A 57,671-nucleotide genomic window follows, 5' to 3' on the forward strand; every position below is an offset into this window, starting at 1 on the left:
GAAGCGGTTAAACGTGCACAAGATCTAGTAAATCGTTAAAAGTTACAAGCAAAACAAACTTGTTAGTGGATATGGTGACCTCACGGAAGCCATATCCTTATTATTTTTAACGGAAACGGGGAGTGAAAATGGACTCTACTTATCAAAAAGGGAAAAAAGGAAAGAAAAAGAATTTATCTGAAAGCAAGAAAGACCGAGTGTCCGCGTACTTATATATCGCACCCTTCTTTATCATCTTCGGTGTTATTGGTCTTTATCCAGCCCTTTTTAGTTTCTATTTGGCTTTCCAAAAGTGGAATGGCCTAGGAGAAATGAGCTTTGTTGGACTAAACAACTTCAAAATTGTATTGGAAGATCCTCTTTTTTGGAAATCACTTTATAACACAATTGTTATTGGGTTAATCGGTACTGCTCCACAGATTATAGTGGGTATTATTTTGGCAATTTTGTTAAACGTAGCATTTCTTCGTTTCAGAAGTTTTTTCAGAGTTACAATCTTTATGCCTTACATTACGTCAATGGTTGCGGTTGCCTTGATCTTTAGCGTTATTTTCAGTGACCACCAATCTTCATTGGCAAATTACGTGCTTGGATTGTTCGGCGCTGATCCAGTAAGCTGGGGAACTTCAGAGTGGGGAACAAAGATAGCCATATCCATCATGGTATTTTGGAGGTGGGTTGGATACAATACGATTATTTATCTAGCTGGTATTCAAAGTATTCCAAATGATGTCTACGAAGCTGCAACAATTGATGGTGCCAGTAAGTTCCAACAGGTGATTCACATTACCCTGCCTTTACTAAAGCCGTTCATTCTTTTAACGGTATTCTTTTCAACCGTCGGTGCACTTCAACTATTTTCAGAACCAACGGTGTTTTTAGGAGCATCAGCCTTTACGAGAGACGAAGCGATGACGGTTGTTATGTACCTGTACCGTGACGCATTCAAACTTCAATCGTTTGGAACAGCTTCTGCAACAGCGATTATTTTACTAGTAGTCATCATTATTTTCGCTGCAATCAATACGTACTTAACATCTGGAATTGGCAAAAAGAGAAGGAGGGGCTAGACAAATGAATACAGTAGCTAAAAAAAGAAAACTATCTATGGGTAAAGTGTTTGTTTATTTGTTTCTAACTCTTGCTTCTGCTCTTTCCCTTTTCCCGTTTTATTGGATGTTTGTTATGGCAACTCAAACAAGCTCGGCGTATAACTCAATTCCACCGACCATTACACCTGGTAACTTGATGGTAGAAAACTTTCAAAAAGTTCTTCTTCAAATTGATTTTTTCGGGGCGTTATGGACATCGTTCTTGCTATGTACGATTGTCACACTTGTCGTGTTGTTTATCAGTTCGCTAGCTGGATTTGCTTTTGCGAAATTTCATTTTCCGGCTAAAAATTTTCTCTTTATTACGATTTTGTTGACGATGATTATTCCACCTCAACTTGGATTGATTCCACAATATTTCTTGATTGCGAAAGCGGGATTATTGGATACCTTGTCAGGTGTTATGATTTTATTCTTTTTGAATCCACTCGGGATTTTTCTAATGAGACAATATGTAAGTGACTCTGTACCAGATGAGTTGATCGAAGCGGCAAAATTAGATGGCTGTTCAAATTTTAAAATCTATAGAAGCATCGTGTTGCCAATTATTTTGCCGGCCTTCGCAACACTTGGAATTATTGTGTTTACAGCTGTATGGGGCGAATTCTTATGGCAGTTTACCATCTTAAGAGATCCAGAAAACTACACAATCCAAGTAGCATTAGCTTCTTTGAGCAATACGTTTAATGTAGACTTCGGAATGATTTTATCTGGTGTATTTTGGGCCACTGTTCCATTGATCATTATCTTCTTATTGTTTAATCGGTTGTTTATTTCAAGTATTGCAGAAGGATCTGTTAAATAATCTTTTCGTTTCTAAAACTACTTTAATACTCACTGATTCATTATGATTAAGGATAAGAGCCTTTACTATAGGAGCAAAAGAGGGAGTACAAATGAGTTTAAAAATAAAAGATATCGCAAAAATGGCCGGTGTATCACCGGCTACCGTATCCAAAACAATAAATAACTATCATGGTGTGAACGAAGCCACAAAGAAAAAGGTATTGGATATTATAAAGCAAACAGGATATCAGCCAAATTTCTCAGCTAAATCACTTGCAACCAAAAAATCCAATTTGATTGGCTTGATTTACGCTGGAAAAGTAAATGTTGAATTTACGCATCCTTTTTTTACGGAAGTTGTGACAGCGTTTAAAAAGAACATTGGCCAATTAGGCTTTGACATACTCATGTTTTCAAATGAAAATTTTTCGCAAGACAATGGTAGTTACTTAGCCCGCTGCAAACATTTCCATGTAGATGGCTGCATTATTATTACAGGAGAAGAAATTGAAGACTCGATTTATGAGTTAGTTAATAGTGAAATTCCTTGTATGGGCATTGACTTAGTATTAGACGGTCCAAACTCAAGTTATGTGATGACCGATAATATCTCGTTAGGGAGTAAAGTTGTTCAACATTTATACCTTAGTTCAATTAGAAATATTGGCTTTATAGGTGGCCAACAAGATTCGGTCGTCACCAAGTTAAGAGGGCAAGGTTACTTAGAAGCGATGAATCAATTTGGACTTGAAGTAAGAGACGAATGGATTAAATACGGAGATTATTATGAAGAAAGTGGATACATCGCAATGAATGAAATTCTAAGAGCACCAAAGCGTCCTGAGGCAGTTTTCGCGGCCTCCGATATGATGGCGTTCGGCGCATTAAGAGCAATCAAAGAAGCTGGGCTAAAGGTGCCTGAAGACATTCGTCTTGTTGGATGTGATGATATCGATGCTTGTCGCTATAGCGCTCCTCTTTTATCAACTGTAAAACAAGACAAAGAGCGGTTAGGAAAGTTAGCAGCGTATATGTTAAACGACTTGATCAACGGAAAATCCGAATTGAAACCAGTTTTTATTGATTCAGAACTAATTGTAAGAGAGTCCTAAAAGAGTTCGAGTTACGAAACCATTAAAGTGAAAAACGAGCACGATTTGTAAATAAGGGGACTGGGGGTAATAAAAATGGCAATTATGGAATTTCCGAAAGACATGAGATGGGGAGCCGCAACAGCTGCTTATCAAATAGAAGGTGCTGCTTTTAAAGATGGAAAAGGACTGTCGATTTGGGACACTTTTTCCCATACACCAGGAAAAGTATTAAATGGTGACAACGGGGATGTAGCAATTGATAGTTATCACCGTTACGAAGAAGATATTCAATTGATGAAAGAATTGGGTATTGATACGTATCGCTTTTCTGTTTCATGGCCACGCATTTTCCCTACGGGTACTGGTGAAGTAAACCAAAAAGGGTTAGAGTATTATCATAATTTTGTAGACGCATTGTTGGCAAATGATATTGAGCCTATGTGTACGCTTTATCACTGGGATTTGCCACAAACTTTACAAGATACTGGCGGCTGGGGCAACCGAGAAACAGTAGATGCCTTTGCTGATTATGCTGAATTGATGTTCAAAGAGTTTAATGGAAAGATTAAAAACTGGATCACGATTAACGAACCTTGGTGTGTGTCTTTCTTATCTAACTTTATTGGTATACATGCACCTGGTAAGCAAGATCTTCAACTGGCTACTAATATTTCTCATCATTTGCTATTAGCGCACGGTAAAGCAGTTACTCGATTTAGAGAGTCGGGAATTGAAGGCGGCATTGGTTACGCACCTAACGTTGAATGGCTAGAGCCTTTTAGTAACAAGCAAGAAGATATTGATGCTTGTAACAGAGGTATGGGATACTTAATGGAATGGTTTTTCGATCCAGTATTTAAAGGAAGTTACCCGCAGTTTATGATTGATTGGTTTGAGAAAAAAGGTGCCACACTTCAAATTGAAGAAGGGGACATGGAAATTATCAATCAACCTATTGATTTCTTAGGGATCAATTATTATACGGGCAGTGTTGGTAGATATAAAAAAGATGAAGATTTTTTTGATTTAGAAAGAGTTGATATTGGGTTTGAGAAAACTGACTTTGATTGGTTTATTTATCCTGAAGGATTTTATCGTGTGTTAACCAAAATAAAAGATCAATATGGTGCTGTTCCGATTTACATCACAGAAAACGGTGCTTGTTATAATGATGGTGTGGAAAATGGAAGAGTTCACGATCAAAGAAGAATTGAGTATTTAAAGCAGCATTTAACTGCTTTAAAGAGAAGTATGGATTATGGCGTCAACATTAAAGGGTATTTAACGTGGTCACTGCTAGATAACTTTGAATGGGCAGAAGGATATGACAAACGTTTTGGCATCATTCACGTGGATTTCAACACATTAGTAAGAACGAAAAAAGATAGTTATTACTGGTATAAACAAACGATAAAAAATGGTTGGTTTGATATGTTCTACTAAATTTTTTTGTACTAGAATAATACGGGTAAAGGTAAAGGCATTTATACAACTTTGGGCTAATAAACCAAAAGTGTATAGATGTCTTATTTTTTGCGGAATTATCGGAATCTTCTATTGAAATTTGGTGAATATACCTGTATTATGGATATAATTTAGTTCATTAGGTGTACTCTGTAATATGTCCTATATAAGCATAATGTATTGAAAAAACTTATAATTTTTACATTTTTGATTCTAAAGTAGGATAAATGACTAGTGGGAGAATCGTTCTTCTGTTTTTGGCATGCGTAATTAGTTAGGAAAGAGGTTTAACTATGGATTATTTTTTACTTAATGATTACATGCTGTCAATTGTAGTAGCCAGTATAGCTGCTTTTATAGGCGTTAGTATTATCATGAAAATCGATTTTGTTGATAAAAACAAAAACAAAGTGCGCATCACATCGTTTATGGCAGGATTCGTTATTTACTTTGCTTATCTTAATACATATTTCACCGGTGCTATGACTCCGATTAATTTATTATTGATTGTATCCATTATTCTTTTTTGTTCTTTTGCTGTTTATTCAGCGATTAGTACAATTTGTTATAAAGAAGTTACATTTCAGCGGTTGCTAATCGGTTCGATGATTTTTGCGTTTTGTATTAGTTTAGTCAATTACATTGATCTTAGAAAAATAATGATCGAAAATAATTTAGATATGAACCTTCTATTGTTTATCAGTGCAAACATTTTGTTGTTAGGAAATGCGATAGCCACATTCCGATTTATTCGACAGTTACGGAAAATAGAGAAAATCCATGTGAAGTGGATTATTTATGGAAGTGTAGCGATTGGACTTGCCTTTGCAAGTATTCGGTACACTTTGTTTTCGAGTATTACGCTATTTTCCAACTTTGATTTATTTAACAATCATGACATTGAAATCTATGACTGGCTTTACTTTAATAACACCTTATTGCCATTAACGATTAATATATTTGGTTTGGTGTTTTTAGAGTTGTTTCCAAGTTTTATTTCCGAGTTGTATAGCGAAAAGCAAAAAGAGCTTATTTATAAGAATAAGCATCAATACGAAGCACTTTTTGAAAACCAAGCAATTGCTATATTTTCAGTAGATGATAAAGGCGAAATCAATAAAGTGAACGAAGCGACAAAAAAAATAACAGGCTTTCGTCCAGAGGAACTAGATGAATATTCTTCCTTTAGTGAACTAATTGATGAACATCAACGAGCTGAATTTTTAAGTTTCCTAAAAATCGCATTTAATGGCGATTCCCAAATGTTTGAAACAAAATTACTGACTAAGTTCAAAAATCATATTGATGTACAAATTACGTTAGTCCCCAACTTTTTAGATGAAGAGTTGACGCACATAAATGTGTTTGTAAAAGATATAACGGAAATCGCAGAAGCAAGAGAAAAGATGCACCATATGGCATATCATGATTCTTTAACGCTCTTACCAAATAGACGATATTTTGTAGAAGAGCTAGACCGAAGAATTACTTATTCCACAGCTTTTTCGCAAATGGCTGTCTGTTTTTTGGATTTAGATCGCTTTAAATTAGTGAATGATATTTTAGGACATCAAATCGGTGATCAATTGCTTCAAGTGTTAGCCGATCGTTTCCGGTCTTTAGTAGATAAAGACGTAGTCATTTCAAGATTAGGCGGAGATGAATTTACTTTCCTTTTTCCAGATGTCTCAGACTATGAAGTTTTCCAAAAGCAATTAGAGGATATTTTGCTTCAAATTCAAACACCTTTCCTATTAGGAAGTCAAAATCAGGAGCTTTACATAACAGGAAGCATTGGGATTGCTCTATATCCTGAAGATAGCCGAGTTGGAGAAGACTTAATGAAGTTCGCAGATGCAGCTATGTATAGTGCTAAAGAAAAAGGGAAAAATATGTATGAGTTTTACCATAATTATTTAAAAGAAAAAAACCCTAAACAGCTATCGTTAGAAGCGGACGTAAGAAAAGCAGTTAAAGAAAAACAATTCGAGATTTATTATCAGCCCCAAATAGATTATGCCACAGGAAAAATGTTTGGTGTAGAAGCGTTACTAAGATGGAACCATCCAAAAGAAGGCCTAATAAAGCCAGAAGACTTTATTGCACTAGTCGAAGACAGTGAGTTAATCATTGAGCTAGGCGAATGGGTGTTAAGTGAGTCTAGTAAACAAGTAAAAAGTTGGCAAGAACAAGGATGCGAAGATTTGTATTTGAGTGTCAATGTCTCGATCAAACAATTTTTCCATCATAACTTTATTGGGAAGATTGAAGAGATTTTCGAAGAGACAGGCTACAATCTGGAACGGCTAGACTTAGAGATAACGGAAAGCATGGCGATTAAAGATGTAGAGTATGCAAAAGACATTTTTGATAGGTTAAGACATCTTGGCATTTCAATTAGTATGGATGATTTCGGTACAGGTTATAGCTCGTTAAACCATTTGAAGAATTTTTCCATCGATCGCTTGAAGATTGACGGCTCGCTTGTACGAGATATTGAAACGGATGAAAAAGCTAGAACGATTATTGATACCATTATTGTCATGGCGAGAAACTTAAAGTTGCTGTCACTTGCTGAACAAGTCGAAACAGTAGAACAAGAAGCGTATTTAAAATCAATTGGCTGCAACGAAGTGCAAGGATACTTATACTCAGAACCTTTAACCGGAGATAACATGGGTGAGTTTTTAACGAATAATTACAATGCTAGTTTATTAAACAGAGTAGACATTAGTTAAGCATTACGATAAAAAAAGTTCCTAATAAAAGTGCTAGACTTAAAAGTAGAAAGTTTACTTTTTAAGTTTATCACTTTATTTTTTGAGGTTCTATTTTGCTTTTTAGAAATAATAGCTTTAAATTGACAGTCTTATTGCTGTTCAGCTACGCTCTACTTTAGTATAATTCTAATGTAAGAATCATTTTTACACGAGTAACACATAGCGGTAATCGATTTTGATGAAAACAGACTATTTTTTCATACTACTAGGAGGTTATCTAAGATGGAAAACAATGAAGAAAAGCGCCACACAGCGGCAGGCGAAGGCCAATGCCCAGTAACAGGTGGTCATAAAGATAGTGCAATTACAACTTCAAACAAGCCAGGAAAAACGCAAAACAAAGACTGGTGGCCAAATATGCTGAATGTGAATATTCTTCACCAGCACGATACAAAAACAAACCCTTTAGGGGAAGAGTTTGATTACAAAACAGAATTTGAGAAATTGGATTTTGATGCATTAAAACAAGACTTGCATAAGTTAATGACTGATAGCCAAGACTGGTGGCCAGCAGATTATGGTCATTACGGCGGTTTGTTTATCCGTATGTCATGGCATGCTGCAGGTACATATCGTACTGCAGACGGTCGCGGAGGCGGCTCTACAGGAAATCAACGTTTCGCGCCGCTTAACAGCTGGCCGGATAACGTAAACTTAGATAAAGCACGTCGACTGCTTTGGCCGATCAAACAAAAATACGGCAACAAAATTTCATGGGCTGACTTATTGGTGTTAACTGGTAACGTTGCACTTGAGTCAATGGGCTTTAAAACATTTGGATTTGGAGCAGGACGCGAAGACATTTGGGCACCAGAAGAAGATGTGTATTGGGGCAATGAAAAAGAGTGGTTAGAAGACAATCGCTATTCTGGCGATCGCGATTTAGAAAACCCTCTAGCAGCTGTTCAAATGGGTCTAATTTATGTAAATCCAGAAGGACCAAACGGTAAACCAGATCCTCTAGGCAGTGCTGTAGATATTCGTGAGACATTTGCACGAATGGGTATGAACGATGAAGAAACGGTTGCACTAATTGCAGGTGGACATACTTTTGGTAAAGCACACGGCGCTGGGGACCCTGATCAAGTAGGGGACGATCCAGAAGCAGCGGTAATGGAAAACCAAGGTCTTGGTTGGAAGAGCTCATACGGCTCAGGAAAAGGCCGCGATACCATTTCAAGTGGTGTTGAAGGAGCTTGGACTGCCAACCCAACACAATGGGACAATGGTTATTTTGAGCAATTGTTTGAATACGAATGGGAATTGACTAAATCTCCAGCTGGCGCTTACCAATGGACAGCAAAAGATTTGTCTGAAGAGCAAATGGCACCGGATGCAGAAGATGCTTCCATCAAAGTGAAAACAATGATGACAACTGCAGACATGGCGCTTCGCAAAGATCCGGTATACGAAAAAATCTCGCGTCGCTACTATGAAAACATGGATGAATTTGCCGATGCATTTGCACGTGCATGGTTCAAACTTCTTCATCGTGATATGGGACCAAAAGAGCGTTACTTAGGACCAGAAGTACCAGCAGAAGAATTGATTTGGCAAGATCCAGTTCCAGCAGCATCAAGTACATTAACAACTGACGAAATCGATGAGCTAAAAGCGAAGATTTTGGAAAGTGAGTTAACTTCACAACAAATGATTAAAACTGCATGGGCATCTGCTAGCACTTACCGTGATTCAGATAAACGTGGTGGGGCAAATGGAGCGCGTATTCGCTTTGCACCTCAGCGCAACTGGGAAGTTAACGAACCAGAAGAGCTGGAAAAAGTACTAGCGACTTATGAAAACATTAAAGCAAGCACTGGAAACAAAGTGTCGATGGCTGACTTAATCGTACTTGGAGGAAATGTTGCAGTTGAACAAGCTGTTAAAGCAGCTGGGTTTGATTTAGCAGTGCCATTTACTCAAGGTCGTGGGGATGCACTTGAAGAACAAACAGATGCAGAAAGCTTTGACGTATTAGAGCCGATTTCAGACGGCTTCAGAAATTACCAGAAAAAAGAATACTCAGTTAGCCCAGAAGAACTGCTTGTTGATAAAGCACAACTACTTGGTTTGACTGCACCACAAATGACAGCTTTACTTGGCGGGATGCGTGCATTAGATGCAAATTACCAAGGCGCAACAGAAGGAATTCTTACACATAATGCGGGTGCATTAACAAATGACTTCTTTGTTACGTTATTGGATATGAACGTTGAGTGGACACCAGCTGAGTTTAACAAATACGAAGGAAAAAACCGTACAACTGGAGATGCAGTTGGTACAGCTACACGTTTTGACTTAGTATTTAGCTCAAACTCAATCCTTCGCGCAATTGCCGAAGTATATGCACAAGATGACAACAAAGAAAAATTCGCTCGTGACTTTATCAAAGCTTGGAACAAAGTGATGAATGCCGATCGTTTTGACTTGAAAAACTAGTTTTTAAAAATCCTGATCAGACTTAATAAGGCTGATCAGGATTTTTTTTAGCTAAATTTTTAGTACGACCATTAGTTAAAAGGAGTGACTAAATGAAGAAATTACTCGTACTTCTATTGACAGTGCTGGTTAGTCTAATAGGCTGTTCATCTGAGGAAGGTGTTCAAGAAGTGGAACAAGAAGCGGTTGATAACTCAGAAGAAACTAGTACAAATAAGGATTCAGAAACAACGATTAAACTAAATGGTATACCAATTCGTATCGAAGCAGAGAAAGTAAACAATGACGTAGATGTAGAGTTTACTGTTGTATTGGATAATGGGCAAATTCAACGATTTAGAGTAAAAGCGGAAAGTGATCAATTATCAGAGCTTACGGGAGAACAGGCTGCAAAAACCGATCCTCAACCAAAAGATAATCTAGAGATGACACCTCTTCTGTTAGAAGCAAATGAATTTGTTTATATCGATCAAAATGGCGATGTGGTTTTTTGGAATGAAGAACAAGAAATTGAGCGGCTTGCGATTAATGCGTTACCGGATTCAAATTTATTAGTTGATGACAAAAATCAAATTCTTGTGCTGACACAACCGTCTACTCGATATGATCACGGTATTTTTGGAGATCAAATAGAAGCAAGTGGCTTTGCAATTATTGATGGGAATAAAAGAGAAGTGGTTCAAGAAGCCTCTGTTCCTCAAAACGATGTCATTGAAAGCTTGAAACCAATATGGGTAGATTGGGATCAAAATGGAACAAAAGAAATTGTCTTAACGTTAAGCAATGACCAAGAAGGAGCAAGATTGGTGTTGTATGATGAAGCCGGTAAACAATTAGCTGAAGGCAAGCCCCTCGGTCAAAGTCATCGGTGGAGACATGCATTAACAGTAGAGGCATTTCATTCTAAAGGCAAATTAGAACTAGCGGAGATTACAACTCCTCATATTGGTGGAACTTTACAATTTATAGAATGGGACCAAGAAAGTAATAGCTTGAAAATAGTGGCTTCGGGGATTGAATACTCAACTCATTCAATAGGGAGTAAAAACCTCGATATGCATGCATCAGTGGATTCTAATTTTGATGATCAAATCGAGTTGTGGGTGCCAAGTCAAAGGAAAGATGAACTAATTGGTATTCAACGAACTGCTAATGGTTTTGATCCAATCGCACAATTCTCATTACAAGGTAATTTAAGTACAAACCTAGTTTCTGTAGCTACCGACAATCAGGCTATATTAGCCGCAGGTACTGATTCAGCGACGTTAACAGTATGGACTTTTGTTGAATAAGAATGTACAGTGCTAGTCATTAATCGAAAAAAAGCAGCTCTCATCTATTGATGGGAGCTGCTTTTTGAATGGTGTTAAAAGAATTATTTTAATGTGATTACAATTTTACCGCGAGCATGGTGTGTTTCGCTCAACGTATGTGCATCTTGCATAAACTCTTCAGTAAACTTAAACGTTTCTCCGACAATTGCTTTTAGTTCGCCGGCATCATACATGTCTGCCAGCTTTTGCAATTGTTCACCTTTCGGATCAAGCCACAAGAAAGCTGCTTCAACGTCATATTGTTTAGCTTCTTCTTCGTTTGGCGGTTGTGCAATTGAAACAAGTTTGCCTTTTGGTTTTAATACTTTGTAGCTGTTAGATTGAACTTCTCCGCCCATTGAGTCTAGAACGAAATCATAATCCTCAAGCATTTCACTGAAATCTTCTGTTTGGTAATTAATTACTCGGTCTGCACCTAGTGATGTTACAAACTCGTCGTTTTTTTCACTGGCTGTTGTTGTTACATAGGCACCTAGAGATTTTGCAATTTGAATCGCAAAGTTCCCAACGCCACCCGCACCAGCATGTATCAGCACTTTGTCGTCTTTTTTCACGCCGCCAAAGTCAACTAAACATTGCCAAGCGGTTAATCCAGCAAGCGGAATCGCAGCAGCTTCTTCAAAGCTCATTGAAGCCGGCATTTTAGCAAGTAAATTCTCATCTACGGGAACGTATTCAGCATACGTTCCTTGGTTTGTCGTTGCGGGTCTAGTGAAAACGCGTTCCCCAATTTCGAAATTAGTTACATTGCTTCCTTTTTCAACAATAACCCCTGCAGCATCCCATCCAAGGATAATTGGAAATTCAAATGGTAACATATCTTTTAAATAACCCGCACGCACTTTCCAGTCGATTGGATTGATCGATGTTGCGTGTATTTCAACAAGTACTTGATTTTCTTGAATTGAGGGTTTTTCAACTTCTCTTTCGGTTAATACATTTTTTTCTCCATATTGGTCAATAACAATTGCTTTCATTTGATAGCCTCCTATTTTACATCCCGATAAATAATTGGTTTTTTTATGCTAATTTAGTTTTGAGTGATCTCAAATTCTTTTAACGTTGCTTTTGGAAGAAGAGTTTTTTGAAAATCAAATACCTCTAATTCCTGTCCTGATAATATTTTATTAGGCCAATCTTGATTGGCAAGAGCTCCTTTACCGATTGTGACAAGATCTGCTTTGCCTTTACTAAGCAATGATTCAACAAGTTGAGGATTTTCTAAAGCCCCGTTGGCAATTGCCACTGTATTTCCGTATTTCTTAGCAAGTTCGACTAATGTTGAAGGAGACTCAGGAAATGCAGCCTCAGTCGCATTTGGTTCAGATGTATGAATATAATCGACGCCAGCTTGTCCAATTCGACTAAAAATTAGTTTAGCATCGTCAATTCCATTTGCCCATTTATAGTCAGCGTCGTTCACTTTGGCTTGAGCAATACGAATACCTACTGGGAAATCGCTTCCTACAGTATCACGTACGGCTTCAATAACTTCTATAATTAAACGCAGGCGGTTTTCTGTGGAACCACCGTATTCGTCGGTTCTATGATTTGTATAGTCGGTTAAAAATTGATCTAAAATATATCCATTTGCTCCATGAATTTCAACTCCATCAAAGCCAGCTTCTTTTGCGTTTTTAGCAGAGCTAACAAAACTTGTGATAAGTTGAGAAATATCTTCTTTTGTCATTTCTTTAGGCATTGAAAACTCACCTGAACCGCCGTAAAATGCCAATTGTTCTCCTTTTGGTTTAACAGCAGAAGGTGCCATCGTATCTTCTTTAAAGCGATTTCCTTGTGAAAGTGCTCCTGCATGCATTAGTTGTAAAAATATTTTCGACCCTTGTTTATGAACGGCTTGAACCACGGGTTTCCATGCCTCAGTTTGATCAGGGGTAGCAATTCCAGGCTGGTTAAAATAGCCTTGGCTATACAGCTTGTCAGTATAAGTGCCTTCGGTAATGATAAGGCTAAATCCACCTTTAGCAAAATTAGCATAATACTGAGCCATATCTTCAGTTGCTAATCCCGTTTCAGTTGCACTTGTTCTTGTCATAGGTGCAAGTGCAGCACGACTATCTAATGTGACATTTCCTATTTTTAATTCAGAAAATAATGTTTGAAATTGGTTATTCGTCAAAATAATCACCGTCCCTTTAAAATTTATAAGCGCCTCATATATATGAATTGGTTTCCCTTCAAAAGAAAGAGTAAACTGGGATAAAAGTTGTACCTACCAGTCGGTACAAAAAAGGATAACAAAAAAAGAAGAATAGAGTCAATTTTTATGATTCTCTACTCTTCATTTAAATTGTACTCGTTGCGAATAACATCAGTAATGTCATATAGAACTTGAATATCTTGTTTGTTTTTCATAAGCAAAATAGCCCCTTCAATCATAGCAATCATTGCCCGTGAATATTTTGCGGTATCAACCTTCTTATCCAGTTCTCCATGTTGCTGCAATTCATCTAAAGCTCGTTGGATTTTCTCCTCCCATTGTTTAAAAAAAGAAGAAATTTTATCTCTAAGTACTGGTTCGTGTTCACTAATTTCAATTGCTAAATTTCCTAAAGCACAGCCACTTTGAGCTTGATTTTCAAATTGCATAGCACACAATTTATCTAACATTTGGTTTAATCTCAATTTCGGAGCAGTTGGTTGATCCAAAACTTCTTCGAAAATGTCATGTTTCATAGTACCGATTAAATATTCTACAACAGCATCAGCAAGATCTTGTTTTGAAGTGAAATAATGATAAAACTGACCTTTTCCAATACCACTCGAAGTTAAAATATCACTTAACTTTGTATTTGTATAACCAAGAGAATGTATAAGTAATGAAGCTTCATAAATTATTTTTTCTTTCTTAGGTGTCATACAATCCTCTCCTGTACGGCGAATCTATAGTAGAAGTTTTATTTACTATAACATTTAACCTAGAAGATTTAAATATATGCGCTCACTTAATTCACAGCTAGCTTATAAAATAGTTAATCATATAAAATGATAATAAGTAGATATATTATACTAAAATTGTTTAAAAAAATAAGAGAAATGACTACGTATATAGTATAATCTATTAGGTATAAATAACTTTTTTTAAAAAGAAGTGTATTTTTCTTTTAACTTATTAGTTAGAAAATGTATAAATGCGAAAAATTTTCATGTAATCATGACGCAGCTAAGAAAGGTAGATTTCATTATGTTTAATGAAAAGGCATCAAAACGTAGATTAATGCTCTTATCTGTCGTCATATGCATCATACCTGTATTAATTTTGTATTTTATTAATGAGAAAAAATTTGAAGAGCTGTCCTTGGCAGAACTAGAAACCGAAAACAATCAAGTGGCGAATGCGGTTGATAAAGAGCTAGCAAAAATGCGCCAAACGGTATTATTATTAGCTAACAATCCGGCGTGGGAAAAGTACTATACCGAGCCAGAACGGAAAGAGTATTGGAAAGAACAGCAAGTAAAAGCATTCCAATATGTTAAAGAACAAATTCCTGAAACGGATGAAGCATGCTTTCTAGATGACACACATAACGGAGCAGAAGTCGTTCGAGTCGATGAAGTAGTTGCTCATAGTCATGATCTTTCGCCTTCTGAAAAAGCGCAACCATTTTACCAAGCAGCGATGGCGGTAAATCGCGGAGAAGTGTATCAATCTATGCCTTATGTGTCAGCAGATAGTAGGCGTTGGGTTTTTGGAAACGTAACCCCTGTTGTCATACAAGAAGATGGGCCTTCTAAAGGGAAGAAAGTAGGACTTATCCATTATGAAGTTAACTTATCGTATTTATCAAATGAATTAATAGATAGTGAAAACAACGACTTTGAGGCTTTTGTAGTGAATAATACGGGTGATTTAATCGCTAGTAGTGATGAAGAAAAAAGAGATTCTATTGCCGCGACAGTCGTGAAAGCAAATGATCTTTCTGAAGAAGAATTTGCAGAGTTCCAAGGAGCGGTAATGCTTCCACAAGTAAATGAACTGACTGGAAACTCAGAGCTATGGGACCAAATTAAAAACACGACAAATGGGACTCATGTAATTCAAAAGGACGGAAAAGACTATTTTGTAGCTTATGAAAATGTGAAATTTAGTGATGATATGAATTGGGTAGTAGGATTGATTAAACCAGTTCCCCGTAATGCCTTTTTATCATTTTCCAATGTATTGATGTACGTCACGTTTCTTATTTTGTTCTTATTTATTTTAGGGGCATGGGGCATTATTAATAAAATATTTAATGAAATTAATGGGTATCAAAAAGACCTTACAAAACAAGCTCATTACGATGCGTTAACCGAATTGCCAAATCGTGTCTTATTTCAAAAGCAAGTCGATAAACTAATCGACTCCATCAAGAATGAAAAAAACAACAAAGCCTTTGCTGTGTTATTTATTGATTTGGATCGGTTTAAAATAATCAACGATACAATGGGGCATTCGACTGGCGATTCCTTGCTTAAAGAAGTCGCCGGTCGATTAAAAAACTGTATAACGGACACCGCGATTGTCTCACGGTTTGGGGGAGATGAATTTACAGTCCTGTTTAGTGATATCAAAAGTAAAAAAGCAGTGCACGACATGGCAAGAGAAATAAATGAAACCATTTTAAAACCATTCTTATTAAAAAACAATGAGTATTATATTAGTACTAGTATTGGGATAAGCATGTATCCGGTAGATGGAAGCAATAGTGAACTATTGATAAAAAATGCAGATATAGCCATGTATAAAGCAAAAGAGTCAGGAAAGTCAAACTATGTTTTTTATCAAAATGAATTTAATCATCAACCAATAAGAAGGTTGCAATTGGAAAATAATATACGAAAAGCATTGGAGCTAGAAGAATTTCAAGTATATTATCAACCGAAACTAACAATGCCTAATGAAGAAGTTGGAGGAATGGAGGCATTGATTCGCTGGTTTCATCCCGAGATGGGGACAATCTCACCGAGTGAGTTTATCCCGCTCGCAGAAGAAACGGGGTTGATCAACCCCATTGGCAAATGGGTATTGCGCGAAGCTTGTATTCAAAATAAAAAATGGCAAGATGAAGGACTTCCGCCTGTAGTGATGGCTATCAATATTTCGGCCTATCAATTTCATTATGGAAGTCTTGTCCAAACAGTTACTGAAGTTTTAAAAGAGACGGGTTTAGAAGGCCAATGGTTAGAATTAGAGTTAACTGAAAGTCTGCTCATTAATAACGAAGAATACGTATTAAAGGCGATTGAAAGTTTAAAAAAGCTAGGCATTAAAATTTCAATTGATGATTTTGGAACAGGATATTCCTCTTTAAGTTATTTAAAGCGTTTTCCAATCGATACCATCAAAATCGATCGTTCTTTTATTAAAGATATTGTTGATAAAAAAGAAATGAAGAGCATCACACAAGCAATCATTACAATGGGACACGGTTTGGGTTGCAAACTCGTTGCAGAGGGCGTTGAAACAGAGGAACAAAAAGTGTTGCTGGAAACGTATAAAGTCGATCAAATTCAAGGCTATTATTATAGTGCAGCTGTTTCTAAAGAACATGCCACTGAAATGATCCGCAGTAATTGTTTTTTCCAATTGCGTGATGAGAATAAACAAGCTTGAAAGCAATCATATTCAATACAAAAAAGACTGTAGACACTCGAAAAGATTCAAGGGTGTCTACAGCCTGAAACGCTTGTATTTCAAGCGTTTTTTATTTTAAGTCGACCAGTATAAAGCATTGGTCGTCTTTTTTTAAATTAGTGTCTTTTTGGTCTTTAAGTGCTTGCAAAATCGTTTCTTTAAATTGCGTTAAAGAAAGTGCAGAATGCTTTAATAAGAGAGAATTTATAGGTTCAGGTTCGAGAGATTCGGAGACACCATCTGTATATAAGAAGATTCGAGAGCCTTTTTTATATGAAAAGGTCTTAGTCTTATAGTGAATGTTTTCAAAAGTTCCAAGAGGAGGAGAGCTTGCATACAACTCGAGTTGCTCCCCTTCTGGGTCTTGGTAGATTAATGGCGGATGTCCGGCATTAACATACTCAATTGTGTGGTTCGCCGTATCGATAAACAAATAAATAGCCGTACAATAATGCCACACACTTTCATTGCTAGGGAATAAGGTGTGTAAATGATTATCTAGCTCTTTCATGACCATGTTCGCTGAAACGCCTGTTGAAATAAGTCGCTGAAATAAGGATTGTAGCGACATTGTTATAAGTGCAGAAGAAATACCATGGCCCATTACATCTAGTAAGATAATACCGTATTGGTGATCATTAATTTTATAGAAACCATAAATATCACCAGACAGTCCACTTGAGGCTTTGTAATACGATTCTATGTGAATGCTGTCGTTACAAATTGGTTTAGTTAATGAACGCTCTTGTATTTTTTTGGCAAGTTGTAGTTCCCGGTAAGTGTCTAAATTATACTTTTGGTTTTGTTTATTGATTTCTAGAAGCTCTTTTTGATTGGCTTCAAGATCTCGAAGAGCAATTTCTAATTGAAGATGTGCCTTTTCCTTTTCTTTAAAGGCATCTTCGGCTACTTTTTTAGCAATAAGCAATTGATTTTCAAATTCATTTCGTTTTCGAATCGGAACAATAATACATGCAATCACCTGTTGGTTTTCTTGTTCATTTAAGACTGCATTAATAAGAACGGGGGTCTCCTCTTCATTTTTAGTGTTTAATGAGAGGTACATTTCTTCTACTCGATGTTGAACTGTTACAAGTTGCATAAAATATAGGTGAAAAAAAATACGCGTTGATTTGGTAAGAATAGAATTAATGTGTTGACCAACTAGTTCATCTGAAGTGTAATCAAGCACGCGAAGCAATGTCTCATTTACAGATAAGATGACACCATCTTTTGTAAGTGTAAGAAATCCACACGGTGCTTGGTTTAATTGTTCGTCCATTACGTAAGACCACCTACATCCTCTTTTTCCACAGAAACAGAGGTTTCTAAAAGATATTCGCGTATTAATTGTGCAGTTTCTTCGGGATGACTCATATGCGGGAAGTGACCTGTCGCGTTCATGTATTTAATGGTGCTAGCAGGTAAAGATTTGTTTATATATTCGCCGGCAGATTCTGGTGCAATTACATCATTAGCACATTGCAAAATCAATGCAGGAATCGTTACTTTTGATAAATCTTGTCGATTATCGGCAAAAAAGCAAGCTTCAGCAAAGTTGCGAGCAATAACCGGGTCGGTTGAGCAAAAACGATCTTCAATATCTTTTTCTATATCCGGCAGATCTGGGTTATTTAAAGCGGTTGCAGAAAAAACAGTTGCCCAACCTATATAATTTTTAGCCATTAAGTCCATTAATCCAAGCAAGTCCTCTTTTTCAAAACCACCAATATATCCAGGCGGATCATTTAAGTAACAAGCAGAGGGGCCAATCATAATAAGTTGAGAAAAATATACTGGCTCACGTAATGAAGCAAGCATCCCAATCGTGGCTCCCACGGAATGGCCAACTAATATAACGTCTTTTAAATTTAAAGCGGAACACACGTCCAATACATCTTGTACGTACCCTGAAAGTTTACTGTATTTATCAGAATCATATGCCTTAACATCTGAAAGTCCGAGTCCTACATAATCAAATAAAATAACTTGATAATCTTTTTCAAATGATTTGGAGATTAAACTCCAAACAGTTTGGTCGCAGCCAAATCCAGGCGCAAATAACATGGCTTGTTTTCCGGAACCTGTAATTTTCACGTTGTTTCGAGTTAAGACATTCTGGGTCATCGTAAACCTCCTTCAGTCGTTATAATAATAAATGTATTCATATACTATTCATAATAACATTTTCGCGCTGTTAACACGAAGTAAGTAGTATTAAAAAGGCCTTTTATTGACCTAGTCAATGAGGAAAGTTACAAAGATATCATGTAAGTTCAAATAACAAAATTTTTGTTAAAGATTTTAGTACAATAGGAGTTTATCAATAAATTCCACTAAAATGTAGCATATGTAAAAAATTAACGTAATAGAGTATAGTGATAGATACGCACATGTTAAATTATATAAAATACTTAACATTTACTTATTTATTACGACTACAAATTCCAGTGAAAAGAGGTAAGAATATGCTAGTAGACGTGAGCTCGTTAAATTATTGGGCAATTTTGGCTGGTGGAATTTTGTATATGATTTATGGGGGGATTTACTACACCGTCCTAGTCGGAAAGAAAAATCAAAACACAGGTCCTTTAAAATATGTGGTTGCGGGAATCGTAGCATTTATAAGTTCAATCTTTATTGGCGTTCTTGTTCAAGCGACGGGATCTACTAGTTGGCTAAGCGGTGTTGCTGTGGGGAGTATTGTAGGCTTTCTGATTTCAATCGTGTATTTAAAAAATACGTTGTTTGGACTTGTTAGTGCAAAAAACTGTGCGATTGCGATTGGGGATCATTTAATTATCTTTACGTTACTAGGAGCATTACACGGCTTTTTTATCTAATAAACAAGAGTCTTAAAAAATGATTAATACAAAGAAATTTAAGATGAAATGTTGCAGTTTGGGAGATTAGGGAGGATTATTTTTGTCGACGATATTAACTGATTTATTTGTGAATCTTTGTATTATGGTTTCACTAATTTTTATCTACTTACAGATTAGAATGAAACTTAAATTAGAGCGGAAAAATCGTATCATCTCAATGTTAATAGATGGTTTCGCTGGGGGCTTGTTGGGCTATGTTTTGATGTTTTTTTCCATTCAAGTAACAACTGAAACTATGGTTGATCTGCGTTTTTTACCTGTTATGTTGCTAATTATTTTTATCGGAGTACCTCAAGCTGTTATTAGTGCACTTTTAATTATTTTAACTAGATTTATGTTTGGTTTTACAACGTCTGCGATTGCGGCCATGGTTTTAATGACTGTTTTAATTTTAGGCTTTATTGTCATTCATAAATTATGTAAAAGTGCTGATTTTAAAAAGAATGCATACAAACAAAGCTTTTTCATGATTATTTTATCAAATATTGTATTTAGTGTGATTATTTCATATTTAGTGAAAGACGTTACGGTTTTAAAAAGCTTAATCTTTTCGTATTGGATGGTTTCGACAATAGGTGGACTAACTTCCATTGTATTCGTCGGATACATACGGAAAACACAATATTTATTGATGAAATATGAAAAAGATTCTACTACTGACTTTCTTACGGGTTTGAACAATGTACGTCAATTCGATAGCATTTGGAATACGCTCATTAGTAATGCTGCAGAGAAAAATGAAAGACTATCCTTATTGATGATTGATATTGATCATTTTAAGCATGTAAACGATACGTATGGTCATCCAATTGGTGATAAGATTTTGGTTGAGTTAGGGAAAGTTCTAAAAAATAGTACTCGCTCATTTGATGTGGTTTCTAGAAATGGGGGAGAGGAATTCTCCGTCATGTTACCCGACTGCCCACATCAATACGCCATAGAAATAGCAGAGCGTATAAGAATAGCGGTAGAACAGCATAAGTTTGAAATATCACTGAAAGAAGAAATTCATATAACGGTTTCTATTGGGGTGGCAACTTATCCAGAAACGGTGAGCGACACTGTGCAAATTGTGGATGTTGCGGATGACTGTTTGTATACAGCAAAACGTACAGGCAGAAATCGGATTTGTCCAAGTTTTATTACTACCTGAAACAGTAGGATATTCACGCCATAGAAGGATAAAAACCCCCCTCGCTGCTTTGGCAGAGACGGGGGTTTAAAGTTAACAGCTCGTGATGAGGCTTATTATTTAGTTGAATTTCTCGACTACAATTTTTCCAATAGCAGCACCGGACTCGAGCAATCGATGAGCTTCTTTGACATTTTCAGCATTTATAGGAGTCAATCGTTTGTTCAAGGTAGTCTTTAGTTCGTTTTGATCGATTGAATCGGCTACTTCATTTAATAAATGATGTTGTTTAATCATGTCTTCTGTCTGGAACATAGAGCGCGTAAACATAAATTCCCAAACAAAACTTACACTTTTGTTTTTTAGTAAAGTTAAATCAAGAGGCTCGTCTGATTCTACAATTGAACAAATTTTCCCTTGAGGAGCAATCGCTTCAGCCATATTTGCCCAATGTTTTTGTGTAGCATTGAGACAAAGAATGTAGTCGACGCTATTAAAACCTAATTCCTGTAATTGTGCAGTAAAAGGTTCATAGTGGTTGATGGTAGCATCGGCACCAAGACTTAGCACCCATTCTTTTGTTTCAGGGCGAGAAGTCGTTCCAATTACAGTCATGCCAACCTTTTTAGCCAATTGAGTGGCAATAGAGCCAACACCACCTGCAGCTCCAATAATCAAAATGGTTTTCCCTTTGTTTGTATCAGAATCTGAACTGATAGCAAGGCGATCAAATAAGCTTTCATAAGCCGTAATTGTCGTGAGGGGGAGTGCTGCAGCTTCGGCAAAACTCAAAGACTCTGGCTTTTTGCCAACAATTCTTTCATCAACGAGATGGAACTCACTGTTGCCTCCTTGACGAGTAATGTCTCCTGCGTAATAAACTTTATCTCCTGGCTGAAAGAGCGTACATTCAGGACCAACCTCTTCTACAATACCCGCAACATCCCATCCAAGTATTTTGGGTTCTGATAACTTTTCTCCGTTCGACTCACGTACTTTGGAGTCAACTGGATTCATACCTATAGCTTCAACACGTACCAAGAGATCTCGTTTTGTTGGGTGGGGCTTTTCTATTTCTAAGTCTACTAAACTCTCCTGGTTATCGATTGGTAAATGATTATATAATCCAACAGCTTTCATTTTAGTCATTTTCAATACACTTCCTTTTCTTATAGTAGTAGAACTAGCCGTAGTTGCAGTTTCTGTAAACAGAAAACACATACCGCGTTCCTTTGATAAGTTGATAATAGCATATAACATATTTGAGTATAAGTACGCACAATTTTGTGCTATAGTATCATTTTGTATACCGTTAACGTTTTAGAAAGTCTATGTGTTATAGTAACTACCGCTACTAATGAAATAGCCACACTTGAAATAGATAAAATGCGATTGATACAAAAGGAGTGTTGAAAATGAGTACGGGGAAAGTACAAGAAAATACGATTAATCCTTTTTTAAATCAATATTCGTGTCCTGTAGCAGGGACTTTAGATGTTATCGGAGGCAAATGGAAAGGTGTAATCCTTTTCCATCTGTTAGAGGACAAAAAAAGATTTAATGAATTAAAAAGGTTAAATAGTGGCATTACACAAAGAATGTTAACGCTACAACTGAGAGAACTAGAAGCAGACGGGATCATTCACCGTGAAGTGTATCCTGTTATTCCGCCAAAAGTAGAGTATTCTCTCACTGATTTTGGACAGTCCTTAAAGCCTATCGTCCTGTTGATGCGCGAGTGGGGAGAAGAATATATGGAAACCGTTTTAACGCAACGTCAAAAAAACGTGGGTGAATAGAGCAAAATAGCATCTCGCTCTTTACCCAATGAGGCTATTATAAGAAAAGAAATTAAACCTTAAAGCACTCAAAAACCTAAAAAGAACCGTATCCCTTTGGAGGATACGGTTCTTAGTTTGTTAATAAGCTCCTGAAGAGTACGTAATTTCATAACTATGGCTATAGACTTCGAAGATAATACCAAATGGATCTTCTACGTAGCACATTCTATAAGGTTTTTCGTTTGGATAATATTCTCGAATTGGCATTCGTTGCTTGCCACCGTGTTCTACTATTTTGTTAACCAATCCTTCTACGTCTGGATCTTGGACACAAAAATGGAAGACGCCTGATTTCCAATATTCAAAGTTGTTTTCAGGTTTTTCGCTGTTCGGAAACTCGAAGATTTCAATACCTGTGCCGTCAGATGTCGACATGTGCGCAATTCGGAAAGTTCCCCAACCCGCGCCGAAAACGTCGATACACATTTGACCGATAGGCGTATCATTTTCTTCTTTTACCTCAGATGGTTCCATAATAACGTACCAACCCATCACTTCTTTATAAAAAGTGACAGCTTTATCTAAATCTGTAACGGATAAACCGATGTGTGAAAATGCTCTTGGATATGCCATGTTTATCGCTCCTGTCTGTTTTTATCGTCATGATATGTTTCATCATACAGAGTAGTTCTGCGGAGTACAATACGGCACTTTTTAGTGGTATAGTTACGAAAAAGTGACTACGAAAGAGAAAAAGGAGACATACAATGGCAGTTAAAAACAACTATGTTTGTTCTTTAGGACTGACAATCGATTTGATCGGCGGGAAATGGAAACTGATGATTCTCTGGTATTTGATCAAGGACAGTAAACGGTTTGGAGAGCTTAAAAAAAGCATCCCGAACATTAGTCAGAAAGTGCTTACTGAGCAACTCAAAGAGTTAGAAAGCAGTCAGATTATATCTAGAAAAGTGTATCCAACAGTTCCGGTTACGGTTGAGTATTCGATGACAGCTTACGGAGAGAGTTTGATTCCGTTGATACATGACTTATGCGAGTGGACAAAACAGTATGCGAGTGAAAATGATATTGAAATAAGCGGGGATTAACACAATAACTAAATTAAAAAAGGACGGTAGACAACTCGAATGGCTCGAGTTGTCTACCGTCCTTAGTTTTGTTATTAAGCTAAAACAGGAACTTCACTTCTAATAAGGTGGTCAAAAGCACTCAGTGAGGCAGTCGCACCAGATCCCATTGAAATGATGATTTGTTTGTAAGGAATATTGGTGCAGTCTCCCGCACCAAACACCCCAGAAACGTTGGTAGCGCCACGTTGGTCAATGACGATTTCGCCATGCTGTGTGCGTTCTACCAAATCACCTAGCCAGTCTGTGTTCGGAACAAGGCCGATTTGCACAAAGACACCAGCTAATTCGATATGATTAACGTTTCCGGTTTGAAGGTCGAGATAAGAAATACCGTTTACTTTTTCTGTGCCGGTAATTTCCTGTGTTCGCGCATTTGTGATGATTGTTGCATTGGGTAGGCTACGTAGTCGATCTTGTAAAACAGAATCGGCTTTAAGTTCTGCGTTGTACTCCAGAACAGTCACGTGATTTACGATACCTGCCAAATCAATGGCTGCTTCGACGCCGGAGTTCCCGCCGCCGATAACCGCTACGTCTTTGTCCGCAAACAATGGACCATCACAATGTGGACAGTAAGCGACACCTTTGTTCTTAAACTCTTCTTCACCTGGCACGCCAATGTTGCGCCAGCGCGCACCTGTTGAAAGAATGATCGTTTTGCCTTTTAAGACAGCACCGTTTTCAAGTTCAAGCTCGAAAAGTTCTTTTTTCTCCAACTTTTTAGCGCGTTGCAAGTTCATAACATCAATATCGTATTCCTTCACATGCTCTTCAAGACTGGCCGCAAATTTCGGACCATCTGTCTTTTTCACACTAATAAAGTTTTCGATGCTCAACGTGTCCATGACTTGACCGCCAAAGCGTTCCGCTACAATGCCAGTGCGTATGCCTTTGCGCGCTGCGTAAATTGCAGCGCTAGCTCCAGCCGGTCCGCCACCGACAACAAGTACGTCAAATGGTTCTTTGTTTGCAAATTCGGATGCATCGGGCGCGCTGCCAAGTTTAGCTAACAGTTCTTCAAGTGTCATGCGTCCGCTACCAAACGATTCCCCGTTTAAAAATACAGTCGGTACCGCCAGAATGTCTTTGCTTTCAACTTCTGCTTTGTATACCGCGCCATCAATCATTGTATGTGTGATATTTGGGTTGAGAATACTCATTAAGTTGAGTCCTTGAACCACTTCAGGACAGTTTTGGCAGCTCAAACTAATATAAGAGTCGAAATGGTACGAGCCTTGGATGCTTTGAATTTGATCGATTACGTTCTGCTCAACTTTGGGCGCACGTCCGCTCACTTGCAATAACGCAAGAACAAGGGACGTAAACTCATGCCCCAAAGGAATGCCAGCAAATACAACACCGGTGTCTTGTCCCGGACGGTTAACGCTAAAGCTTGGCGTTCTTTCAAGCTCTGTAGACTCTACAGCAATGCGAGAAGACATTGCAGATATTTCTTCTACCAATGCGGTCATGTCGCGAGAAACTTTATCAGTGCCTGCGCTGACTTTTAACAACACATCGTTTTCAAGCAATTGTAGATACTGTTCTAATTGAGCTTTTATTGCTGTATCTAATATCATGTCCTGCACTCCTTAAATTTTACCTACAAGATCAAGACTTGGCTTAAGTGTTTCGCTGCCTTCTTCCCATTTTGCAGGGCAAACTTCGCCTGGGTTGTTGCGCACGTATTGTGCTGCTTTGATTTTTCCGACAAGCGTACTTGCGTCACGGCCAATGCCGTCTGCGTTAATTTCTGCAGCTTGAACAATACCTTCTGGGTCTAAGATAAATGTTCCGCGTTGTGCCAAACCAGCTTCTTCATCAAGTACATCAAAGCCACGAGAAATACGTTGTGACGGGTCGCCAATCATTGTATATTCGATTTTGCCAATTGCCTCTGAATGGTCGTGCCAAGCTTTATGCGTGAAGTGAGTATCTGTAGAAACAGAGTATACTTCGACTCCTAGGCTTTTCAGCGTTGCATATTGGTTTTGAAGATCTTCTAGCTCAGTTGGGCAAACGAATGTAAAATCTGCTGGGTAAAAGCATACGACACTCCATTGACCTTTTAAGTTTTCTTCTGTTAGTTCGATAAAATCTCCGCTTCCAGCTTGGTATGCAGAAGCGTTAAATGGTTGAATTTCTTTCCCGATTAATGACATAAATAATGACCTCCTAATGTTTTTAGAACAATTATGAATAACGATGTAAATATGGTAATCAATTGATTATCGTTATTTGATTATAATTATTCTAATGCTATTCTCATTGTTATATGAAATTGACATTTTGTCAAAGAGAACCCATTGTCTTTATGCCATCTTCTGGAATTCCTTTGAATAAAGAGTGAACACAGCATGTACGATTAAATTCAAAAGATTCTATAGTAGAAATTAAAAGAAAATAACTAAAACGGAATAATAATTTCAGAATATTATTAATATTTAAAAGTGCCGTGTTTTCTCATATAAAGACTTGTAATTGATAAAAGGGATCTTAATATACTCAGTAACAAAAGTAAGAATCATAATCGTAATAGCTGTTCGGTTATTTCGATAAACGACAATCATGTCGTGACAAGCCCGACAAAGTTGACTTTCCTAGTTGTTGAATGCGCTTCCATTCACAGTCTATGATAGTAGTACATCATGACACACAATTTTAGAAAAAAATTCAGTTTCGAAGGAGAGGATCACATGAAAGTACGGGTACAGAAATTCGGTAACTTTTTAAGTTCGATGGTTTTACCTAACATTGGTGCGTTTATTGCATGGGGGTTAATCACTGCCCTATTTATTCCAACAGGGTTTTTCCCAAATGAGGAATTTAGCAAATTAGTAGGCCCGATGGTTATTTACATGTTGCCACTTCTTATTGGATATACAGGAGGCCGGTTGATTTACGAACAACGAGGCGCTGTAGTTGGTACGATTGCAACAATGGGGGTTATTATCGGAGCTCCTGATACGCCAATGTTCTTAGGTGCCATGATTATGGGGCCGCTTGGTGCATATGCTATTAAGAAGTTTGACCAATTGATAGAAGGAAAAATTAAAACAGGTTTTGAAATGCTAGTGAATAATTTCTCAGCAGGTATTTTAGGTGGGATATTAGCACTTCTTGCATTTATCGGAATCGGACCGGCTGTAAGTTCGTTTACAGGTGTTCTTGTTGCGGGTGTAGACTGGTTATTAGAAGCGGGATTACTACCGCTAACGAGTATTTTAATCGAACCGGCAAAAATCTTGTTCTTGAATAATGCGATCAATCACGGTGTGTTAACACCTATTGGGCTAGAGCAAGTTCAACAAACCGGTAAATCACTCTTGTTTTTACTAGAAGCCAACCCAGGACCTGGTCTTGGTGTGTTACTTGGGTTTATGTTATTTGGAAAAGGAATTGCCAAGCAATCTGCACCAGGTGCGGCAATTATCCACTTCCTTGGTGGAATTCATGAAATTTATTTCCCTTACGTATTAATGAAACCAATGTTGTTATTAGCTGTTGTAGCTGGTGGAATGAGTGGCGTATTTACACTTGTATTAATGGGGGGCGGATTGGTTGCTCCAGCGTCACCAGGTAGTATTCTAGCAATCGCAGCTGTTACACCACCTGAAGGAATGGCATACTTAGCCAACTTTACAGCAGTCTTTGTTGCTACGGCAGTTTCATTTGCTATTTCAGCAGTCATTTTAAAAGCGAGTAAACAAACAGATGAAGACATGGAAGAAGCAACAAAGAAAATGGAACAAATGAAAGGCAAGAAAAGTTCTATTTCCCGGGAAATACCTTCACTTAACCCAACTACTAATGGAGCTTTCCCAGCAGGCGCACAAAAAATCGTCTTTGCTTGTGATGCAGGAATGGGCTCAAGTGCGATGGGAGCTTCTCTATTACGCAAAAAAGTAAAAGAAGCGGGACTGAATGTATCGGTATCGAATACGGCAATCAGCACTCTCCCTTCAGATTCCGAGATTGTTATTACACAAGAAAAACTGACACCGCGTGCTGAAAACAAAATACCAGATGCTTATCATATTTCAGTTGATAATTTCCTATCAAGTCCAGAATATGATCAGTTGATTGAACGTTTAAAAAGCGGTGAAATAGAAGAGCATAGTGTGTTAGTTGAAGAAAGTGAAACTAACGCTCCGCAAAACCCGGAAGATGAGCAATTGTTACGCGAAGAAAACGTCTTTATCGGACAAAGCTTTCGGACAAAAGAAGAAGCAATCATCTTTGCAGGATTAGCATTAGTTAAAGCTGGTTATGTTGAAGAATCGTATGTGGATGAAATGTTGAAGCGTGAAGAAATCACGACAACGTATATGGGCAATAACGTCGCAATTCCTCACGGTACAGAAGAAGCAAAAAAATCTGTCATCAAGTCAGGCTTTACTGTTATTCAAGTGCCAAATGGAGTAGACTTTGATGGAGAGACTGCAAAAATGATTTTCGGGATTGCTGGAAAAGATGGAACACATTTAGAAATTCTTTCTGGAATTGCAGTGATTTGTGCTGATCAAACCAACGTGGATCGCTTAGTAGAAGCAGAGTCAGCGAAAGAAATAATCGACATCATTAACAGCAATTAAATAATAAGAATGGAAAGGCGGGATTTCCTGCCTTTTTGTTCTATCTACATTTTTAAGTCCGAAATCGACAGTTAAAAACGAAATGAGGGGAAAAGATGTTTATCACGTTTAGAGAAAAATCTATTATTGAATCGATCGTTAGAACCTCTGGAAAACATACCGTTCATTCCTTATCTTCGTATTTAGATGTCAGCGCTCGGACTATTCAGCGAGATTTAAAATCGATAGAAAAAACGTTAGTAGAATTTGAACTGAAAATCGAACGGACCGCAGATGAAGGGCTTATAATTACGGGGCCTAACGATCAAATTTATCGTCTCATACAAAATTTGATAACAGTTAGTCCAGCAGATGAAACGCCTGAGGAACGGAAGTTAAAACTGCTTATTATTTTATTGCACGAAGGGCCGTTTTTTAAAAAACAAGTGCTTGCAAGTCAATTAGGAATTAGTAATGCTGCATTAACCACTCATTTAGATGACTTATCTGACTGGCTACATAAGTTTTCCATTACCGTATCTCGAACAAAAGGTGTTGGGATCGAAGTTAACGGTGAGGAAGCCAATATGCGTTATGCACTAGGCAGTTATATGTTGGCTTATTTTTATGAAGAAATGATTGAAAGTTTGTACCATCTCCAACAAGGGAAAAGTCAGAAAGACAACATTCTTGGGTATTTTTTTCCGCGGTACTTGGCAGTAGTCGATCGGTTAGTCAACCAAACAATCAACCGGGGCCACACAAAGTTAGCCGATAGTGACTATGTGGGTCTAGTTATTTATAGTTGTATGACACTTCAACGAACAGAAAAAGGGTTTCTACTGAGAACTATAGAATTAGTAGAGAAGAGTTCTACTAGCGAGTATCAGTTGATCGAAAGTATATGCAATGAATTAAGTGAGCAACTTCTTGTACCGTTAACAAAAGCTGATATGCATTTTTTGTCGATTATTTTAAAAGGGTCTAAAGTTCAAGAAGCTAAAGGCTCTTACTATGATAGCGTCTTGCTAGGAAGAAAAGTGAAAAACCTAATTCGTAACGTATCGTCACAGTTAGATGTTGATCTTATTGATGACTTCTCATTGTATCAAGGACTGCTAGCGCATATGGAACCATTGGTTTTCCGTTTAAACCAAAATATCGAATCTTTTAATCCATTAACTGATGAAATCAAACGCAAATACCCAGTCCTATTTATGGCGGTTAAACAAGGGGTAGAAAATGAATTTGAAGAGTTGTATTTCTCAGCTGACGAGACTGCTTTTATTGTTCTTCATTTTGGTTCTGCTTTATTGATTAGGGAGGAAAAAGTACAAATTGGTGCCGTTGTTATTTGTCCAACGGGCATTGGTACTTCAAAAATGCTGGCAAGCCGCATTCAAAAAGAACTTCCCGAAATCAATTCCATAGAAATTCTTTCAATTAATGATTTTCAAGCAGCGGACTTTAAAAATTATGACTTAGTTATCTCGACGATTCGGCTACCGGTTACAGAAGTAGATTATATTAGAGTAAGTCCTTTATTAAACGAGCGAGATATCGGCTATATTGAAAGTTACTTGCAAAATAATGTGAAGAAAATTACGAGCAAAATGAATTATTTACATCCCGGAAAAACGAGCGAAGCAATAATATCGAAAAATCGACCAAATGTTCAGCAGTTGCTACAGGAAATAAAACAAGTGCAACATAGTATGGATGTACTATTGAACAATTTTAAAGTTTTTCGAAAGCAGTATGCTGCGGATCATTGGGAGATTTTACAGGAAGTCTTAAACTCTGCTCGAAAAGAAGACATTGTAACAAATGTAGCTTCTGCAATGCGCGAACTTAGAGAGCGAGAGGAAAAAGGCGGACTTGGGATTCCGAATACGACAATGGCTCTTTTCCACGGCCGTGATGACTCGATACAAGAGCTATTATTCCAAGTTATTCATATCGATCATCCGCTTATCGTAAAAGGAATGGATGGCAAAGACATGCAAATGAAAAATTTGCTGTTAATGCTAGCGCCAACGGTAATGACTGAACGACAGCAAGAAATATTGAGTTTAATTAGCACGAGCTTGATTGAAAGCGATCAATCAATGATGATTTTTACTTCTTCCAATGAAAAAGCCATTCGACAGAAGTTAGAAGAGATTTTTTGGGAATATCTACAAAATAATTTGATAAAGGAATGATGACAGTGAAACAAGCCGTTCATTTTGGAGCAGGGAATATTGGTAGAGGATTTATAGGGGCTTTATTTTCTAAATCAGACTATCATGTAACGTTTGTGGACGTTGCAGAACAAGTGATCAATAAATTAAACGAAGAAAAAAGCTATCACGTAAAATTAGCTCAATCACAGGAAGAGCAAATCAAAATTGAGAATGTGTCGGGTATTAATAATATGACACATGCCGAAGATGTTATTGAAGTGATTCAACAAGCGACTTATTTAACAACGGCTATTGGGCCAAATATTTTACCAAGAATCGCTCCGTTAATTGCGCAAGGATTAACGGAACGTGTTTCGGCAACAGATGAGAAGTTGTATATCATCGCTTGTGAAAACCAAATTGGTGCAACGGATATTTTAAAACAACATATTTTAGATAGCTTGGATGAAGACGTAAAAGCAAAACTTGAAGGGAAAGTATATTTCTTCAATTCAGCAGTTGATCGCATTGTACCTATTCAAGACCAAAGTTCTTTAGATGTATTAGTAGAACCGTATTTTGAATGGGTAGTAGAAACGACAGAAAAGATTCCACCAGTAACAGGGATGACTTTGGTAGAAGACCTCGCTCCATTTATTGAACGGAAGTTGTTTACGGTGAACACAGGACATGCAGTAATTGCTTATTTGGGCTATTTAGCAGGAAAAGAGACAATCGACGAAACATTAGCGGATGAGAAGATTGTTACTCAAGTCAGAGAAACGCTCAAAGAGACCGGTGCTTACTTAGTAAAAGAGTATGGACTTGATGAACAAGCGCATTTGGCTTATATCGATAAAAATATTGAACGCTTTAAAAATGCATACTTAAACGATGGAGTTACACGAGTAGGGCGAGCGCCTATTCGGAAGTTAGGACCTGAAGACCGATTGATTCGCCCTGCTACACAAGCACAAAAAGCAGGATTGTCTTATACTCACTTAGCAAACGCGATTGCAGCGGCGTTATTGTTTGATTTTCCAGAAGATGAAGAAGCGATGGAAATTCAGAAAATAATTCAAGACAAAGGACCCGCGGCTGTTTTAACAACTATTAGTGGGTTGTCTGAAGACAGTGACATTACAAAAGAAGTTGTAAGCCGCTACCATGCGTTGAAAGCTTAACTACAAGTCAGTAAATAATAAACAAAATAAAAAGGGCAAACACGTTAAAAATGCGTGTTTGCCTTTTTTGTCGTTTAACAATTAGAAAAGAAGGTCTGGCTTTTGCAGACGCATGAAGTGAGGTATAATGGACAGGCAAAAGCAGATAGGTACAATCAGAAAATATGATATAATTATATAATTGAAGCAGAAAAGGTGTGTTTTATGGTTGAACCTGGCTTTTTGTATTATTTGATCAGGAGCAAGCTGCACCTATTTGCAAATATACGGGATAAGGAAGGTTTTAATGGACAACCAACAGAAAAATAAAAATATCATCTTAATCGGCGCTGGAGTTATGAGTGCAACTTTGGGAGCGATGCTTAAAGAGCTAGCCCCTGATTGGAATATTAAAGTGTTTGAAAAACTTGAAAAAGCAGGCGCTGAAAGTTCAAACGAATGGAATAACGCAGGTACAGGTCACGCGGCACTTTGCGAACTGAACTATACACCTGAACAAGAAGATGGCTCAATTGATATTAAAAAAGCGAGCAGCATCAACGAACAATTCCAACTTTCTAGACAATTTTGGTCGTTCCTTGTAAACAATAAACGCATTGAAAATCCAAAAGACTTTATCATGTCAATTCCTCATATGAGCATGGTTCAAGGCGAAGACAATGTTCGCTTTTTAAAAAATCGTTTTGAAGCTTTGACGAAAAGTCCTTTATTTAAAGGGATGGAATTCTCAACGGAAACAGAAAAGTTAAAAGAATGGATGCCTCTGATTATGGAGGGTCGTACGTCAACTGAAGCAATCGCAGCTACGAAAATCGATACAGGGACTGACGTCAACTTTGGCGCGTTAACAGAAATGTTGTTTGAGTACTTGGGCGAACAGCAAGTAGAAATGAACTACAACCATACAGTTAAAGATATTACACGTAATAGTGACAGCACATGGGAAGTAAAAGTGCAGGACTTAGATAACAACAAAATTGAATACCATAGTGCAGATTTCGTCTTTATCGGCGGCGGTGGCGGAAGCTTGCCATTGTTACAAAAAACAGGTATTCCTGAATCGAAACAAATTGGTGGATTCCCGGTTAGTGGTTTGTTCTTAGTTTGCAACGACCCTGAAATTGTGGAACAACACCATGCAAAAGTATACGGTAAAGCAAAAGTTGGCGCTCCGCCAATGTCCGTACCTCATTTAGACACACGCTTTATCGACAACAAAAAATCATTGTTGTTCGGACCGTTTGCTGGATTCTCTCCAAAATTCCTGAAAACAGGATCGAATATGGACTTGATCGGCTCTGTAAAACCGAACAATGTCTTCACGATGCTTGCTGCAGGAGCAAAAGAAATGTCATTAACCAAATACCTTGTTCAACAAGTATTGTTATCGAACGAAAAACGCGTAGAAGAGTTACGTGAATTTATCCCAACTGCGAAACTAGAAGATTGGGAAGTAGTCGTTGCCGGGCAACGTGTACAAGTGATTAAAGATACAGATAAAGGAAAAGGAACACTTCAGTTTGGTACAGAAATTGTAACGTCTGCTGACGGTTCTATTGCAGCATTATTAGGAGCTTCACCTGGTGCATCTACGGCAGTTCATGCGATGCTTGAAATTTTCCAAAGATGTTTCCCAGAACAAGTAGGCGAATGGGAACCAAAAATCAAAGAAATGATTCCGTCTTACGGCGTATCATTGTCTGAGAACCCTGAGCTTCTTCAAGAAATCCATGCATCAACTGCAAAAGCATTGCAGTTGGACGAAAAGAACACAATCACAAAATAAGCTAGTGTAAATGCATTTTAAAAACCCCGTTCGCCTATAAAAGGTGAACGGGGTTTTGTTATGGAAAACTAGTTTATTTGAAATAAGGTGTTTTCTTTAAAGCAATCGCAACAGGAATTGCAATGATTAATCCCACTACGTTTTGAACGATGTTTCCTGGAATTGAAGCGGCTGGAATAACCCAGCTGCTGAAAATGATAGCTTCGCCTATATAGTAGATAGCAATCATTAGTGGCATTGAAACAACAGCAGCTAAAATATTGAAAGACGTGCTGTTACCAGTTCGGTTACCCGACCAAGCGATTTTCCCGACCAAGTACCCTTGAAGACCGCGCGCGATGATGGTGATGGGTGCCCATAAAGTCCAACCAGAAACTAAATCAAACAAGCCCATGCCGATAGCGCCTGCGATCAATCCTTTTTTAGGACCAAAAAGAATCGCGATGATGAAAAGCATAGCTGTACCGAGGTGAACCAGTCCGCCATTGGCAGCAATCGGTAAACGAATATTCAAAAGTAACGTGGCAACGAAGACAAGTGCAATGGCCATCGAACTTAAGATCAAATCAAAGGTACGAGAATTAGCTGCTGGTGAATAGCTAGATGTTTTTTGCATAGTTAGTAACCATCCTATCTTTTCTTTTTCAGATAAGATTAGCAGAGGGTTGGACTAGTTAAAAGCGTCAATTTCCAATAAAACTTAGGGGTCAGATGAAATGAAGAAAACCCGGTCGCATTTGGAGAATCCAAATACAACCGGGCTTTTAATAAATATTTCTGGTTTAAACGACAGATTCTCCGTTAATAATTTCCATAACATCCGAATCCTTAGCTTTTACTGCACCAGATTTTTTAAGTTTAATTGATTGTCCTTCTTCAAGATTAGTGAAGACAACAGGCGTAATAATTGATGCTGCGTGTTCAGCGATATAGTCCAAGTCCATTTCCATTAAGAGTTGTCCTTGTTCAACTAAATCGCCTTGTTCGATATGTGAAGTAAAGCCTTCGCCTTTCAAGTTTACCGTATCAATCCCGATATGGATTAGAATTTCTGTGCCATTATCAGCTGCAATCCCAATTGCATGCTTTGTCGGGAATACTGTAACGACTTTCCCGTTTACTGGAGAAAAAACTTTTCCTTCAGTTGGTTTGATCGCAAAACCATCGCCAACCATTTTTCCGGAAAATACTTGATCCGGGACTTCTGAAATCGGTAAGATGTCCCCTGTTATCGGGCTGTTAAACTCCAGTGGCGTTGCTGAAACAACTGAATCTTTAGTTGGAGCTGCCGTTTTTGCAGCTGGACGAGGTGATTTCCCATTAATGATGTCTTGCATTTGACCGCGCAAACTATCCGATACAGGTCCAAAAATAGCCTGAATGTTATTACCAACTTCCATAACACCTGAAGCACCTAGTTTTTTCAAACGTTTTTTATCTACATTGCCTTTGTCATTAACACTGACACGTAAACGTGTGATACAAGCATCAAGATGCGTAATATTTTCTTGTCCGCCCATAGCGGCAAGAATTTCATACGGCAAGTCGCCAATTTCTTCTGTCTCTTCATCGCCTTCTTCAGCGATTTCGCGTCCAGGTGTCAGTAAATTGAATTTTTGAATCGCGAAACGGAAACCAAAGTAATAAATGACGGAGAACACAAGCCCAACGACAATTACCCAGAACCATTCTGTTCTGCCGGGCATAACACCAAATAGTAAGAAGTCAATGAGTCCCCCAGAGAATGTCATCCCAATTTTAACGTTAAGTAAATGCATCGTCATAAATGATAGTCCTGCAAAAATCGCATGAACACCGAATAATACAGGTGCTACGAATAAGAAAGTAAATTCAAGTGGTTCTGTAATCCCTGTTAGGAATGAAGTCAAAGCACCAGAAGCCATGATGCCGCCGACAACTTTCTTGTTCTCAGGACGAGCCGTGTGGTAAATCGCAAGTGCTGCAGCTGGAAGACCAAACATCATGAATGGGAATTTACCCGTCATAAATGTACCAGCCGTAAAGTCTACACCGTCCTGCAGTTGAGCAAAGAAGATACGTTGGTCGCCTCGAACAATATCGCCGGCAACTGTTGTATATTGACCAAATTCAAACCAAAATGGTGAGTAGAAAATATGATGCAAACCAAATGGAATTAATGAGCGTTCAACGGTTCCAAAAACAAAAGCCGCTAGCGTACGGTTTGTTTCTAGCATAAAGTGAGAAAGTGCGTTCAATCCGCCTTGAGCAAAAGGCCAAACCATGAACATTACGATACCAAGAAAAACAGCTGAAAACGCAGTAATAATTGGGACAAAACGTTTTCCTGCAAAAAATCCTAAAAACTGAGGCAACTGAATGTTAAAGAATTTGTTGTACAGGAAGGCAGCTAAAATACCGACGATAATCCCGCCAAATACACCTGTTTGTAATGTAGGAATTCCGAGTACGTTAGCATAAGCTGGATCAGTCGTCATTTCTAGCGTGATTCCGCCAAACGCTTTCATGGTGACGTTCATGATCAAGTAACCAATGATGGCTGCAAGCCCTGCTACACCATCACCACCGGCAAGGCCGATTGCGACACCAACAGCAAATAGTAAAGGAAGGTTAGCAAAGACGATTCCGCCTGCTTCTGCCATTACGTATAATAATTGCTGAATCCAGTTAGCTCCCATAAAAGGAACCGCTTCCAAAAATGATTCTTGTGCAAAGCTTGTACCGAAAGCTAGTAAGATACCAGCAGCTGGTAAGAGTGCAACCGGTAACATTAAAGCTTTACCAACTTTTTGCAATGTACCAAATAAGTTAAATGACATGTAATTTCCTCCTCTATGGGTTGTATATGAAAAAACAATTGAATCCATAATAAAAGGCATGAGCAGAAAAGGGAAAAGTCAATAAAAGGACAGTATTGTCCTGTTGGTTAACTTTCGTCTTTTCATACTCATGCCTGATCGAATCAGTAACACGTATGGTCAGAATTTATGTGTCAAGCGCTGCAAGTGAATCGTCAAATACATGACTTCTGATTCATCTACGGGCTTATTCAATTGGTTTTGCATTACTTTTATGAGCTTCCAAGCAAGATTATAGCACACAGGATATTCACTTTTCAACATAGCAGCCAATTTATTTTCTTCGCTAATAATAGTGCCTTTATCGGCGCGGTCAATTGCCCGGTGAAGATATTGGATTAAGCGGTGATAATCGATGTTGTTTTTATCCAGTTGAATATCCAAGTTGTTTTCGATAATCTCTACCAGTTGGGACAGTAATGAATGATAGCGCTTAATATCACGTAACGACTTGTCTGTTACTGCACTATGAATATGAAGAGCGATAAAGCCAACCTCACCTTCTGGAAAAAAGACGCCTGTCCGCTCTTCTATTTTTTGAACAACATCTTTAGCAACAAGATATTCTTTTGGATACAGGGATTCTATTTCAAATAAAAAAGGGTTGGAGAATTGGATATCCTTTTTTGCACGGTTAATAGCAAAGGCAATATGGTCGGTTAATGCAACGTGGATATGTTCATTGAGTTCTTTACCCATTTTTTCTTCGATAAAAAGAAGCAATTCTTGGATAAACGCGATGAGTTTTTCTTCAATATATGGAAGTAGATTTACATACTGTTCCATTTCTTTCTCATCTTTAAGCAAAAATGTTTTATCGGCTTGATCAAAAGGAACAGAATCTCCTTTTTTTCGGTTAAAACCAAGACCATTGCCGATTAATACAACTTCTTTATAAACATCGTTATGAGCAATCACGACATTATTATTTAATACTTTTTGAATGGTCAAGACCTGTTTCATTTTAACCTCCATCTGCCATTGCTAGCTTAGTTAAACAAATTTTTTACCACATCAAATAAAATCTGAAAATTTCTCTTTCTAGTATTCTAACATTTTCTACCTTTCTGCAGTAGTTCAAATCCTTTTACCGACAAGGAGTTGTGCTTTCATTGAGTTTAGAAATAGCACGGCGTATACTGAGAGGTATCAAGCGCATAGAACAACAGGAGGTAATTGAGTGACTAGTAACCCGAAAGCCATCTTTTTAGATATGGATGGAACAATCTTAAATCATTATAACGAAGTAAGTCCTGAAACAAAGCAAGTGATAGATCAACTCCGGGATCACGGAACTTTTGTTTTTATCGCGACAGGTAGATCAGCGGACGAACTAGCAGAAATGTTGCCAGAAGGTTTTGCAGTAGATGGCGTTATTACCGCAAACGGCATGGCAGGCTATATTGGCGATGAAATCGTGTTTGAGCATGCGTTATCGCTAGAATTGGTGAAAACGATTATTGAGAAAGCACGCGAACGAAAAATCTATTATGAGCTGTTCCCACATGGCAGCCAGCGAGTCGTATTAGAGCAAGATAAATCATTTGTCGAAGCGGCAATTCGTGATCCAAAGCCTGATTCCGTCCAGATTAACGAATGGATTTCGCGTCAGAAAGCCATAGAAGAAGATATTGAGTGGACATCAGAAATAACAGGAGATCATTTTTCGAAATTTTATTTTTTCGCAAGAACACGCGATGAAATTGAGGCGTGGAAAGCTGAACTAAAAGACTTACAAAAAGAGATGAACTTTTCGATGACACCTTCGTCTCCGCATAACGCAGAAGTCATGGTAGCCGAAATCAATAAAGCATCAGGCATCCAAGAAATGTTAGAGCGATTCGGCTTAACAGGTTGTGAGACATTGGCTATCGGAGACAGCGATAATGATTTGAAAATGTTTGAATATGTTAACCATGCGGTAGCAATGAAAAATGCCCCAGATCACATTAAAGAAAAGGTAAATGAAGTTACTGAATTTACTTGTGATGAAAACGGCGTTTCGCATTACTTAAAAACGGTGGTATTGAACAATATGGTTATGAAAGAACCAAAAGTATAAGAAAAAAGGCAATCAGAACCGTAGATCTTACACGGGTTTGATTGCTTTTTTCCTGGTGCTTCAATATCTAAAATTACTTTGGATTATTATTTAAGATTTGACTCCATGTGTCGACATCATCGTCATCATCAAATTCAATAATAACATCGGTGACATTTTCCACAGCTTCTTTAATCTTTTTATCAATATAATTTCGAATCTCATCAGCTTCTTTAATCGTCATATGAGGATCAACTTCGACTTTTAGTTCAACATGTAGGCTTTCGCCTTCTTTAATAACGTCTAAATTTTGAATATCGTTAATATGTGGATGTTGTAAAATACGTGCGCCCATACGTGCCTGCATTTTCACATCAGCCACTCCGAGTGCGCCTGCTGCATTGTCCATAAAGATACGACCCACAACAAAAACAAGGGCAATACCAATAACAATCGAAGCATAACCCGTAGCACTATGGAAGGGTGTATAGGTAGCGACAACAATCGCTAGCATTGCAAGGAGTGCGCCACCAACTGCAACATTATCTTCTAAAAATACAAGTTTTGAAGCGGGCTTAGCATCTTTAACGTTTTTATAGCTTTCAGGAATTAACTTAAAACCTTTAGTTTGTTCTTTTGGTAAGTGCTCTGTAATTTCCTTCATCGCTTTATAAAGTACCGCCATTTCAAGCAAGGCAGAAGCACCGAGAACGCCCATATTCAACCAAAACCAATCTTCTGAATGAGTGGCATTTGATATGTGATGAATCCCTTCGACAATGGTTTCATAAGCCAAAACCCCAACAATTAATACAGCTCCAAGTAGTACAAGGTTGACCAGTCGACCAAATCCTCCAGGAAAGCGCTCTGTTGGTTCTTTTTTACTTAATGCAGATCCAATAAAAACAAAAAATTGGTTCGCGGCATCCCCAAAGCTGTGCATCATTTCAGCAAACATCGCTACGTTTCCCGTTATTAAATAAGCAGCTGTTTTGAGAATAGCTACAATCGTATTAATAATGGCTGCCCATAAAGCGGACTTGGTGCCGAACTTCATCAAACCAAAAAGCTCTTTCATGTCATTTTCTCCTTTCAGTTACGAAGCATCTGTAATTTAGTAGTTCATCACTTATTTCCCTTAGCGCAGAAATCAAAACACTGAGGCACTTGGAAACAAGTGCTTTTTCTATTGAGTGTATACTTAAAGAATCTTTAGTAAAAGAATGAATCAGAGATGAGAAAATGAGAAGCTATCGTTGATTCACGTTATGCAGTTAGAGATAATAGTAAAAACATCAAAATGGTCCCGAGAAGCTTATCTCAGGAAGGAATTTTTCATATGAACTTTTCACTAAATGAATCACAAATAAAAAAATTATGCGGCCAAGTGGCTTTCAAAAAAGGAAAATCCTTTTTTCAAGCAGGAAAAATCCGGCTAACGCCGGACTCTAGTGACGACCGACTTATAAAAGGTTTTGTTGCAGGGCGCGACGAATTTCATGTCAGCGTAAAACAAGAGGCAGATGGGGAAGTGTTGGCTTCTTGTAGTTGCCCACCGGTTGGATTTGTAACGACTTACTGTCATCATATTGCGGGAGTTTTGCTAGCGATTGATAGTATGCAACAACGTGAAAATCCTACAAGAAAAATGATGGAGTTATTCTCGCGGCAGGCTGAGGGGACGAAAGGGCGACGCCAGTATTTTGATCAACGTCAATTACTGCAAATTGAATTTAGTGTACTGCCAGTTTTATTCGAAGACACTGCGTACCTTACCTTGCAACTGGCTGCAGGTGATGAGCCCATTCAATATATTGATAGATTTCTAGATGCAGTCAGGTCCGAAAAGCGCTACAGTGAACCGTTTGGAATCGATTATTCCCCGGAAAACCATCGCCTAGAAAAGAGCGAAGAGGAAGTCCTTGATTACTTAGCAAAAATCCGAATTGCAGGGGCGGGAAAAGCAGAAAAAAACGATGTGCTCACTATTACTGCTTCAGATTGGGAGCGGCTCTTGCCTTTGCTGCAATCCACTTCTTGCGTCCAACTTGTTGGAGCGGGGAGAGTAACAAATGGTCTGTCGATTGAAAAGCAATTGCCGCTGTCCTTTCATTTTAGCGAACACCGATCGGGTGGATTTCGGTTAGATGTAGAAGGTCTTGAAGAAATACTCGTTCTACAAGCTTATGAATTAGCATTTGCAAATGGTGCGCTCATTTATTTGGCCAATGAAGATGCAAAACGCCTTTCAGAACTGAAGGCATTACTGCCGAATGGACTGGATCAATTGCTCCTTTCAGCAGAAGAAATAGATTATTTCATGGCAACAGTGGTGCCGGGATTAGAGCGTTTAGGGAGTGTCTATATCGCTGATGCAGTAGCTGAGCGGCTTGAGCAAACGCCTCTACGCGCCAAATTGTTTCTCGACCGAATCCGTCATCGCTTACTAGCGGGCGTAGAATTTCATTATGGTCATTTAGTGATCAATCCATGCGAAGAGTCAGAAGATGAATTCCGGCATTATCCAGGAATTCGCAGACAACGTGAAGAAGAGCAAAATATTATGCGCATAATGAAAGACAGTGCATTTACGCAAACCGATGGTGGCTTTTACATGCAAGACGAAGATTCAGAATATCATTTTTTGTATCACGTCATTCCATTGTTAGAAGAGCGGATGCAAATCTTTGCGACGACTGCTGTGAAAATGCGCGTTTCAAAAAACTATGGTGGGCCGAAAGTGAAAGTTGAGATTAGTGAACGAACAGATTGGCTGGAATTTCGTTTTGACATGCAAGATATTCCTGAAGCTGAGATTAAAAAAATTTTAACAGCTTTAGAGGAAAAACGACCTTATTACCGAATCCCTAACGGTACGTTAATGTCGTTGGAAACTCAAGAATTCCTCGATTTAAGTGACTTTTTGCGTGAGTTGAATGTCGATGCAGCTAATTTTGGAAGAGAAGAAATTCGCATTCCGCTCATTCATGGCTTGCATTTAGTTTCTTCTTTAGATGAAGGGCAGTTGCTAGACCCAGGGACGAACTTTGCAAATTTACTCCAAAACTTAAATCGCCCCGAAGCATTAGGAACAGATGTCCCAACAAGCTTAAAAGGGGTACTTCGTGATTATCAAGAAGCTGGATTCCGCTGGCTCAAACTATTGGCAAGCTATAAATTCGGTGGTATTTTAGCTGATGATATGGGGCTTGGCAAAACCTTGCAAAGCATTGCTTTTATCGTTTCCGTGTTGCCTAATGTTCGTAAACAACAGCAACCGGTACTCGTCGTTGCGCCGTCATCGCTTGTTTACAATTGGCTAAATGAATTGACGAAATTTGCACCAAGCATCAAAGCGGGAATTATAGATGGTGATAAAACAACAAGAGCTTCTTTGATTAAAAAAATATCAACGTTAGACGTGGTTATCACGTCTTACCCTTCTTTACGTATGGACCAAGTGTTATACCGTGATCAGCACTTTCACACTTTGTTCTTAGATGAAGCACAAGCTTTTAAAAATCCCGTTACTCAAACAGCGAAAGCTGTAAAGGGCATTAAAGCGGATTATCGATTCGCATTGACGGGCACACCTATTGAAAACTCACTAGATGAGCTATGGTCAATTTTCAATGTGGTGTTCCCGGAACTTTTGCCAAACCGCAGGCTGTTTAGTGAAATGAGACGAGACCATATTAAAAAACGCGTACGTCCATTTATTTTGCGTCGCGTTAAAACCGAGGTCTTAACAGAACTTCCAAACAAAGTAGAGTCTATCCATTTTTCAGAGCTGCAACAAGAGCAAAAGAAATTGTATGCTGCCTATTTAGCAGAATTAAAACAAGACGCCTTCAAGCATTTAAACAAAGACAGCTTTCAAAAAAACCGCATTCGCATTTTAGCGGGACTAACGCGGTTGCGCCAATTGTGTTGTCATCCTGCATTGTTTGTTGAAGGATACGACGGAGGATCTGCCAAGTTTGATCAGCTAATGGAGTTGTTAACAGAATGCCGCGCAACCGGACGTCGCGTACTCGTGTTTTCACAGTTTACACAAATGCTTGGCATTATTGGCAATCAATTGGCGAAAGAAGGAGTGCCTTACTTCTATCTGGATGGCCAAACACCTCCGCAAGAGCGTGTAGAGCTTTGCCGACGCTTTAACGAAGGACAAGGAGAGTTGTTTTTAATTTCGTTAAAAGCGGGTGGTACGGGTTTAAATTTAACTGGTGCTGACACAGTTGTTTTATATGATCTCTGGTGGAATCCAGCTGTCGAACAACAAGCCGCAGATCGGGCACATCGTATGGGACAAGAAAAGGAAGTCCAAGTTGTTCGGCTCATTGCTAAAGGCACCATTGAAGAAAAAATTAACGAATTACAAATGAAAAAGAAAAACTTAATCGACGATGTAATTTTATCGGGAGAAGAGCCGTTAAAGGCGATGTCTGCAGAAGATATACGAGAGATTTTAACGATTTAGTGCCTGAAAGGAATTATATTGGGGGATTTGGTAAAATAGATACAAGAGATGAGGTGTGGAGATGGACCCGAAAAATATGTTAGAAAAAATGAAAAATCGAACTCCTGAAGTATTAGGAAATAAGGATTTCTCAAAATCTGCAATTTTATTGCCTTTGATTGAACAAGATGGAGAAACCCACGTCCTCTTCGAAGTGCGTTCACACGACCTTAGGAACCAACCGGGAGAAATCTGTTTTCCGGGAGGGAAAATTGATGACCAAGATCAGACTGAGGAAGACACTGCGGTTAGAGAGACGATCGAAGAACTTGGGATAAGAAGAGCTGATATCTCAAATATTTTTCCACTCGATTATATTGTTTCGCCGTTTGGGATGATTATTTACTCATTTGCAGGTGTAATTGACCCGGAGGTTCCATTTCACCCTAATCCGTCAGAAGTCGACAGTATCTTTACAGTACCGCTTTCTTTTTTCTTAGAAAAAGAGCCGAAAATGTATCATATCAATTTTGATATCCAACCTGAGAAAAATTTTCCCTATGATTTAATTGCAGGAGGAGAAAATTACAATTGGCATGCACGCAAAATTGATGAATATTTTTATATTTATGAAGACAAAGTAATTTGGGGACTTACGGCCAAAATACTTGCTCACTTTATCGAGATCATTCGCTGAATGGTCTTTTTTTTGGAAAAGAACAGGTCTTTTATCGTAATTTTAAAATTAGAGACTCGATACGCTTTTAAAGCACCTAATATGTGTGTATAATTATTCATATGACTGATAATTAAAATTATTTTTACAAAAGGAGTCCTGACGATGACTACATACCAGCTAGAAGTTCTTGAAAATACGAACAAAAAAGAAAAACCGGTAAAAGACCAAGTGCCATTCGGGACTACATTCACAGATCATATGTACGTCTTAGAATACGAAACGGAAAAAGGCTGGTATGATCCAAAAATTATTCCTTATGGCCCGATTAGTTTAGATCCTGCAGCGATGATTTTTCACTACGGACAAACTGTTTTTGAAGGTATGAAAGCTTATCGCACAGAAGATGGACGAGTTTTATTGTTCCGTCCAGAAAAAAACTTTGAACGGTTAAACCTTTCAAGCGAACGATTGAGCATTCCGCCAATCGATGAGAAACTGGCGTTAGAACATTTAACTGAGCTGATTAAACTTGAAAAAGACTGGGTTCCTAAAACACCTGGAACGTCTCTTTATATCCGTCCGTACATCATTTCAACAGATGCGAACCTTGCAGTAGGACCATCTCAAACGTATAAATACATGGTTATTTTATCGCCAGTAGGCTCTTATTTCCCAGGCGGGCTTAAACCGGTTGTGATTCATGTAGAAGATAAATTTACGCGTGCCGTAAAAGGTGGAACAGGAATGGCGAAAACAGCCGGCAACTATTCTTCTGGGTACCAAGCACAAGCTAATGCGAAAAAAGAAGGCAATGCGGATGTGCTTTGGTTAGACGGTGTGGAGAAAAAATACATCGAAGAAGTCGGAAGCATGAACATCTTCTTTAAAATCAATGGAGAAGTGGTAACACCTGAGTTGAACGGCAGCATTCTAAAAGGCATTACCCGTATGTCGATTATTGAATTACTTGGCACTTGGGGAATTTCAGTTACAGAAAAACGAATTTCAGTGGATGAGCTTTATGAAGCTTTTGAAGCGGGTCAAGTAGAAGAAGTTTTTGGTACTGGTACTGCAGCTGTAATTTCTCCAGTGGGCGAACTGAACTGGAAAGGCAAAAAAATGATTATTAACAACCACGAAATCGGTGAATTGTCACAGAAAATTTATGATACTATTACAGGCATCCAAACAGGCAAAGTAGAAGATACACTTGGTTGGACTGTGGAAGTAAAATAAATCTATATAATCGCATTATTTTAACCCGTAGCTGTCAGCTTATCCGTTGTGATAAACTGATAGTTGCGGGTTTTTTGGTGATGTAATTTACATAAGCTCGAATTGAGTTATATAGATAAGTGATGATAGAAAAGAAGGTGTAGATATTTTGAAAAGTTCCACTGGTTTGACGCGTACTCATTTTATTTTATTGGTAGGTGCGTTGACTACATTAGTTCCGTTTACGATTGATATGTATTTACCGGCATTTCCGATTTTAGCAGACGTCTATCAAACAAATGCCAGCTCTGTTCAATTAAGTCTTACAGCCTGCTTGTTAGGATTAGCAATCGGCCAATTGGTTGCAGGTGCCTTGAGTGATATGCACGGTAGACGCAAACCTTTATTAATTTCCTTGATCGTTTATATCGGCGCATCGATTGCTTGTATATTTGCTCCAAACATTTACGTATTTATATTTTTACGCTTTATACAAGGCTTTGCAGCTTCTGGAGGACTCGTTATTTCCCGGGCAATCGTACGAGATGTCAGTCATGGACCTGAACTAACCCGGTTGTTTGCGTTATTGATGGTTATCGGTAATTTGGTACCTTTAATCGCACCTTCAATTGGAAGCGGAGTGCTTTTAGTTGCTGACTGGAAAGGGGTTTTCATGTTACTGACGCTACTGGGAATCTTTTTGTTAGTGCTTTCGGCTTCTCGTTTAAAAGAAAGTTTACCACCTGAAAAACGGGTGCCAAGCAATTTAACCTCCACGTTCGGTAACTTTGCAGGGATCTTAAAAAATCGTCAATTTACAGGATATGCATTGGCCCAGGGCTTTTTAATTGGTGGAGTTTTTGCGTACGTATCCGGAACACCGTTTATTTACCAAAATATTTATGGCGCTTCTCCACAAATGTTTAGTTTGTTGTTCGGGATGAACGGCATTGCACTAATTATCGGGAGTTACTCGGTTGGTCGATTTACACATATTTGGTCTGAAAAAAGATTTTTAGAAACTGCACTTTATGCGGCAACCATAGCGGGTGCCCTCTTATTAACGGTCGTATTAATGAATGGACCTTTATGGGCAGTTGTTATTCCCATTTTCTTTTTTATTATGTCTATTGGGGTGGTCGGAACGTCTTCTTTTACCCTTGCTATGGAAAGCCAAGGGCATGTGGCAGGAAGTGCATCTGCATTGCTCGGGTTATTACCTTTTATCCTTGGAGCCGCAACAGCACCTTTAGTAGGGATTGCAGGAGAAAACACGGCGGTTCCAATGGGTCTCGTGATTTTTTCAATGTGTGTGATCGCATTACTTTCGTATTTGCTGTTAGCCAAAAACGCAACTTCACCAATTACCAACTAATGGGAGCCCAGAAATTTTTTCTGGGCTTTTTGTATTGTGTAAAAATACCTGTTTTTGGAAATTTACAAAAGCTAAACAATTCTCTAATAAATCCTTAACAATCAACTTCTATACTGAGCGTGTAGATCAAATGACTGGAGGAGAGAAAATGATACATAGAAATTTGAAAACGAAAGTTTTACCACTTGCTGTAGCTTCAGTAGTGGCATTGTCTGGAGTTAGTTCGTTTAACTTGTCAGCTGAAGCAGGTAGTCCAGACAAAAACCAGGGGAAAGCTCACGGCCAAGACCATAAAAAAGGAAAAAAGGATAAGGTGAAAAATGTTATTTTTCTAATCGGTGATGGCATGGGCACTTCGTACACATCTGCTTATCGTTACTTGCAAAATGACCCTTCAACAAAAATGGTGGAAGATACGGCGCTCGATGCATATTTGGTTGGACAACAATCAACTTACCCTGAAGATCCCGATCAAAATATCACGGATTCTGCTTCTGCAGCGACAGCTATGGCGGCCGGTATTAAAACGTACAATAGTGCCATCGCTGTCGATAATGATGAAAGTAGCGTGAAAACAGTTCTCGAGGCAGCAAAAGAAAAGGGTAAAGCGACAGGACTGGTCGCAACTTCTGAAATCACACATGCCACACCAGCATCATTTGGTGCACATGACATTGCACGAAAAAACATGAATGCCATTGCAGATGATTACTACGATGAACTGATTAACGGAGAGCATAAAGTTGATGTTTTATTAGGTGGAGGTGTCGATCTATTCGAACGAACAGATCGTAATCTTACAGAAGAGTTTCAACAAGATGGTTATAGCTACCTTACAGATCGCGATGACCTATTAAACAATGATGATGAGCAAGTACTTGGTTTGTTTGCACCGGCAGGTCTTCCAAAAATGATCGACCGTGACGACAGCGCGCCATCGTTAGAAGAAATGACGACCTCCGCCATCGACCGCTTGTCAGAAGATGAAGATGGTTTCTTCTTAATGGTAGAAGGCAGTCAAGTCGATTGGGCAGGACATGATAACGATATCGTGGCTGCTATGAGCGAAATGGAAGACTACGACAAAGCGTTTCAAGCGGCGATCAAATTTGCTGAAGAAGATGGCAATACATTAGTAGTTGCAACTGCCGACCATTCGACAGGAGGCTTCTCGATTGGAGCAGATGGTATCTATAACTGGTTCGGAGAGCCGATCAAAGCTGCAAAACGGACACCTGACTTTATGGCGCAACAAATTGTAGACGGGGCCGGTGTAGAAGAAACATTGAGCGAGTTTATTGACCTTGAATTGACAGCTGAAGAAATAAAAACCGTGAAACAAGCAGCAGAAAGCAAGGAATATACAGCCATCGACAACGCCATCGAAGAGATTTTCAATCAGCGCACACATACGGGATGGACAACGGGTGGTCACACAGGAGAAGACGTTCCTGTTTATGCATACGGTCCTGCAAGTGAGCAGTTTGCAGGAAAGCTCGACAATACAGATCATGCTAAAATCATTTTTGATTTACTTAAAGCGAAAGTAGAAATCAACGATAAGTAATGTATGGAAATGAGGCAATGACATGAAAAAAACGATATATGTACTACTGTTTTCAGCAGCAATACTTGGAGGATGTTCCGAACAGAATGAGTCGATAGCTGTAGCTTCGACGCCAGTCGATGAAAAAGAAGAAGTTCCGGAGTATTACGAAGGCTATGTCTTGAGTCCTCAAGCCCCGGATGACCGAACGCTTCAGGAAGTTGGCCAAAACAAGCGAGATGCGAAAGGGGAAGCTATAGTCGAAGCGGTCAATATGACCGTGAAAGATTATGAGATTGGTCCTATCGAGTTAATGGTGAAAGAAGCGAAAATTCTTCAAGTAAAGCCGGATTACAGCTTAATCGATTTTTTTCACTCCTACACTCATGAACAAGAGTTCAAAGTCGTAAAGATGTTCGTGGAAATTACCAATACCTCCAATGAACCCGTACACTTCGCTCCAACTGCTTTGTTAGAGACGGACAGAGAAGAACTCAAGCTTTGGGAAGATGATATTTACTTAGAAAGCTTAAACGGGGAACTGGCACCAGGAGAAACTAAACGAGGCAATATTGGCTTTATCATTGAAGAAAGTGACGTTGACTCGGTAACCATTACAACAAGTGATGTTTTTAATAATCGTGAAGAAAAAATTGCAAATGCATTGCAATTTGATACACGTTTCGAATAAGTGAAGGTTAATTTTAATAAGTTGTTGAAAATCCAAAATAATGAGTGCACAGGCGGAATATCGCCTGTGCACTTTTTAGAGTCAAAAATAAGTCGGAATATAATATAATTACCTTGTTTGATAGCGCTTTCGTAATAGTAGTATAAGAAATATTTCCTATGTAGGTACGTGAATTCATCATAATCAATTCGATTCTCTTGAATATAGTTATTTTACAGTATATTTGTTTTTTTCTAAATATTATGTTTATATATTTAAAAAACATGTTATCATTCTTTATACTTAACAAAACATCAGGAGGAACCGCATATGATAACCTTTTTCGCTGCTCTTGTATTACTTATTCTTGGCTATGTATTTTACTCGAAATTCATCGAACGTGTTTTTGGAATTGATGACAATACACCAACGCCCGCTTATTCTAAAACCGACAAATTAGATTTTGTCCCAATGAGCTGGTGGAAAGGGAATTTGATTCAATTATTAAATATTGCGGGTCTTGGTCCAATTTACGGAGCAGTTGCAGGTGCATTATACGGACCAGTAGCTTTTGTCTGGATCGTTGTAGGCAGCATTTTTGCCGGAGGGGTACATGATTATTTTTCAGGTGTCATGTCGATGCGTCATGGAGGCGCACAATTTCCAACCTTAGTTGGAAAATACCTAGGGAAAAATGCAAAAGTATTTATCAATGGTCTTTCTCTTGTACTGATGTTGCTAGTGACTGCAGCTTTCACGGCAGGTCCAGCACAGTTAATTGCACAAATTACACCGATTAACTTTATCACGGCATTAGCCATTATTTTCTTCTATTTTATCTTAGCGACAATTTTGCCAATCAATAAAGTGATTGGACGGATTTACCCTCTTTTAGGTGGGATTTTACTATTCATGGCAATTGCAGTAGCCGTTGCACTCGTATTCTCTGGAAAACCGATGCCAAACCTTACGTTTGAAAATCTTCACCCAGGAACGTTACCGATTTGGCCATTGTTGATGGTTACCATTTCATGCGGTGCAATTTCTGGCTTCCACTGTACGCAAAGCCCAATCATCGCGAGAACGATGAAAAAAGAGTCAGACGGTCGCAAAATCTTTTATGGTGCAATGATTATTGAAGGTGTGATTGCTTTAATTTGGGCAGCAGCCGGAATGACATTCTTTAATGGCACTGAAGGACTTGGAGCAGCGCTTGCTGCAGGAGGTCCATCCGGAGTAGTCAATGAAATTTCAATCACTTTACTTGGATCGATTGGTGGCTTGCTTGCTATTTTTGGGGTAATTATCTTACCTATTACTACAGGAGACACGGCACTCCGTTCTTCACGGATGATCTTAACGGATATGCTTGCGAAGTTTGTCAATATGCAAGGAAAAGTGAAAGTCCTGTTAGTAACGATTCCACTAGGGATTCCAACTTTCTACATGGCAACAATCGATTATACATTCCTTTGGCGTTATGTTGGATGGACCAACCAAGTGGTAGCGACATTTATGCTGTGGACAGCAGCGATTTACTTATTAAAAAATTTCAAATTCCACTGGATAGCAAGTGTACCAGCAGTCTTTATGACAGCAGTTGTTTCTATGTACATCTTCTACGCGCCAGAAGGCTTGAATATGGACTATCAAGTATCTGCAATTATTGGAGCTTGTATTACATTAGTAGTTGTTGGATGGTACGTAACTCAAGTGATGAAGTACAGAAGTTTGAAACAACTAGAAGTAGACTATCGCGCTTTATAAAACGAGAGAAAAAAAGCATGGGATCGCTTCCCATGCTTTTTTATGTAAGTAATTTCTCCGTCAAAAGTGCCGTGTATTGATCAAAAAATATATGGTAGACTAATATATCTTTTAAAATTTAATTTTTCTTTTTATACAGAATAATTAAATTAAATATTCTCGAATACTTACTTAATAAACAACTAGCACTATAAAATGGGTAAATAGATTTTCAGTATCTTGAATAAATATTCATATATTTTGCATATGTAAAAAATATAAACACTATTATATGGGAATTTAATAATAATATTGTTGACTTAAAATACGAAAGAGTGCATAATAACTCTATTCAAGAAATACAATAAAGAAGCCTACAGAAATTTAGTCACGGGGGCAAGGTTCTTCCGTTTTTGAACAAATGGAAGATTTTTTTTATTTATCAAAAACGGGTGGTGAATGCGCGTGGAGAAGAAAAGAATCGTTGTAAAGATTGGAAGTAGTTCGTTAACAGATGAACAAGGAAAGTTATCAATTGAGAAATTGCGTGAGCACGTGGATGCACTGGCTCGTTTAAAAGAAGAAGGACACGAAGTGGTATTGATCTCGTCTGGGGCCGTTGCTGCAGGGTGTATGGGCATGGGTTATTTATCACGACCTGATACATTAGTTGATAAACAATCAGCTGCAGCGGTCGGACAAAGCTTGTTATTGCAGGCTTATGCGGATGAATGCAAAAAACACAATATTGTAGCGGCACAGTTGCTACTGACGAAGGATCTTTATAAAAATGCCAATGCGACCATTTCCAAACTATTGGAGCGGAACGTTATGCCAATCATTAACGAAAATGATTCGGTTTCAGCAGAAGAACTTACTTTTGGCGACAATGATATGCTGTCGGCATTAGTTAGTGGGCTGATTCATGCGGATTTCCTCATGATTTTAACAGACATTAATGGCATATATCTCGAAAATCCAAGAACCAATCCTCAAGCTCAGAAATACCTTCACTTACATGACATTCCCGATGCGTTAATAGCTGCTACTTCTTCTGACGGTTCTGATGTTGGAACAGGCGGTATGAAGTCTAAAGTAGAAGCAGCTCGAACGGCACTAGCTTTCGGGGTCCAAGTATTTATTGGATCTGGAACGGGTAGTGAAAAGCTAGTCGATATTTTTCACGGAACAGGCGATGGTACCTATATCGGTGTCAAAACAAAAATGAGTGTTTAACGAACAAGAAATTGAAAGGGGCAATTGGATGACGAAACTGGTTCAAGAGCAAGAAACCGACCAAAGCGAACTTCTGCAAAAAGCGAAAAAGGCAAAATACGCTTCAGCGATATTAGCAAAATCGACGACAAAGCAAAAGAATCAAGCTTTGCGTGCTATTTCAGCGCAATTGTTAGAAGAACAAGCGTATATTTTAACGGAAAATAACAAAGACGTAGAAGTTGGCCGTCAAAATGAAATGAGTGAATCTTTAGTAGATCGTCTAAAGCTTGATGAGTCTCGGATAAAAGACATGGCGGATGCCTTAATTCAGCTAACGAAACTAGCAGACCCAGTAGGCGAAGTGCTTGAGAAGTGGGAACGTCCAAACGGTTTAACGATGTCCAAAATACGCGTACCTTTAGGTGTTGTAGGCATGATCTACGAAGCGCGTCCCAATGTCACGGTAGATGCTTCAAGTTTATGTTTGAAAACAGGGAATGCGGTAGTGTTGCGCGGCAGTTCGACCGCCATCCATTCAAATAAAGCTATTGTTGCGGTTATTCATCGAGCACTTGAGAAAAGTGAGTTGCCTGTAGAATCGGTCCAATTATTAGAAGATACGAGCAGAGAAGCAGCATCTCACATGTTCAAGTTAAACCAATATTTAGATGTGCTAATTCCTCGTGGAGGCGCGAAGTTGATTCAGACGGTCGTTCAGAATTCTACCGTTCCGGTATTGGAAACAGGTGCAGGAAATTGTCATATTTATATTGATGAGACAGCGAACGTTCAAATGGCGATTGATATCGCTCTAAATGCCAAAACACAACGTCCATCTGTTTGTAACGCTTGTGAGAGCATTTTAGTCCATCAAGCATGGGCAGATAAGCATTTGCCGCTCTTGTTGAGCGCTTTACAAGATCAGCATGTGACAATACACGGTAATGAACCTGTACAAAAACTCTCACCTAATGTGATACCTGCGAAAAAAGAGGATTGGGGTACAGAATACCTCGGACTGGAAGTAGCAATAAAAACCGTTAGTGATGTTAGTGAAGCGATTGAGCACATTAATACGTACGGAACAAAACATTCAGAAGCGATTATTTCGAAAACATCAGAAAACGTCGATCAATTTTTCATGGAAATCGATGCGGCTGCTGTGTATCACAATGCTTCTACTCGATTTACAGATGGTTTCGAATTTGGATTTGGTGCAGAAATCGGCATTAGTACACAAAAGCTTCATGCGCGAGGACCAATGGGCTTACCAGCTTTAACATCGACAAAATACATTATACGCGGCAATGGACAAATAAAATAAAGAGTAAAAGAGGTATTGGGGTGATGCACCGTTTCAATACCTCTGTTTGACATGTTTAGTTGTGAAAACTCTTGATATTCTTAGAACTATCGATTCACTTATATAGAAGAAAATCGCTATTTTTAGACAAGCTTATTTCTCATAGATGCTAGCGGTGGCGCGTCCACGGGGTAGACGAAGCAAGAAGACAGGTGGTCTTCCTGGCTTCTGGCGGGAGTCATCCCCAAAGCGATCAGCGCGGTTTATAGCTTTGCAAACTGCACAAATAAACTTTATCTAAAATCTGAAAGGACCCGGAGCAAAAGCTTCGGGTCCTTTTTTATGCCTGAACTTTAGTACGGTTGTGTTTCCACATCATATAACGGTAACGAATTGTACAGCCGATGCAGTAACCCATCAATGCTACACCTGCCGCAACAATGACCATGACACTAAAGGCAAAGCCAAGTAATGGTAAACCAATAGAAAAGAATAAGAACGAAAGTCCTAAACAAATAGTGGCTATCCATTGGTTAAACAATTGTTGATCTCGGTCTTCTTGTAGATAGCTCGCCATGGGCTTTTTCAAAAAACGGCGGCTCCATAAAATAACGGGGTTTTTCTTAGTGATTAATGTATAAGCTCCAACAACAAATGGGATCAATAAAATAGCTGGATGGAGCAATAATGCCATAACGACTGTAACGACGATAAAAGCTTGGTTGGTTTGGACAAGGGGTTTTGGAATAGACATAAACACGCCTCCTTCGATTTCAACCTATTATACCAAGAGACTTACTAGGTTTAAAGAAAAATGCTTAAAAAAAGAATTTTTTATTATTTTTTTACATCAAATGAGAAATAAACAAAGTCGCCATACCGAAATAAATTAATAAAGACAGAATATCGTTAATGGTCGTAATTAAAGGACCGGAAGCCACCGCTGGATCAATATTGAACCTGTACAAAATAAGAGGAATAATCGTGCCAGCCAACGTTCCGATAATTAACGTCATTAATAACGATCCACCAACAACAATTCCTAATACGAAATTACCTTGCCAGATATAAGCAATTAACAAAATAAGGACAGAACAAATAACGCCAATAATGATACCGACCCATAATTCTCGAATGATCAGCTTAATGGTTTGCTTAAAATCAAGCTTTTGCGAAGCCAGTCCGCGAACAACAACAGACAGGGATTGCGTACCAGTGTTTCCAGTCATCCCGGCAATTAACGGCATAAAAAACGTTAAAGCTACAACGGTTTGTAGCGTATTTTCGAAGCGACTAATAATACTGCCTGAAAACAATCCGATAAACAAGAGTAAAATTAGCCAAGGCAGTCGGCGGTAAGCCGCTGTCCAAGCAGGGGTGTTAAAGTCAATCGATTTACCAGAAGCTGATAATTTTTCAATATCTTCATTCGCTTCTTGCATGACCACATCGATTACGTCATCGACAGTGATAATCCCAGCAAGTGTATTGTCATTTTCAACAATTGGCAATGTGACAAAATCGTACCGGCTAATGATTTGGGCTACATCTTCTTGGTCCATCAACACGTCAGCTTTGACGACTCGCTTATACATCACTTCTTCGATTTTGTCTTCAAGATTCCCAAGGATTAAATCCTTATAGGAAACCACTCCAAGCAGTTTTTTATCTTCATCGACAATATAAAGATAGTTGAGGTATTCCGCTAATTCTGCAAAGTGCCGGATCTTATCAATAGCATCGCGAATTGTATAATGACGTGGAATCCAAACATAACGGTTATTCATAAGTCGCCCGGCTGTTTCAGGAGGGTAGGTCATTGTACTTTGGACAAATTTAGAATCGTCTTGGTTTATTTGAGACAAAAGCTCTTCAATGCGTTCCGGCTCAAGGTCGGCCAACAGCAATGCTAAATCGTCATTATCCATGCGGTCGAGTACTTTTGAGGACTTTTCCACGCCTAATTTCTGAAGAATGTCGATTTGTTCGATTTTTGGAAGTTCTTGCATCAATTCGGTTAATTGGCGAATGGATAAATAGAGCAAGAATTTATTGCGGTGCTTTTCTGGTAAGTGACGGTATTGAATTGCCATATCGTATGGTTGCAACTCATCTAGAATTTCTTGAAATTCAGTTAGTTTGCCTTCTTTTAAAGACTTGATCAAAGCCAATGTGATTTCGTCTTCACGTAATGCTATGGACATGGGATTCACTCCTTTTGTATAAAATACTGAGATGCTATTGTTGATTATTACGTTAAATCTTTCATATGAAAAGAATTATTTAAAAAAGATGGCAAAAATGCATTATTTAACATATAATGATAAAAATCTGAAAAAGGCAAACTCCATCGAAAGAGGAGGACGCAAAGCCATGAGCCTAACCGTTGAAAAACGCAAGGTCGTCAGGTTGCCAGGGTCTCGTTCTTTGAGCCACGGCTTACAGAACGGGAGGGTATGGGAAAATGAAAAAACTAATGATGGCGGGTGTATTGTTGTTGTTTATGCTGACACAAACGGGTGTCAACGCTCATGCGATGGAGTTAGATGTAAAAGCGACATGGTTGTGGAATCCGTGGATGATTTATAGTGATGAAGCGGGCACACTAGCGTTTTTAGAAAGCAAAGAAGTCAACAAAGTATATGTCCAAATTGACGAAGACATACCAGTGGCTGTCTACCAAAGCTTTATTGAAAAAGCGGGAGCATCCGGCATGACAATATATGCATTAGACGGGGCTAATGATTGGGTAGCGCCTAAAGGCTTTACCAAACAAGACCGATTGATGAACTGGCTATCTACGTATCAGCAAGAGGCTTTACCGGCTCAGAAATTTACAGGTGTCCATTTGGATGTCGAACCGTATTTATATAGTGGGTGGAATACAAACCGAGCGGCAACGATCAAATCGTACCAATCTCTTTTAAGTAAAGCAGCAACTAGTACAGCAGCGATGAATTTACCACTTGAGGCGGATATGCCTTTCTGGTTCGATGAAATCGCTTATAAAAATACGTACGGCAAAGGTGTACTCGCCGAATGGGTAATTGCTAATACAGATAGTGTTACGTTAATGGCATACCGAGATTCAGCAGCAATGATTACAGAACTCGTAAAAAATGAAGTAGCTTATGCAGAGAAATATGGAAAAACCGTTGTAGTCGGAGTGGAGACAGGGCAAACCGATGAAGGCAATAATATTTCTTTCTTTGAAGAAGGCGAAGCTTTCATGAATGGTGAGTTAGCGAAAGTGTCAGCTTATTATTCGACAGCAGCTGGATTTGGCGGGGTAGCTATTCATCATGTGGATAGCTGGAAAACAATGAAACCTTAAAATCTAAAAAACTGACGGAGAAAAGGATAATCCTTTTCTCCGTCAGTTTTTAATTTTTTACATATTATTCGGTTTCTCCAAACGTTTCTTGGAGAATGTAATAGGATTGTTTTAATCGTTCTTCAGACTGTGGCAATCCCCATGTTTCCCACGAATATTGAGCAACTTTCTTAGAATCAAAAGCCTCTACAACTTCTCCGTCTTTGCTTGTTAAGTTCGCCGCAATATCTATACCTTTGATTGTTTGAGAAGCTTCGATGCCATCTTTATAAAGGTCACCCGTAAATTCTCGTTTTGCTGGGTCTTTCGCATTTAACAACATCCATGGAATACGTATTTCCATAATGCCGGTCTTTTCATCGTAATAATAATCATTCAACGAATCGTAGTCTTCGTGTTCTGGATTGGCAATGCCAAATTGGAAAATACCTGTTTCATAAGAAGAAAACGGTAGGATTTCTCCGGTATCCGGACGCACAAATTCTTTATTCAGAGCCAATCGAACTGGATGGAATGTCGATTCAATGTTTTCTTCTGCTGGAATCATTTTCAAACGTTCATGATAATCATAGTAAAAGCTATCATAATCGCCCGCTACTTGCAGTTGTGCTTGTTCAAGATTTTCAATCTTTAGCTGAAAGTCAGCCAGAAATTCAGTTTCTTCTAAAGCATCGACGGCAATGCCTTTGTTATTCCGAATACTAAAATAAAGATTAAAATCTTTTTCAGTCCACCATTTTTTATTGGTAGGATTGAATTGGGCTTTGATGTAGACATATCGCTCATCTGAATCCATCGTAACGCTATTAAGTGCGCCAGATTCTTTTTCGTAAAGTGTTTTACCATCTTTCCAATCGTCTACGCCATCGACTTTCACTTTGTGACGATCGAAACTCAAGAGGCCAAATTGTTGTTCATTTGTTTGAGCATTAGACCAAAATGGTCGTTCGTTTGGATTGTCGTAGTCCATTGTATTCCATGTCCGTTTAAACCACTCATCTTGCCATGTAAAGACCATCCCACCTAGCATGCCTTCTTCAAGAATGTCCTCGTACATGTGACTGACGATTTCACCTTGCTCTTTTTCAGAGATAAACCCTTGGTTCCAACCAAATGGATTTTCATGAGTCATCCCGCGTGAGGCAGGGACTCCAAACTCCGCAATCAGAACCGGCATGTCGTGCGAGTCATTTAAATCTTTTAAATAGCCGGCGTAGTTATTAAATTCTCCGCGGTGATCAACGTACTCTGTATAGCGTTCTTCTAAATTTAAGAAATCAGGGTAATACGGATAGACGTGATACGAAGCAAACATGCCCACGGTATCTGCAATATCTTTTGTTTTAATATGATTTGGATCTACAGTAGCCATGTCTTCTTGAGCGCTTGGCTCTGCAGGCTGATCGATATTATCGGTTGTTACCCAGTTAGTAAAGCTTAAAGGACGCATACTTTCGTACGTATCGAGTTCATAAGAAGCGAGAAGGTCTAATTGCTGTGCTAACCAATTTTCCATCGGGTTGGCATTTTCCGTGTAGACATACTGGCCTTGGTAATCGCCAAGATTGGGATAATCCTGCACCATTTGATCGACCATAATAGGGAACCATTCGATACCAACCATCCAACCGATCACATAAGGTGAGATGTCTGTTTTATAGTTGCCATATGCATGTCCCGGCTGTTGTTCAACAACAGCATCGCCATGGACAACATCCACAATCTTTTTAACTTCTGCTTGAAAGCGTTCGGTAATTTCAGGATCAAAAGCATCTAAAGATTCTACTAAAGGTTCTTCATCAATCCAAACCCCGTGATACAAGTAAAGCGGTTCTTTAGCGGTAGCGTTATATGCTGCAAAAGCTTCATAAAAAGTAGGGGGGTGAAGTGTATAAACACGCACCGCATTTGCATTCATG

44 protein-coding genes and 1 riboswitch (2 of these 45 cut by a window edge) are annotated in these 57,671 nt (G+C 38.5%); of the genes, 28 read left to right on the forward strand and 16 right to left on the reverse strand.

Annotated features, from left to right (window positions below):
* The 8 genes from GPDM_RS00250 to GPDM_RS00285 form a co-directional block, all read left to right on the forward strand.
* Positions 1-39: the 3' portion of an ABC transporter substrate-binding protein gene (locus tag GPDM_RS00250; protein WP_008427753.1), read on the forward strand. It extends 1,248 nt beyond the left edge of the window; only the last 39 of its 1,287 coding nucleotides appear in the window; the start codon falls outside the window, past its left edge; the stop codon is at positions 37-39.
* Positions 40-128: 89 nt separating this feature from the next.
* On the forward strand, positions 129-1,070 hold the full coding sequence (locus GPDM_RS00255; protein ID WP_008427755.1) for a carbohydrate ABC transporter permease: 942 nt from the start codon (positions 129-131) through the stop codon (positions 1,068-1,070).
* Between the two features lie 4 nt (positions 1,071-1,074).
* A complete protein-coding gene (locus tag GPDM_RS00260) occupies positions 1,075-1,917 on the forward strand; it encodes a carbohydrate ABC transporter permease (RefSeq protein WP_008427757.1) in 843 nt (280 codons plus the stop codon).
* A 91-nt stretch (positions 1,918-2,008) separates the two neighbouring features.
* Entirely contained in the window at positions 2,009-3,010 is a 1,002-nt protein-coding gene (locus tag GPDM_RS00265) for a LacI family DNA-binding transcriptional regulator (protein ID WP_008427759.1), read from the forward strand.
* Between the two features lie 75 nt (positions 3,011-3,085).
* Complete coding sequence (locus tag GPDM_RS00270; RefSeq protein ID WP_008427761.1) at positions 3,086-4,435, forward strand: GH1 family beta-glucosidase; 1,350 nt, start codon at positions 3,086-3,088, stop codon at positions 4,433-4,435.
* Positions 4,436-4,749: 314 nt separating this feature from the next.
* On the forward strand, positions 4,750-7,194 hold the full coding sequence (locus GPDM_RS00275) for an EAL domain-containing protein (protein WP_008427762.1): 2,445 nt from the start codon (positions 4,750-4,752) through the stop codon (positions 7,192-7,194).
* A gap of 264 nt (positions 7,195-7,458) precedes the next feature.
* Entirely contained in the window at positions 7,459-9,675 is a 2,217-nt protein-coding gene (gene katG, locus GPDM_RS00280) for a catalase/peroxidase HPI (protein ID WP_008427765.1), read from the forward strand.
* 92 nt (positions 9,676-9,767) lie between these two features.
* A complete protein-coding gene (locus GPDM_RS00285) occupies positions 9,768-10,967 on the forward strand; it encodes a hypothetical protein (protein WP_008427767.1) in 1,200 nt (399 codons plus the stop codon).
* 83 nt (positions 10,968-11,050) lie between these two features.
* On the opposite strand, the gene GPDM_RS00290 is transcribed toward GPDM_RS00285, so the two are convergent.
* The 3 genes from GPDM_RS00290 to GPDM_RS00300 form a co-directional block, all read right to left on the reverse strand.
* The gene (locus GPDM_RS00290; protein ID WP_008427770.1) at positions 11,051-11,986 is read right to left on the reverse strand and encodes an NADP-dependent oxidoreductase; all 936 of its coding nucleotides are present in this window, start codon (positions 11,984-11,986) and stop codon (positions 11,051-11,053) included.
* 53 nt (positions 11,987-12,039) lie between these two features.
* On the reverse strand, positions 12,040-13,149 hold the full coding sequence (locus GPDM_RS00295) for an oxidoreductase (RefSeq protein WP_008427771.1): 1,110 nt from the start codon (positions 13,147-13,149) through the stop codon (positions 12,040-12,042).
* A 155-nt stretch (positions 13,150-13,304) separates the two neighbouring features.
* Positions 13,305-13,889, reverse strand: coding sequence for a TetR/AcrR family transcriptional regulator (locus GPDM_RS00300; protein ID WP_008427773.1), 585 nt, complete (start codon positions 13,887-13,889; stop codon positions 13,305-13,307).
* A 325-nt stretch (positions 13,890-14,214) separates the two neighbouring features.
* Between GPDM_RS00300 and GPDM_RS16265 the strand changes: the two genes are divergently transcribed.
* Complete coding sequence (locus tag GPDM_RS16265) at positions 14,215-16,626, forward strand: bifunctional diguanylate cyclase/phosphodiesterase (RefSeq protein WP_008427775.1); 2,412 nt, start codon at positions 14,215-14,217, stop codon at positions 16,624-16,626.
* Positions 16,627-16,717: 91 nt separating this feature from the next.
* Here the strand turns inward: GPDM_RS16265 and GPDM_RS00310 are convergent, their stop codons facing one another.
* Together GPDM_RS00310 and GPDM_RS00315 are read right to left on the reverse strand one after the other, a co-directional pair.
* A complete protein-coding gene (locus GPDM_RS00310; protein ID WP_008427776.1) occupies positions 16,718-17,929 on the reverse strand; it encodes a PP2C family protein-serine/threonine phosphatase in 1,212 nt (403 codons plus the stop codon).
* A complete protein-coding gene (locus GPDM_RS00315) occupies positions 17,929-18,774 on the reverse strand; it encodes an alpha/beta fold hydrolase (protein ID WP_008427778.1) in 846 nt (281 codons plus the stop codon). The genes GPDM_RS00310 and GPDM_RS00315 overlap by 1 nt, the downstream gene beginning before the upstream one ends.
* A 341-nt stretch (positions 18,775-19,115) precedes the next feature.
* Here GPDM_RS00315 and GPDM_RS00320 point away from each other — a divergent pair, with 341 nt between their 5' ends.
* Positions 19,116-19,490, forward strand: a complete 375-nt coding sequence (locus tag GPDM_RS00320; protein WP_008427780.1) for a DUF1761 domain-containing protein — start codon at positions 19,116-19,118, stop codon at positions 19,488-19,490.
* A gap of 82 nt (positions 19,491-19,572) precedes the next feature.
* Positions 19,573-20,685: a diguanylate cyclase gene (locus tag GPDM_RS00325; RefSeq protein ID WP_008427782.1), complete on the forward strand. Its 1,113-nt coding sequence runs from the start codon at positions 19,573-19,575 to the stop codon at positions 20,683-20,685.
* Between the two features lie 99 nt (positions 20,686-20,784).
* Here GPDM_RS00325 and GPDM_RS00330 read toward each other — a convergent pair whose 3' ends face one another.
* Positions 20,785-21,813, reverse strand: coding sequence for a zinc-binding alcohol dehydrogenase family protein (locus GPDM_RS00330; protein ID WP_008427785.1), 1,029 nt, complete (start codon positions 21,811-21,813; stop codon positions 20,785-20,787).
* Between the two features lie 266 nt (positions 21,814-22,079).
* Here GPDM_RS00330 and GPDM_RS00335 point away from each other — a divergent pair, with 266 nt between their 5' ends.
* A complete protein-coding gene (locus tag GPDM_RS00335) occupies positions 22,080-22,463 on the forward strand; it encodes a winged helix-turn-helix transcriptional regulator (RefSeq protein WP_008427786.1) in 384 nt (127 codons plus the stop codon).
* 120 nt (positions 22,464-22,583) lie between these two features.
* On the opposite strand, the gene GPDM_RS00340 is transcribed toward GPDM_RS00335, so the two are convergent.
* Positions 22,584-23,078 (reverse strand): lactoylglutathione lyase family protein, encoded by a 495-nt coding sequence (locus GPDM_RS00340; protein WP_008427789.1) that lies wholly within the window; start codon positions 23,076-23,078, stop codon positions 22,584-22,586.
* A gap of 134 nt (positions 23,079-23,212) precedes the next feature.
* Between GPDM_RS00340 and GPDM_RS00345 the strand changes: the two genes are divergently transcribed.
* The gene (locus tag GPDM_RS00345) at positions 23,213-23,554 is read left to right on the forward strand and encodes a winged helix-turn-helix transcriptional regulator (RefSeq protein WP_008427791.1); all 342 of its coding nucleotides are present in this window, start codon (positions 23,213-23,215) and stop codon (positions 23,552-23,554) included.
* Positions 23,555-23,628: 74 nt separating this feature from the next.
* Here GPDM_RS00345 and ahpF read toward each other — a convergent pair whose 3' ends face one another.
* Positions 23,629-25,176 (reverse strand): alkyl hydroperoxide reductase subunit F, encoded by a 1,548-nt coding sequence (ahpF, locus tag GPDM_RS00350; protein WP_008427793.1) that lies wholly within the window; start codon positions 25,174-25,176, stop codon positions 23,629-23,631.
* 12 nt (positions 25,177-25,188) lie between these two features.
* The gene (ahpC, locus tag GPDM_RS00355; RefSeq protein WP_008427795.1) at positions 25,189-25,758 is read right to left on the reverse strand and encodes an alkyl hydroperoxide reductase subunit C; all 570 of its coding nucleotides are present in this window, start codon (positions 25,756-25,758) and stop codon (positions 25,189-25,191) included.
* A gap of 534 nt (positions 25,759-26,292) precedes the next feature.
* Between ahpC and GPDM_RS00360 the strand changes: the two genes are divergently transcribed.
* From GPDM_RS00360 to GPDM_RS00375, 4 genes are all read left to right on the forward strand, one after another.
* Positions 26,293-28,191, forward strand: coding sequence for a PTS mannitol transporter subunit IICBA (locus GPDM_RS00360; protein WP_008427798.1), 1,899 nt, complete (start codon positions 26,293-26,295; stop codon positions 28,189-28,191).
* 95 nt (positions 28,192-28,286) lie between these two features.
* The gene (locus tag GPDM_RS00365) at positions 28,287-30,374 is read left to right on the forward strand and encodes a BglG family transcription antiterminator (RefSeq protein WP_008427800.1); all 2,088 of its coding nucleotides are present in this window, start codon (positions 28,287-28,289) and stop codon (positions 30,372-30,374) included.
* A gap of 5 nt (positions 30,375-30,379) precedes the next feature.
* Positions 30,380-31,519, forward strand: coding sequence for a mannitol-1-phosphate 5-dehydrogenase (locus GPDM_RS00370; RefSeq protein ID WP_039862668.1), 1,140 nt, complete (start codon positions 30,380-30,382; stop codon positions 31,517-31,519).
* Positions 31,520-31,805: 286 nt separating this feature from the next.
* Positions 31,806-33,305 carry a malate:quinone oxidoreductase gene (locus GPDM_RS00375; protein ID WP_008427804.1) on the forward strand — a complete coding sequence of 500 codons (1,500 nt, stop codon included), beginning with the start codon at positions 31,806-31,808 and terminating at the stop codon, positions 33,303-33,305.
* A 73-nt stretch (positions 33,306-33,378) separates the two neighbouring features.
* Here the strand turns inward: GPDM_RS00375 and GPDM_RS00380 are convergent, their stop codons facing one another.
* The 3 genes from GPDM_RS00380 to glcT form a co-directional block, all read right to left on the reverse strand.
* Positions 33,379-33,921 carry an ECF transporter S component gene (locus tag GPDM_RS00380; protein WP_008427806.1) on the reverse strand — a complete coding sequence of 181 codons (543 nt, stop codon included), beginning with the start codon at positions 33,919-33,921 and terminating at the stop codon, positions 33,379-33,381.
* A gap of 166 nt (positions 33,922-34,087) precedes the next feature.
* Complete coding sequence (gene ptsG / locus GPDM_RS00385) at positions 34,088-36,124, reverse strand: glucose-specific PTS transporter subunit IIBC (protein WP_008427808.1); 2,037 nt, start codon at positions 36,122-36,124, stop codon at positions 34,088-34,090.
* A gap of 159 nt (positions 36,125-36,283) precedes the next feature.
* The gene (gene glcT / locus GPDM_RS00390) at positions 36,284-37,126 is read right to left on the reverse strand and encodes a glucose PTS transporter transcription antiterminator GlcT (RefSeq protein ID WP_008427811.1); all 843 of its coding nucleotides are present in this window, start codon (positions 37,124-37,126) and stop codon (positions 36,284-36,286) included.
* Between the two features lie 217 nt (positions 37,127-37,343).
* Here glcT and GPDM_RS00395 point away from each other — a divergent pair, with 217 nt between their 5' ends.
* Positions 37,344-38,225, forward strand: a complete 882-nt coding sequence (locus GPDM_RS00395; protein ID WP_008427813.1) for a Cof-type HAD-IIB family hydrolase — start codon at positions 37,344-37,346, stop codon at positions 38,223-38,225.
* A 73-nt stretch (positions 38,226-38,298) separates the two neighbouring features.
* Here the strand turns inward: GPDM_RS00395 and GPDM_RS00400 are convergent, their stop codons facing one another.
* Positions 38,299-39,282: a cation diffusion facilitator family transporter gene (locus GPDM_RS00400; protein WP_008427814.1), complete on the reverse strand. Its 984-nt coding sequence runs from the start codon at positions 39,280-39,282 to the stop codon at positions 38,299-38,301.
* 261 nt (positions 39,283-39,543) lie between these two features.
* Here GPDM_RS00400 and GPDM_RS00405 point away from each other — a divergent pair, with 261 nt between their 5' ends.
* The 9 genes from GPDM_RS00405 to GPDM_RS00445 all read left to right on the forward strand — a co-directional run bounded on the left by GPDM_RS00405 (position 39,544) and on the right by GPDM_RS00445 (position 52,439).
* On the forward strand, positions 39,544-42,687 hold the full coding sequence (locus GPDM_RS00405) for a DEAD/DEAH box helicase (protein WP_008427816.1): 3,144 nt from the start codon (positions 39,544-39,546) through the stop codon (positions 42,685-42,687).
* 61 nt (positions 42,688-42,748) lie between these two features.
* Entirely contained in the window at positions 42,749-43,363 is a 615-nt protein-coding gene (locus tag GPDM_RS00410; protein ID WP_008427818.1) for an NUDIX hydrolase, read from the forward strand.
* Positions 43,364-43,507: 144 nt separating this feature from the next.
* Complete coding sequence (locus tag GPDM_RS00415) at positions 43,508-44,581, forward strand: branched-chain amino acid aminotransferase (protein WP_008427820.1); 1,074 nt, start codon at positions 43,508-43,510, stop codon at positions 44,579-44,581.
* Between the two features lie 148 nt (positions 44,582-44,729).
* Positions 44,730-45,935: a multidrug effflux MFS transporter gene (locus GPDM_RS00420; protein WP_008427822.1), complete on the forward strand. Its 1,206-nt coding sequence runs from the start codon at positions 44,730-44,732 to the stop codon at positions 45,933-45,935.
* 148 nt (positions 45,936-46,083) lie between these two features.
* A complete protein-coding gene (locus tag GPDM_RS00425; RefSeq protein WP_008427824.1) occupies positions 46,084-47,502 on the forward strand; it encodes an alkaline phosphatase in 1,419 nt (472 codons plus the stop codon).
* Between the two features lie 22 nt (positions 47,503-47,524).
* On the forward strand, positions 47,525-48,172 hold the full coding sequence (locus GPDM_RS00430) for a DUF4352 domain-containing protein (RefSeq protein ID WP_008427825.1): 648 nt from the start codon (positions 47,525-47,527) through the stop codon (positions 48,170-48,172).
* A 309-nt stretch (positions 48,173-48,481) separates the two neighbouring features.
* Positions 48,482-49,918 (forward strand): carbon starvation CstA family protein, encoded by a 1,437-nt coding sequence (locus tag GPDM_RS00435; RefSeq protein ID WP_008427827.1) that lies wholly within the window; start codon positions 48,482-48,484, stop codon positions 49,916-49,918.
* Positions 49,919-50,362: 444 nt separating this feature from the next.
* The gene (gene proB / locus GPDM_RS00440; RefSeq protein WP_008427829.1) at positions 50,363-51,133 is read left to right on the forward strand and encodes a glutamate 5-kinase; all 771 of its coding nucleotides are present in this window, start codon (positions 50,363-50,365) and stop codon (positions 51,131-51,133) included.
* 28 nt (positions 51,134-51,161) lie between these two features.
* Entirely contained in the window at positions 51,162-52,439 is a 1,278-nt protein-coding gene (locus GPDM_RS00445) for a glutamate-5-semialdehyde dehydrogenase (RefSeq protein ID WP_008427830.1), read from the forward strand.
* 319 nt (positions 52,440-52,758) lie between these two features.
* Here GPDM_RS00445 and GPDM_RS00450 read toward each other — a convergent pair whose 3' ends face one another.
* Together GPDM_RS00450 and mgtE are read right to left on the reverse strand one after the other, a co-directional pair.
* Positions 52,759-53,172: a DUF4395 domain-containing protein gene (locus tag GPDM_RS00450; RefSeq protein WP_008427832.1), complete on the reverse strand. Its 414-nt coding sequence runs from the start codon at positions 53,170-53,172 to the stop codon at positions 52,759-52,761.
* 91 nt (positions 53,173-53,263) lie between these two features.
* Positions 53,264-54,622 (reverse strand): magnesium transporter, encoded by a 1,359-nt coding sequence (gene mgtE, locus GPDM_RS00455; protein WP_008427834.1) that lies wholly within the window; start codon positions 54,620-54,622, stop codon positions 53,264-53,266.
* 125 nt (positions 54,623-54,747) lie between these two features.
* Positions 54,748-54,835, forward strand: a riboswitch (cyclic di-GMP riboswitch).
* Positions 54,836-54,882: 47 nt separating this feature from the next.
* On the opposite strand from mgtE, the gene GPDM_RS00460 reads away from it, so the two are divergent.
* Positions 54,883-55,752 carry a hypothetical protein gene (locus GPDM_RS00460; protein ID WP_008427836.1) on the forward strand — a complete coding sequence of 290 codons (870 nt, stop codon included), beginning with the start codon at positions 54,883-54,885 and terminating at the stop codon, positions 55,750-55,752.
* A gap of 64 nt (positions 55,753-55,816) precedes the next feature.
* Here GPDM_RS00460 and GPDM_RS00465 read toward each other — a convergent pair whose 3' ends face one another.
* Positions 55,817-57,671 carry the 3' portion of a hypothetical protein gene (locus tag GPDM_RS00465; protein ID WP_008427838.1) on the reverse strand. Its footprint extends 1,346 nt past the window's final position, so 1,855 of the gene's 3,201 nt are visible here — the last part of the coding sequence; the start codon falls outside the window, past its right edge; it ends in the stop codon at positions 55,817-55,819.

It is taken from the genome of Planococcus donghaensis MPA1U2 (genome assembly GCF_000189395.1).
GTDB lineage: Bacteria > Bacillota > Bacilli > Bacillales_A > Planococcaceae > Planococcus > Planococcus donghaensis_B.

Bases quoted from the DNA above. Each gene is read 5' to 3' on its own strand.
- GPDM_RS00255 (WP_008427755.1), top strand. From the start codon at position 129: ATGGACTCTACTTATCAAAAAGGGAAAAAAGGAAAGAAAAAGAATTTA.
- GPDM_RS00260 (WP_008427757.1), top strand. From the start codon at position 1,075: ATGAATACAGTAGCTAAAAAAAGAAAACTATCTATGGGTAAAGTGTTT.
- GPDM_RS00265 (WP_008427759.1), top strand. From the start codon at position 2,009: ATGAGTTTAAAAATAAAAGATATCGCAAAAATGGCCGGTGTATCACCG.
- GPDM_RS00270 (WP_008427761.1), top strand. From the start codon at position 3,086: ATGGCAATTATGGAATTTCCGAAAGACATGAGATGGGGAGCCGCAACA.
- GPDM_RS00275 (WP_008427762.1), top strand. From the start codon at position 4,750: ATGGATTATTTTTTACTTAATGATTACATGCTGTCAATTGTAGTAGCC.
- katG (WP_008427765.1), top strand. From the start codon at position 7,459: ATGGAAAACAATGAAGAAAAGCGCCACACAGCGGCAGGCGAAGGCCAA.
- GPDM_RS00285 (WP_008427767.1), top strand. From the start codon at position 9,768: ATGAAGAAATTACTCGTACTTCTATTGACAGTGCTGGTTAGTCTAATA.
- GPDM_RS00290 (WP_008427770.1), bottom strand. From the start codon at position 11,986: ATGAAAGCAATTGTTATTGACCAATATGGAGAAAAAAATGTATTAACC.
- GPDM_RS00300 (WP_008427773.1), bottom strand. From the start codon at position 13,889: ATGACACCTAAGAAAGAAAAAATAATTTATGAAGCTTCATTACTTATA.
- GPDM_RS16265 (WP_008427775.1), top strand. From the start codon at position 14,215: ATGTTTAATGAAAAGGCATCAAAACGTAGATTAATGCTCTTATCTGTC.
- GPDM_RS00310 (WP_008427776.1), bottom strand. From the start codon at position 17,929: ATGGACGAACAATTAAACCAAGCACCGTGTGGATTTCTTACACTTACA.
- GPDM_RS00315 (WP_008427778.1), bottom strand. From the start codon at position 18,774: ATGACCCAGAATGTCTTAACTCGAAACAACGTGAAAATTACAGGTTCC.
- GPDM_RS00320 (WP_008427780.1), top strand. From the start codon at position 19,116: ATGCTAGTAGACGTGAGCTCGTTAAATTATTGGGCAATTTTGGCTGGT.
- GPDM_RS00330 (WP_008427785.1), bottom strand. From the start codon at position 21,813: ATGACTAAAATGAAAGCTGTTGGATTATATAATCATTTACCAATCGAT.
- GPDM_RS00335 (WP_008427786.1), top strand. From the start codon at position 22,080: ATGAGTACGGGGAAAGTACAAGAAAATACGATTAATCCTTTTTTAAAT.
- GPDM_RS00340 (WP_008427789.1), bottom strand. From the start codon at position 23,078: ATGGCATATCCAAGAGCATTTTCACACATCGGTTTATCCGTTACAGAT.
- GPDM_RS00345 (WP_008427791.1), top strand. From the start codon at position 23,213: ATGGCAGTTAAAAACAACTATGTTTGTTCTTTAGGACTGACAATCGAT.
- ahpF (WP_008427793.1), bottom strand. From the start codon at position 25,176: ATGATATTAGATACAGCAATAAAAGCTCAATTAGAACAGTATCTACAA.
- ahpC (WP_008427795.1), bottom strand. From the start codon at position 25,758: ATGTCATTAATCGGGAAAGAAATTCAACCATTTAACGCTTCTGCATAC.
- GPDM_RS00360 (WP_008427798.1), top strand. From the start codon at position 26,293: ATGAAAGTACGGGTACAGAAATTCGGTAACTTTTTAAGTTCGATGGTT.
- GPDM_RS00365 (WP_008427800.1), top strand. From the start codon at position 28,287: ATGTTTATCACGTTTAGAGAAAAATCTATTATTGAATCGATCGTTAGA.
- GPDM_RS00375 (WP_008427804.1), top strand. From the start codon at position 31,806: ATGGACAACCAACAGAAAAATAAAAATATCATCTTAATCGGCGCTGGA.
- GPDM_RS00380 (WP_008427806.1), bottom strand. From the start codon at position 33,921: ATGCAAAAAACATCTAGCTATTCACCAGCAGCTAATTCTCGTACCTTT.
- ptsG (WP_008427808.1), bottom strand. From the start codon at position 36,124: ATGTCATTTAACTTATTTGGTACATTGCAAAAAGTTGGTAAAGCTTTA.
- glcT (WP_008427811.1), bottom strand. From the start codon at position 37,126: ATGAAACAGGTCTTGACCATTCAAAAAGTATTAAATAATAATGTCGTG.
- GPDM_RS00400 (WP_008427814.1), bottom strand. From the start codon at position 39,282: ATGAAAGAGCTTTTTGGTTTGATGAAGTTCGGCACCAAGTCCGCTTTA.
- GPDM_RS00405 (WP_008427816.1), top strand. From the start codon at position 39,544: ATGAACTTTTCACTAAATGAATCACAAATAAAAAAATTATGCGGCCAA.
- GPDM_RS00410 (WP_008427818.1), top strand. From the start codon at position 42,749: ATGGACCCGAAAAATATGTTAGAAAAAATGAAAAATCGAACTCCTGAA.
- GPDM_RS00415 (WP_008427820.1), top strand. From the start codon at position 43,508: ATGACTACATACCAGCTAGAAGTTCTTGAAAATACGAACAAAAAAGAA.
- GPDM_RS00425 (WP_008427824.1), top strand. From the start codon at position 46,084: ATGATACATAGAAATTTGAAAACGAAAGTTTTACCACTTGCTGTAGCT.
- GPDM_RS00430 (WP_008427825.1), top strand. From the start codon at position 47,525: ATGAAAAAAACGATATATGTACTACTGTTTTCAGCAGCAATACTTGGA.
- GPDM_RS00435 (WP_008427827.1), top strand. From the start codon at position 48,482: ATGATAACCTTTTTCGCTGCTCTTGTATTACTTATTCTTGGCTATGTA.
- GPDM_RS00445 (WP_008427830.1), top strand. From the start codon at position 51,162: ATGACGAAACTGGTTCAAGAGCAAGAAACCGACCAAAGCGAACTTCTG.
- GPDM_RS00450 (WP_008427832.1), bottom strand. From the start codon at position 53,172: ATGTCTATTCCAAAACCCCTTGTCCAAACCAACCAAGCTTTTATCGTC.
- mgtE (WP_008427834.1), bottom strand. From the start codon at position 54,622: ATGTCCATAGCATTACGTGAAGACGAAATCACATTGGCTTTGATCAAG.
- GPDM_RS00460 (WP_008427836.1), top strand. From the start codon at position 54,883: ATGAAAAAACTAATGATGGCGGGTGTATTGTTGTTGTTTATGCTGACA.